Here is a 57,671-nt window from a genome sequence, read left to right as displayed (position 1 = left end):
CATCCTGGCGCCGACGCGCCCTTGCCTGAGCCTCCTTATCAAGCTCCCCAATTTTTGCAATTGTTTCTTCAAACAACAATTCGATCAGACCCCCTACATTTTTATATTCATTACCGTGCTTCCGGTAGCACGGATTAGCGGCCGGTGATAATGTATCTCTTACCCCTCCGTTACCGGTGACGACCTTGCCTGCGAGTTGTCTTCACAGAGGCTGGTCGGCATGGTATTTCAACCCACAGGCCGGCAAACATGCCGGGCGCACACCAAAAAGTCCCCAGCCACTAATGGCTGGGGACTTTACCATCATCCCTCAGAGAGCCCTGTCGGCAGGCAGGTCTCCTGGCTCCAGGTCATCCATCAACCGCGCCTTCCCGCCCCGGTGTTCCGTGGCAGTGGCCTCCCGCGGCCTGTCCCTGGTTACAGTGGCGGGTCCGCTCAGGACTTACACCTGATTCCCTATTCTCCCGTAACACGGGCACCTGCCAACGTAAAAACTGATTTAATTGTCACCGTTCGTGTCAATTATACCGATGTTTAACAGATAATTCAAGAACAAAAAAAATCAAACACCTTCTCCCCTTAAGCGCCGGTAGTCATACCAGAGCGGGCTGGCTACAAAGATCGATGAATAACACCCGGCCGTCACCCCGATCAGCAGGACAATCATAAAGGTTCTGATGGTCACTCCCCCGAAGAAAATCAGAGCCACCAGACAGAAAAGCACAGCCAGGACGGTGTTGATCGATCGGGCCAAGGTCTGAATGATGCTTTTATGAAAAATCTCATCCAGAAGCTCCCCTTTCTTGCGTTTCTTCAGGTTCTCGCGGATACGGTCAAAAACGACTATGGTATCGTTAATCGAATACCCAACAATCGTCAACAGAGCAGCGATAAACGACCCGTCAACCTCTAATCCCAGAATACTTGTTAATCCCACCGTCACCAGGATATCATGAAAAAGAGCAGAAACAGCTGCCAGCCCCGACAGGAACTCAAAGCGGATGGTAATGTAAACGATCATCAGAGCGAAAGCTATGGCGAGAGCTAAAAGGGCTTTGTTGCGCAATTCCTTTCCGATGGTCGGCCCCACATTCTCGTTGCGCAGCAGCTCGTAACTGCCGAACTTTTCTCGAAGAGCCTGCAAGAGAGAACCGCTCTCCTTCTGAGAGAGGTCCCGGGCTCGGATAATGATGATATTCCCGGCGGCAGTCTGCACATTCGCCTTCTCAACGCCAACGTCCTCTAAAACCGGAAGGACATCCCCTGACTCCACCGCCTTTTTAAATTTGAGTTCGATATAACTGCCTCCTCGAAAATCAATCCCCAGGTTGAGGCCTTTTACGGCTAAGGAGATCAAACCGGGTACGATAACCAACAGCGATATCAGATACCAGTACTTCCTCAACTTGATCAGATTCACTTCAAAGCCCTCCTCCTTTAAACCCCATAGGCCTTCGGATTAACTACCAACCGCGACCGCGCCACCAGATGCAGTACGAATCGGGTAAAGGTGATCGCAGTAAACATGCTCACCAGGATACCGATGCTCAAAGTTATCGCAAATCCTCTGATGGGACCGCTCCCCAGGTAATAAAGGACTCCTGCAGCAATCAATGTCGTCACATTGGCATCCAAAATCGCCCGGAAGGCATTATAGAAGCCCGCATCGATGGCAGAACGCAGGGTTTTTCCGGCCCGCAACTCCTCCTTTAACCTTTCGTAAATAATAATGTTGGAGTCAACCGCCATTCCGATGGAGAGAATGAAACCGGCAATGCCCGGCAAGGTTAAAGTCGCTTTGAACAGGAGAAAAACAGAGATGACGATCAATCCATAAACGATCAGGGAAAGGTTGGCAATTACGCCCGGCCAGCGGTAGTACAAAATCATAAAGATGAATATCAAAGCAACGCCGATGATTCCGGCCTTCAGGCTCCGCTCCAGGGATTCCTTCCCCAGGGTCGGGCCGACGCTCCTCTTTTCCAAAAGCTTCACATTAACGGGAAGGGCTCCGGAGCGCAGCAAAATGGCTTCCTTCTGAGCCTCCTCCAGTGTCTCGTACCCGCCGCTGATGACGGCATTACCATCAGGAATGGGATCCCTCACCACCGGGGCGGTCAAAAGCCTTTCATCCAGGTAGATGGCAATCCTCCTGCCCACATTGGCGGTCGTCACCTCACTAAAAATCCTGGCACCTTCCTTATCGAATTTCAAAACAACTTCCGGTTCGTTATTATTAGGGTTTAACTGAGCACGGGCATCGCTCAGGTATCTTCCGGTCAGGACTGTCTTTCCATCCTCTGTCTTGAATTCCAGCTTGGCCATTCGGCCGAGCATCTCCACAGCTTCTTCCGGATCTTTGACGCCGGGCAACTCGACAATCACCCTGTCGCTGCCCTGCTTCTGGATCAGGGGTTCTGTCAGCCCGTAAGCATTGACCCTATTGTTAAAAATGGCGATCAGCCTATCAATCGAGTCAGCGGTAACCGGCGCCTCTTTGGTCGGGACTGCCTGATAAACGACATGCACACCACCGCGCAGGTCAAGCCCCAGGTGTTTCTGCAGTTGCCCGGCAAGGGGCTTGATTGAAAAGACAGCGACGCACAAAATCGCTCCTACAAGCAGAAAAAAAAGCGTTGACACCCCCCAGTTGATTCCGGCATTCTTCTCCTTTTTTCCTGTTACGGAAACTGCCTGCTGCTTCTCTGCGATCTTTTTCTTTTGTCTTTCCTTTTTAGACATCAATCTAACTCCTTCCCAGGGAATTTAAACCAGCTTATTCCCGTTTATCTCCATGCCAAAGCTGCATCGCAGAAAACCGGCTGCTCTTCTGCACATCAGCATTCGGGTCAAAAAAATTTCAAAATAATCCATCACCGGACTAATGGCCGGATCGATCTCCAGTTCCAGGATGATGCTGCGCTTTCCGGCATCGACCCTCAGAAAGGAACGCTCCACCGCATAATTAACCCGGTCGTGGATATCGAACTTCGACTGCTCCTTATTCCTTACCCGGCTGCGGTGCACATCCGCCTTATCGGCAAGAATCAAGGCTGCAGCCACGTTGTTGACAGGTTGTCCGGTCGCTTCATCATGGTTTCCGATAGCCGCTACGATAGTAAAAATCTCATCGGGGCACATGCCCATCTGGTCTAATATGTAATAGGCAAGCACCCCTCCTGAGAGATGATGACCGTTGCGGTTAATCACATTGCCGATGTCATGGAGGTAGCCGGCAATAGCAGCCAGCTCTGCCTCCCTTCTGGGATAGCCCAGCATCTTGAGCACATTACAAGCAATGCTGGAAACCAGATTCAGATGACGGTAGCCGTGCTCTGTAAATCCCATCACTCTGAGGTTGTCATTGCCGACCCTGATCAGGGTATCTACTATAGGGTTTTTCTTAATTAATTCCAGGGTGATCGCCTGCTTCTGCACTTGCCCGCTTCCTTCACCTTTTCTCAATCCTATATACATTCGCTGCCCTTTCTTAGATTCCTCCTAGATGGATCTTCTTTCTGGAGACTTTCCTTCCGGATTTGTCAACATTCTCCACTTTTTCGACAACTGCTGTTTGGTCTGAAGGCGCTGTACCGTGCTTAAACCCAGGCTCAACTTGATAGCCTCATCAACTCGCCGCATCACCATTCTATCCAACTGCCCTAAATAATTATCCCTATGGAAAAAGGATTTATCAATAGTCCGGATCTGAGTAAACAGGGCAATGTGGTCGGTCGCCAGCCCGTTGCCTCCTCCTGCCTTGATCATCACCCCCAGCAAAAGGTGCTTTAGGCGGAGGTTGGGGAATAAGGGAACGACAATAACCGACTGGCAAAAGCGGTTACCAACATCATTCTGAATAACGAGAACCGGCTGCCTGATTTTTTCACCTGCCGCTCCGTTAAGTTCAATCAGGTAGATATCCCCACGCTCAATTGTAAAGCCATTTCCTTCGACAATCACCACCATCCCTCCCCGACATCTTTGGCAACCCGTTCCAGAAGCATATTTTCCTTCTCCTCCCAGCAACGGGGTAGATTTTCAACAACCCTGCTAACGAGAAGGTATTCCATCTGCAGCCGCTTTCTTAATTGCAGTCGGCCGATCAAACCCAGGAAAGCCTCCGGTATAACCCTCGATATCAGCCCACCTATTTTCACTTTTGCGATCATCTCCCATTTAGTTCAGTACTCTTACCACTATTTGGACATCAAGGGATCTCTTTCCTGCCGCGGCTTTTGTCTCAATTATTCTACATTTGTTGAATTTAACTGTTTTAGAAACTCATCCATGTGCTCTTCAAAGCGGTCCTCCCGGATGGCCTGTCGTATTTCTGCCATCACACCGAGGGTAAAATAAAGGTTGTGAATGGTCAAAAGACGATGGCCCAGTATTTCTTCAGCTTTGAAGAGATGCCGTAAATAAGCCCTGCTGTAGTTACGGCAGGTGTAACAACCGCAATCCGCGTCGATAGGGGAGAAATCATCTGCAAACTCGGCGTTCCGCACCACCACTTTCCCTTTCGAAGTCAGCGCCGTGCCATTGCGGGCTATTCTAGTTGGCAGGACGCAATCGAAAAGGTCGACTCCCCGCGCCACCCCTTCCCAAAGACAATCGGCAGTACCCACCCCCATCAGATAGCGCGGCCTGTCCTCCGGCAACAAAGGGGTCGTCTTTTCTAAAACTTCATACATGATCACCTTCGGCTCTCCTACACTCAATCCCCCAACAGCATAACCGGGAAAGTCGAGAGCGGTTATCTCTCGAGCGCTGCGCTCCCGCAATTCCGGATAAACGCTCCCCTGAACAATACCGAACACCACCTGGCCCGGGGCATGAGGAGCCTTTAGACTTCGCTCCGCCCAGCGTGTTGTGCGCTCCACAGCCTCCAGTGCCTCCTCATAGGAGCAGGGAAAAGGTGCACAAACATCAAAGGCCATCGCGATGTCGGAGCCGAGAACGGCCTGAATCTCCATAGACTTTTCGGGGCTTATAAAATGAGGGGAACCGTCAAGGTGAGATCTAAAGTGCACACCGTCATCCGTAATCCGGCGCAGGGAACCGAGGCTGAAAACCTGAAATCCACCGCTGTCCGTAAGGATAGGGCCCTGCCAGTTCATGAATCTGTGAAGACCGCCGGCCTTATTGATTATTTCCGTACCGGGCCGCAGATAGAGATGATAGGTGTTGGAAAGGATTATTTCCGCTCCCAGATCGGAAACCTCCTCCGGGGTCAATGTCTTAACAGTCGCCTGAGTCCCCACAGGCATGAAAGCAGGAGTATGAATAACACCCCGCGGCGTGCGGATAATCCCCAGGCGGGCCATGCTCTTTTTGGATTTTTTCAAGAGTTGAAAATGAAAGAACCCCATTGCGGGGCACCTCCCTTAGATAATCAGCATTGCATCTCCGTAGCTGAAAAAACGGTAGCGCTTCTCCACCGCTTCCCTGTAGGCACTAAGGACGCGCTCCCGTCCGGCAAAGGCACAAACCAGCATCAGCAAAGTGGAGCGGGGAAGGTGGAAGTTGGTGAGGAGACCATCGATGACCCGGAAGGAAAAGCCAGGGTAGATGAAAAGCCTTGTCCATCCCTCACCGGGAAGGATCCTGCCGCCATCAAAGGGGGCGCTCTAAAGCACCCTTACAGTCGTGGTTCCGACGGCAACAACACGCCCTCCCTCCTGTTTTGTTCTGTTGATCAAATCGGCAGCAACCGGTTCCAGTTTCCAGTATTCAGCGTGCATTTGATGCTTTTCCACATCGGCAACACGAACCGGACGGAAGGTCCCCAACCCGACATGCAGCAGGACAAAGGCAATCCGCACACCCTTTTCCTGCAATCTCCGCAATATTTCCTCTGTAAAATGAAGCCCGGCCGTGGGGGCAGCTGCCGATCCCGGAATTCGGGCATAAACGGTCTGATAGCGCTCTCTGTCGATCTGCTCTTCATCCCGTTTAATATAAGGAGGCAGAGGCACCTTGCCGATCTTAAACACCTCATCCCAGAATTCCTGTTCCGATACTCCGGTGAACCTGACCAATCTTCCCCCATCCGGAGTTTTCCCCTCGATCACACAACTCAGAGATCCGTTGCCGAAAATTAGGGTTTCCCCTATCCTGGCCTTTTTGCCGGGTCTAACCAGCGCCTCCCAGACTAAAGAAGCCTTTTCCTCTAACAGTAATAATTCTACCTGGCCACCGGTTCTTTCCCTCGCTCCCAACAGCCGTGCCGGGAAAACCTTGGTCTCGTTTAAAACCAGGAGGTCTCCCGGCACCAGAAAATCGCCGATTTCGCTAAAGCTCGTATGGATAATTGCGCCCCCCTTTTTGGGGAGCACAAGGAGCCTGGAACCTTCTCGACGGGCTGCAGGATACTGAGCAATCAACTCATCCGGCAGATAATAATCGAAGTCACTGATGTGCATAAGCTTTCCTGATCCTTCCGTTATCGTCCGTAGTTGGCATTTATTTTCAGTTTTCCGTCACGTTTTCCCTGATTATAGTAAATTTCCAGAATCTCTCGATAATTATACCCTTGGGCGGCCAGTCCTCTGGCACCCCACTGACTCATGCCCAATCCATGCCCATAGCCCTTCCCGATAAAAACAATTTTATCAGAAAAGGCATCCCAGGAAACCACCCTGTTTCCGCTCCCGGCAACATACGGCCTCATCTCCCTCAGGTTCAGCGTGGACATACGGGCGGCTCCTCCCAGAACCCAGAAATTTTCGCCTGCAAGCTCTTGCACCTGTCCGTCATTCCTCATAACGTATATTTGACGTCCCCCCCAATCGATATCGAAGAGGGTGCTTTTTAGGCCAAAAGGTGCCCGTATCTGGTCGCGGTAATAGCTCTTTGTCCCTTTGGTGCCGACAACGGTAAGCGCAGTCACCCTCCCGGAGGCCGTAGTCGTACCCGGGATGAAACTTCTCACCACCTTCCCGGTGACGGGGTTTCTGGTAACCCTCGTGCGTTCTCTGGAGAGGCGGATTTCTTTGATTTCACCGACCCCCAGGATTGCCTCCAGCTCGCTTTTGTCAAAGGTCTTCACCCAGCGATAGGTCTCCGCCGCCCATCCCCCAACTTCATCGGCATAGGCATCTGTAGGGCTGGGCACCGCCCTCAGATAGGGAAGGGGATCATTCCAGACATTCTCGCTGTCCTCCGTATGCCCCCCCGCATTGGAATGATAAACAGCATTGACGAGTTTTCCGTCGTAGGTGAGAACCTCTCCCCTTGTTCTGTCGACCGCCTCCACAACGGGATTATTGCCGTTCATCCCATAAGCTATCTCTGCGGTATAACCCCCATAAACCTGGGTGGCGGTGTCGGTTCCCACATCAAACCAGGGGTTGCGCCCCTTAAGGGAGAGGGCATAAGATCTCGAGGCGACCGCCTGCGCCGAGAGTGCCTCCAGATTATTCCCTCCCATCTCTCTGCCTATGACGCCATAAAGATACCTCTCGATATCGAGAAGATTGATAACAAGGAGGCTCCCCTCCCGGTTCTGGATCACCAGGTTGCCGCGATAACGGATACCCTTAAAGTAGAACAGGTTAAGACCGCCTTGCCGCTCTTCCTGAAGAACGATCGGCCCCTGGTAAATCCGCGGAGTTTCTTCCCCCGGGGCAACTACCAGGAGCACCGTACCGGTGGCGGCAACCCGCCATGTTTCCCCCGGTTTAAGTGTTCCCAGCCGAAGGCCGGTTGACTGGTCAATAAGAAGATAGCTCCCGTGATCAACCCGAAAAACCGCATCCCCCCCTCCATTCTGCAAGGCAACCCGGATCAGGGGGGCTTCCGCGGACCAGGCCGGTGCTATCGCAAATAATCCTGCTATGAATAGGAAAAAAAATGCCGCCAGGAGTTTCCTCCAGACTCCCATCCGATACCCTCTCCTATTTCTTCATGCTTTAAGAGAAAATTCTGCAACCTGCAGGAAAATCCTTTTTAAGCTTCCGGAAATGATCCAGGTGTTTAATCACTTGGCATACGGACGCTGTTTTTCATTGCTCCACACCAGATGGGCGACACAAGTTCCCAAAGCAATCTTTTAGGTGCAATAGTTCCATTCTCCTGTTGCCACCCCATCGGTGGTCAGATCGTTCCCCGGACAAAATATAAGAAGGATGGGACTTGACTGACAGATAATACTAGTCTATACTATAATTATCACATTTGGCTTTTATTGCTTGCCATGATCATTTGTGGCAATAATTGATAAATTCAGACCAAAATGAGCAGGACCCGACAAGGATATCAAGAGGCGATTCCAGGGAAGATTATAGGAGGACGGTAAGAGGTCGCTATGCCAGATATGATTCGCCCGGTGGTGGAGTACCTCCAAAGGCAGCTCGGCTTAAACGGTGAGGAAACTGAGATAGCCCTTTATGGCATCCGGGTAATAGCCTACAGCTTCTTCGGGATCGTTTCCATCTCCCTGGTGGGCTGGCTCTTCAAATGCTTTTGGGAAACCATGGCGGTGGCGCTGACCGCCAGCACTCTGCGTCTCTTTTCGGGAGGGGCACACAGCAGATCGCCGCTTTTCTGCGTCCTTCTGGGAATGACGGTTGCTCCCTTTTTAGCGAAAATCGCAGCGCTCACCGCTGGACAGCTTCCACCGGAAGCGCTGTTCCCGGTAATCCTAACCGGAGCATTCCTGTCCCTGCTGATAATCTACAGGCTGGCTCCGGTCGACTCCCCGGCCAAACCGATCACTTCACAACAAGAACGGCGAAAATTTCGCCTGTTAGCGGTGACTGTTATGGTTATCATCGTTATCATCCAGGCCGTCACCTTAAACCTGGTCCTGCCGCCTGGTCCACTCTTGGGGATCACTCTGGGTAGCTGTTGGCAGGCTTTCTCATTAACCCGGGCAGCACACAGGCTTGCCTTCTTTTTGGACAATCTTATAATAAGGGGGTGTTGAGTATGAAGCGTTTCTTCAAAGTATTATCTGCCTTATACGGCTTACTGGCAATAGTTGCAGCCATAGGAGTCAAACCGGCTTGCTTCTGGATGTGGCATCAGCCTGAAGTACCTCCTGCGCTGAGAAAATAAAGTTCTTACTTAAACCAATTATCCTCTTTAGCGCCGCCTTTTCCCGCAATACGCCCGGGCTCCCAGAAGCGGGTGATGGGCGTCACTAGATGATGAGCTAGTGAGGTTATCAATGCCGGTGCCCGGACACAAACCGGGCACCGGTAAACTTTCCCCTGAGACTGCAATCCGCGCCGAATTACCTTCCGGTAGATTGCTAGCGCCGAAACAGGAGGTTCAAAAGCAGTGTAAGGATCAGGCTCAGAAGCAAACAGGTGACGATGGGAAAATAAAAAGTAAAATTACCCTTCTGGTATAATATGTCCCCAGGCAGCCTTCCGATGGGTGAAATTCTCCCCAGCAGGTATAAAACCCCACCGCCAAGCAGCAGCAATCCCCCGATCATCATGAGTACCTTTGCCAAGAAGGTTGAGCTATTCATTCTTCCTGTTAACCCCCTCATAGCGCTCCTGCTCGCTGTAGAGGCAGCCGCAATACTGCTGACGGTAAAGCCCCATTACCTTAGCCTGCCTCCTTCCCTCACTGAAACCCTTTCTCCAGTCATAGTAGAGAAAAGGCACTCCTGTATCTGCAGATACTGCTTCACCGATCCTGCGCAGCAGATCATGCTTTTGCCAGGGGCTGACCAGCAGGGTTGTGGTGAAGCCGTCAAAACCCTCGCGACCGGCTCGAGCCGCCGCTTCCCTCAAGCGCAGTAAATAGCATATGCTGCAACGCTCCTGCTCTTTAAAGGAGACCTCCCGAAAGTACAGCTCCGGACGATACTCCTTCGCTACAATCAGCGGCACCTCGAGCTGACGCGCCATTCCCTCCGCCCCTTCACGCCTCCGGGCGTATTCCTGATAAGGGTGGATATTGGGATTATAAAAAAAGCCGGTTACATCTTCCCCGCGATTTAACAGATCCTGGATAGGGTAAATACCGCAGGGTCCACAGCAAATATGCAGCAGGACTTTCATTTCTTATCCTCCTTGTTGAAAAGCTCTTGCTGGCCGAGACGCTCCCCATCCTGACGTAAAGGTACACCTAGATGAGCGTAGGCCAGCGGAGTAGCCACACGCCCCCGAGGGGTGCGCTGCAAATAGCCCATTTGCAGAAGATAGGGCTCGTAAACATCTTCAACGGTGCCGGCCTCCTCCCGTGCTGCTGCCGCCAAAGTATCCAATCCCACCGGCCCCCCTTGGAATTTATGGATCACCGTTTCCAGCAAGATCCTGTCCACTCTATCCAGCCCCGCTTCATCCACCTCCAGTTTTTCCAAAGCACTTTTGACCAGGTCCCTATCAACGAGACGCGCCCCTTCCACATCGGCAAAATCCCTGATGCGGCGCAAGAGCCTGGTGGCAATACGCGGTGTCCCCCGCGCCCGGCAGGCGATTTCCCAGGCACCCTGATCATCCAGCTCAACCCCTAGAAGCTTCGCCGCGCGCCTGACGATCTCATGCAGTTCCTCCGTCGGGTAATAATCCATGCGTAGAATGATTCCGAAGCGGTCGCGTAAGGGCAGGCTGACCAGCCCGGCCCGGGTAGTCGCTCCGATTAAGGTGAAATGGGGAAGATCGATGCGCAGCGATCTGGCTCCGGGGCCCTTTCCGATCATAATATCCAGACAATAGTCCTCTAATGCAGGATAGAGTATTTCTTCGACAACCCGCGGCAGCCGATGAATCTCATCGATAAAGAGAACCTCCCCCTCCTCCAGATTTGTCAGCACTGCCGCCATGTCGCCGGCCCGCTCTAAGGCCGGCCCTGAAGTCGGATATAACCTTACCCCCATCTCCCTGGCGATGATATGGGCAAGTGTGGTCTTGCCCAATCCCGGCGGTCCGTAGAGCAGTACGTGATCCAGCGGCTCTTTCCGTTGAAGCGCCGCTTTTATAAAAACGGCAAGGTTCTCTTTGATCTGACGCTGCCCGATGAACTCCTCCAGCGAACGCGGTCGCAGTGATGTTTCTGTTTCCCTTTCTTGAGGCAGCGCCGCAGCAGAAACTATCCTCTCCTCCATGTTTTACCCCTTCCTTCTACCCAGTTCCCGGAGCGCGATCCGCAACAGCTCTTCACACGATGCAGTACTCACCCGATCGTCAGGGACCTTTTCCAGGGCCGATTCTGCCTCCTTATTGCTGTAGCCGAGCGCGAGGAGTGCCCGGGTAACCTCGTCAACAACAGGACTGTTCCCTTTCGTCTGCTCCTTTTTCTTTTGAAGGTCGGAGGGAAGTTTGTTGCGCAGCTCGAAAAACAAGCGCTGAGCGGTCTTCTTTCCCACCCCTGGTATCCGCTCGAGAACCTCTACTTCTCCCTTTGTTAAAACGGCAACCAGTTCGTTGCCGGGAATTATATCAAGTATCGCCAGGGCTACCCGGGGCCCAATACCCCGGGCTCCCAGCAAAATCCTGAACATAGCCCGATCCCGGGGAGAAAGAAATCCGTACAGCTGCAGGGAATCCTCACGCACATAAAGGTGCGTATAGAGCTCTACCTCTTGCCCGAGAGATGGCAGCCTCTGAAGCAGGCTGGAAGGAACGGTTACCTCATAACCGATACCCTGAACGTCGATAAGAAGACGGTTTTCCTCGCTCCCCAGCAAACGCCCTCGCAAAAAGGAGATCATCTTCCATCATTCCCTACATCATAAATGTTCCTGGCCGTTATTCTGAAATACCTGCTCCGTCCCGACTGCTGAACATAAACAACCGCAGAAATAGTAAACTGCCGATTCCGCCGGATTTTACCCGGTACAAGGAGCTCCCCCTCCCCCAGCCTCCCTTACTGACGACCGCCTACGGAGAGCAAGCGGTACTCTTACCCCTGTAGCACACGGAAATGGCAGGGGCTTTACCCCCGATTTACCCTCCCCATGGTGCGCGCAATGTAATAATGGCAGATGGCTGCGGCCAGAGCATCGCCTGCGTGATCGGGTTCAGGCAGTTCCGGCAAACCCAGAATGAGCTTGACCATACGCTGTATCTGCTCCTTCGCCGCCCGGCCGTATCCGGAAATGGTCTGCTTTATCTGCAGAGGGGTATAAGTAAAGACATCCACTTCCCGATGGACCGCCGCCAGAATGACCGCACCCCGCATATGGCCCACCGTCAGTGCGGTGCGGGAATTCTTATTGAAGTAAATCTCCTCCAGGGCCAGGGCACCGGGACAAAAGTTATCACACAAATTTATAACCCTCTTATAAATGCCGTTCAGGCGCTCAGGCAGCCCCTTTTCCCGGTCAATTTCAATAATACCATAATCAACTAAGAAAGGCTTTTTCTCCTTAACGGAAATCACTCCGTAACCGGTGAAAATGACCCCGGGATCGATCCCCAGAATGATCACAGCCCTAACCTCCCCTCTTTAAGGTTCGCCCTTACGCACGCATGTTCCTCCTTCTTCCTCCCTGGAGGGGAGGCGCTGATTGCCTCTGGCAAGAGAGGCAGCAATACCCAGAGCACAGAGGACGGAGAATATTATAAATGACAGATTGACACTCTGTAAAAAGGATTGATGGTTGGCGGGAGTTATCTGAGCCTCCCCCATGTAGACGGTAAGCAACAAGGTGACAATACCCATACTGAACATCTGCCCCATCAAACGCATGGTGCTCAGCACCCCGGAAGCAACCCCGTAGAATTTTTTCTCCACAGCGCTCATCACGGCGTTGGTATTCGGAGAGGAAAAAAGCCCGAATCCACAACCGAGTATGATGGAACAGAGGATAACATACCAAATAGGGGTCTCCCCTGATAGAAAAACGAGCAGGGCTACACCGAGAGAAGAAAAACCCATCCCCACGGAAGCCACAAGGCGCGGCTCAACGCGGTCGGAAAGCTTACCCGCAAAAGGAGAGATGATTACCTGCATCAGGGGCTGGAAGACCAGAACAAGTCCGGCCTCTTGCTCGCTTAATCCTTTGACGTACTGCAGATAAAGGCTCAAAAGAAAGCCTACGGCAAAGGTGGCGCTGTAATTGATGAGAGCGGCCAGATTGGAAAAGGTAAAGGTGATGTTGCGGCGAAAGAGCCGCATCTCCAAAACCGGGCTCTCTACACGAAGCTCCCGCCAGATGAAGAAAAACAACCCACCAAGTCCGATAACCACCAGCAGCGGGCCATAAGGTGAGGTGAGGCGTGTAAACCCATACATCAGGGTGAGTACCGTCCCTCCATAAAGAAGGGAGCCCTTAAGGTCAAATTCTTCTCCTGCCGCGCCAACCCACTCTCCTTGCAGCTTTAGGATAACCATGACCAACACCAGGATCCCGAGAAGCACGGTCAGCAGGAAGATGCTTCTCCAGCCGAGGTGATATGTGAGCAGGCCACCTAAAGTAGGCCCCAGCGATAGACCCGCATAAACAGAGGCGACATTGATCCCCAAGGCCTTCCCCCGCTCATAAGGAGGATAGACAGAGATAAGGATGGCCACTCCGGTTCCAAAGACCATAGAGTTACCAAAACCCTGTAAAATCCTGGCCAGAAGCAGGACATGGGGATTCCAGGAAACAGCGGCCAGAAGGGAGGCCAGGGTAAACACGGCTATTCCCCAGAGAAAAATTTTTCTTCTCCCGCAGATGTCCGCAAGCCTCCCTAAAGGAACTAAAAAAACCGCCGTCGCCAAAAGATAAGCGGTAACCAGCCAGCTTAAATAGACTACATGTACCGAAAAATCACGACCGATTTGTGGAAGAGCAATATTTATTGCTGAACCCATGAAAGGGGTAACAAAGGAACTGGTGGAAGATATAATCAGAGCGACCCTTTTTGTTACCAGGTTTTTCTGACCCGTCAAATTCCTCGCCCCCCTGGTTAAATGTCTGCGGAAGCCACACCAAAAGTCTGCTTCTTTAAATTATATACCTGATCGTTGCTCCGCTAAAAAAGTTTTTACATTTTCGTTGTGAGATGATTGCGATGCGGGAAATTACACCATTCATGGGGTGTTTCAATTCACTCCAGGATCGGGTACATGACTCCTTGCGAATATGAACAGATGCTATGCCGAGAGGCAGTGCAAAAGACTGCGTAATAGTGCGTAACAGATATATGTCTAGGTTTCCTGTATCTATTTAATCGGGGACAGCTCAGGTAATTCTAATGTTTTCTAACAATGGCAGGATTTTTGTCAAATATGTAGAATTTAACAATAGTTTTTATCAAGACCTTTACAATAACCTAACCTAAATGGAGGGGAAATGAAAATCAGTGACAGTTTAGCAATTTATAAAAAGAAATGGTCGATTTGTTTTTTTTAATATTTATGATGGGAATTGTATACGCCCTGCATCGAATCTTACTGAATTGGAATGGGATGAAATTCTTTCTGTTAATTTAAAAGGTACATTTTTTTGTGCACAGGAACCAGCACGTTACATGATTCGCGGCAACGCAAGGGGTTGTATTATCTACATTGCCTCACAATAGTCGGCTATCGCGTGCCGCTTACTCAGCTGGCAAAGCGGGCGCGATCGGCTTAATTCGTACTTTGGCAATCGAATGGGCACCTTTTAATATACGTGTAAATTCGATTAGCCCAACCATATTACACAATGAGACCAATAGTTGGCTTTTGGAGGATGAAGAATTCAGGCAAGAAATGCTGCCGAAGATACCCATGGGACGTTTTGGCAAATAGAGAGATAACTTGGTGCCGTTATCTATCTTTCAAGCGAGGAAGCAGGCATGATAACCGATCATAACTTGATCGTTGATGGTGGTTGGACAGCGGTTTAAAGAGGACTACTGTTCGGAGGTAATACAATGCCCAGAGATAACAAAGAAATCTTCACGAATAGCAAGAAATCCACCCAACTCCGGCAGTTCATGTTCGGAGTAATACCTATAATTTTTATTGAACTGTTTATAGTGGGGATCGGCATCTTCCTTTTAATGCCTAAGGGTTGGCCGCTCTACCTGGCCATTGCCGCATTGCTGTCCGTATATTTTTACGCTGTTGGCTCCCTGCGCTCAATGCTTCAATCCGCCCACGTCTTAACGGAAGGGGAACTCCTCCTCCGCCTGGGTTCGCGGTTTAAAGGCCGGATTCCGCTCCCGCTGGTGGCCGGCGTGGAAAGAGCGTCTCCTGTCTCATTCCCTAAGCCCGATATCGCCGGCATTACCGTCGTCCGTGACGGAGATCTCCTCTACTGCCTCTCGCGCGCGAGCGATGTTATCCGGATCACGCTCACAAAACAGATCATGGTAAAAGCTCCGACGGTGGGAAGCAGAAGCAAGCAGGGGTTGGTTCGGGAGATTTTGATCAACGTCGACGATCCGGAGAGGTTTATCGAGAAACTAACCCCGATCACCGGTTCAAAACAACAACCCGATCCTGGGGTGCCCCGCAACAACATAGCTCCCGGAGTTGGAGAAGAAAGAATGTTAGTGGACCCAGCAGTGAAAACCGGAGCGCCTGAAGCAAACGGCACCCCTAACCTGGAACTTAAGAACTTGACCAGGTATTACGGTGATTACCCGGCCGTTCAGGACCTCTCTTTACAGGTCTTTCCCGGTGAAATATTCGGCTTTCTGGGCGCAAACGGAGCAGGAAAAACCACCACTATCAAAATGATTACAGGTTTATTGCGGCCGACGGCGGGAACGGTGCTGGCGCTAGGGGAGGACTTATGGAAACCGGGCACGGCTGTTCGCCGTCGAATTGGATATGTTCCTGACACTCCCCTGATTTATGAGAGGTTAACGGCAAGAGAACACCTTACTATGGCAGGCTGCCTCTACAACCTGCCGCAGGACAGGATCAGGAAGAGAGCGGAAGAGCTCCTGGCCATCCTTAACCTTCAGGATTGGGCGGATCAGATGATTGCCACCTATTCCTTGGGAATGCAGCGCAAGGTCTCACTGGCTCTCGCTCTTCTTACCGATCCGGAGATCATCATCGTGGATGAACTCACCAATGCCTTCGACGCTCCAACTCTGGCCGACATCAAAGAAATTCTAATCGGTCTTAAAAACGAAGGGAAAACGGTGTTTCTCTCCACCCATGTGATGGATGTTGCCGAAAAACTCTGCGATCGCGTGAGCATCATTCACCGGGGTCGCCTTATCGCATCTGGCAAGGTGGAGGAGCTTTGCCGGGCGGCAGAGGTAGATGGCGGCCTTGAGCCTTTGTTTCTGAGGCTTACCGGCAGTCAGACAAAGGCAAGGGGGTAACTGCCGATGAGTAACTGGTGGACACTGTCAAAAATCAAACTCAAGGAAACCTGGAATGAGCGGATGCGGTTCGGCCGCTCCGGCCTCTGGCTCGTACTGTTGGAACTGGCGACTATAGCAGCGATTTGCTTTGGGATGCGCTCAGTCCTTAAAAATCCAACAGGGAGCCCGGAACCAGCGGGTATTACGGGTTTCCTTACGGTAATGACTTTTTTAGTGGCATTCGGCAACGGCTACCTCTTTTCCGAACGGATGCTGTTCGGGTGCACCGCCCGGGTGGACCGGCTGCTTGCCGTGGCCCCGCGGGATGTTGTTTTGTCCACAACCCTCGTTACTTATCTGGCGAACCTGCGGCCATCCCTGGTAAACCCAATTTTGATTGCATTGGTGATAGCGCTTGCATGGTTTCCCGGTAAGCTGATCCCTCTTTTTGGTTTAGTGTTTCTCGTCCCGTTATTTGGCACCGTCCTGGCGGTTTTTACAGTCTTATTTATCAAGCGTTTTCTGAACAGGTTGAGTGGTTTGGCCTTCATAGTCGCTCCTGCATTACAAGTCGGCGGGCTCGCAGGAGCCGCATGGGTGGTGATTAAACTTTTAAGAAGTGCCGCAATCAATGAAGCGTTGATAGACTCGCCGGCATTCCAACACATACTTTGGTGGATACCGGCACTGCTCACGGCCAGCGGTATAATCCTTTTCGCTCTGGGGCGATCAGCATATTTATGGGAGGAAACTCTGTGGCAACAGGAAGGTCAAAGCAGTCGGAGGCCGGAAAAAAATCAATTCCGCAGCATCCTGGCCCTGCTGTCAGCTCTCCATCTGCCGTCTCCCATCCAGGCAGTCATATTGAAAGAATGGCTGTCCCTGAAGCGGAATCCTTTGACGATTCTGCGCATCGTGATCTGGAGTATACTATCGCTGCTTCTATTTTGCTCCCCGGTTTGCGCTCTCTGGTTGCCTCCTTCCCCTATCCATTAATCACAGTATTTGCAATCTGGTTTTTCTGCTTCGGGGAATTGGTTGCCACCGCCTACCAGGCCGAGGGACGCCGTCTGGGGCTGTTGTGGCTGGCGGCCGTTTCACCCGTTCAGCTGGCTTTGGGAAAATTCCTTGCCTACCTACCTCTGGCTTTGTTTGCGGCAGGAACGGCGGGTGTAATGATTATAGTCTTAGGTTTGCAGAAGGCATCGGCCTTACTGATGATCATCTTCGCTTTTACCGGTGCGGCGGCGGGAATCGCCCTTTCCCTGGTCCCTGCATCCCTGTCCATGAACGCCGGCGATTACCGGGGAGGTTCGATTACTGATATGGCCTTCGAGCAGGTCCCTACAAAGTTTTGGAGTATTTGTTCAACAATTATACTAGGGGGTCTCATGGCGACCTTTGGTATCGTAATCCTTGTAAACAGCGAAGAAATAATATCCCCGGTTGCGTTTTGGACCGGCTCTATTGCCGGTTCTGTGCTTATAATTGCAGCAATGGCAACAACGGTTTTTTTGTTAAAACGGCGCTTCTGGTTGTAACCTTCACCCGGAGCAAAGGAGTAGTGACGGAAGTGAACGCCGATCAGCTAAATGTTAGATCTTGCCCTTCACATGTTAATAACTGGTTATTAAGATTAAAAAACTTCAGGTAAAAGCTAAAATTTTTTCAGACAGAAGGAGGGGTTTTAAGACAAAGCGCGAATTTGCCTCTAGCTACAGATACTGGAGGTAACAGGATGTCGCATAATTCATATGTTAGGCCTGATATCACGCAGTAACTCCGGGAGCCGTTTCGGTGATTACTATGCTTTGCGGTACAGGGAAGATGGCAACAAATTGAATAAAGCATGGAATCGGGAAGCAGCGCTTAAAGTTTTGAGTTCTTTGACAAAAAAGGATTCAAAGAAGTCGTCTTTGTCTCCGACTGCGCCACGAAAAAATCCCGGCAAAAATAAACAACCCCGCAAATCCTTGCGGAGTTTGGATTTCCTGGTGCCGAAGGTGGGAGTCGAACCCACACGAGGGGCTAACCTCAGCGGATTTTGAGTCCGAGAAGCGCGTTAATGTTAGCTGTTGCTTATTAGCAAAAATGCTGATTTGATGCGGTTTTCGGGCTCTCTTTTTTTGTCCAAGAAAGGTAAATTGCCGCCCTTTCTTGAAAATTTGGGCGGCAAATGGGCGGCAAGTTTCGTTCAAACTTTCACGTTTATTTAATAAAAATTACTCTTCATCAGCCCTGAAAATTAGCTTCACAAAAAAGGCAATAATCAAGCAGACCCTAGGCATTAAAGGGATAATGAGACTTAAAAACGAATAAAACTAAGAGCTCGATTATGCAACCTCGATGCTCACATGATAACCCAGTTGTTCTAATTGCTTAACAGCACGATTGACAACCGCTTTAGAATTTCTTTTCTCAAAATAGTCACCGCCGAGATCATGATAAGGCACTCTTCTAATCAACATGTAATAAACGCTGACCAAAATAGAATGAGCAACAGCAACAGCAGCCCTGTTAGCGCCTCTTCTGGCAGCAACACGGTGATACAGAGCGGAAAGGTAGGTGTTTTTAGTGCGGGAGGCAGCCCTGGCAGCCTGGATCAAGGTAGTGTGTAACAGCGTATTACCTTTGGTTGTTTTACCGCTCTTGCGTTTACCGGCGCTTTCATTATTGCCGGGGGCCACCCCTGCCCATGAAGACAGGTGAGCTGCGGATGGAAATCGTGACATATCTGCACCTATACAGGCTAAAATAACTTGAGAGGTTCTTCTCCCAACTCCTGGAATAGTATCCAAAAGAGCCAGCTCTGCCTCAAAAGGGCGCATCCGCTCCTCGATCTCTTGATCAAGGCGTGCAATTTCCTGATCAAGATAATCGATATGGCGCAGTTGGGCTGCTAAAAGCAATCGCTGGTGTTTTCCCACCAATCCAAACAGGGCTTGCTCCAGTTGCTCTTTCTTTTTCTTTAATTTCTTTTGTGCAAAGTCTGCGAGAACAGCGGGATCATCGATACCGGAAATGATACCTTCGATCATCGCCCTGCCGGAGACGCCGACAACATCTGTTGCCACTGATGACAGTTTAATCCCGGCGCCTTCCAGCGTTTTTTGGATACGGTTAACTTCCCTGGCACGTTCTTCGACGAGGCTTTTGCGGTAACCGACCAGTTCCCTTAATTCCCGCTGTTCTCTGTCAGGAATGTAGCTTCCTTTCAAAAGACCGTGGCGCAAGAGGTCTGCAATCCATTCGGCATCTTTGACATCGGTTTTGCGACCTGGAACGGCTTTAATATGCTTGGCGTTGACGACCAGGAGTTCCAGCTGATACTGTTCAAGGATATTATAGATCGGCTTCCAATAAACCCCGGTACTTTCCATGGCCACATGTGTACAGCCTTTGCTGGTAAGCCAGTCAGCCAGGTTTAAAAGATCTCTGGTCATGGTACCAAATGTTCTTATTTCCTTTTCATCTGGCGTAATAACGCAGGCAACGACAGAGTTTTTGTGAACGTCCAAACCACAACAGTACGGGAACACGACATCCATCAAAGATCCTCCTTTAGCGGCTTTGGATAGTCAGGGCTGGTGCAGTGGCCTTTGAATGAGCAATCTGCCCTGCGTGCTTCCCAGATGGGAGCAACAATCAGTGGTGCACCAGGCCGCTGGGGTCCGTCTAAGTATCGGGCTCAAAGCACCAAGGTATTTCGACCTCGTTACCAGCCGCTGAAGGTTTTATTCGACTAGCACCTATTTTGATCCTCTGTTGGTGTCACCGGAGGTGACATGATTGTCTAAGGCTAAAAATGAGTTTAAGTAACAACCTCTCTTGTTTTTTGTGATATTTTTACAATCCCTGAAGCAGGGATACAATCAACCGGAATGATTGCAAAATCGTGTGTTTCAATGTTAATTGCAAAAATAAGATCCGTATCTTCAATACTGTAAGTCTTTTTCTTGCCATTAGCTATGGTATAAGCCCTAATTTCCCACTGATCTATTGATAAAGGCTCCTCAGGATCACGACTATATGCCAGCCTAAGATTTTTTACCTGTATCCTGTAATATTTCGGGTATAATGGACCCAAGATTTTAGACAGTGAGAAAGGGGTTTTTAGAACCAAATGTCTGTTCGTAAACAATATTCGCCGGAATTCAAAAGCAAGATCGTGCTGGAAATTCTCAAAGAAGAGAAAACCCTCTCACAGCTATCATCGGAATACGGAGTCCATACCACTCAGTTAAAGAATTGGAAAAAAGAAGCGCTCGAAAACCTGCCCCAACTTTTTGATAAAAGAAATATAGAGGCCATGAAAAAAGACTACGAAAAGCAGATCCAGGACTTGTACGCTGAGATTGGCCGTCTGACCACACAACTGTCCTGGTTGAAAAAAAAATCTGGCATCCACCATGACCCGTGAGCAACGCATAGCCCTGGTCGAGTGGGATAACCCGGAAATTCCCATTGCAACACAGGCCAGACTTTTGAGCCTTAATCGCACAAGCCTTTATTACAAGCCTGTGGGCCCTTCACCGGAGGAAATCGCTATCAAACACCGCATTGATGAGATCTACACAGAACATCCGTACTACGGCTCCAGACGGATTACAGCACAGCTTCGCCGCGAGGGCTTTGAAGTCAACCGTAAAGCGGTACAGCGACATATGCGGGAAATGGGGATCACCGGCATTCATCCCGGCCCAAATCTGAGCAGGCGCAGTCAGCAACATAAGGTTTATCCTTACTTGCTTAGAAACCTCGAAATCACTCATCCAGACCAGGTGTGGGGCATAGATATTACTTACATTCGCCTGCAAAAGGGCTGGATGTACCTGGTGGCAATCATGGACTGGTACTCCCGCTATGTGGTCGGTTGGGAAATGGATCTCACGCTGGAGATATCCTTTGTCTTGGATGCAGTCGAAAGATCTTTGGCCCGGTCCCGGCCGGAAATCATGAACAGCGACCAGGGAAGCCAGTTTACCAGCCCGCAATACATAGAACTTCTAAAAAACGCAGGGATCCAAATCAGGGCAACTGATAACATCTTTATCGAGCGCCTCTGGCGCAGTCTCAAGTATGAGGAAGTATACTTAAACGAGTACACCAGTCCCCGGGAAGCTAGACAAAGAATTGCCCGCTACCTGGACTTTTTTATAACTATCGCCGCCCGCACCAATCACTGAACTACCAGACGCCTGCAGAACTTTACATGCAATCCTACCAAAATATGCGAGAGGAGGTGGCTGCCACCAGGGATATTGTTACAGAAATGGTAGTAGGGATCGTTCAATAACCCTAACCACTTTGCTGATAACAAACCAACCGAACGTATGTTGGGCTCTTAAATTTTTAAAAAACTGTCTTGACAATAGGGGCCACCTTGGGGTTTTTGCGCCTCATCCCTCCTCCGTACTTGCAGTAAGGGTTGGGGTAAGGGCCATACCCAAAATCAGTAACTATGTATAATGGCTTAACATCTCCTATCCAGTTGTCAAATGTTTTGAAGTTGTTATCTGTAATAATCTTCTCTGCTAATTTAAGATGATCAGCTCTGCGAACGTCAACCCGATTAAGAACAGTACCAAGAATTTCTATTGCAGTATATTCCTGGTATTCTTCTCGAAGCTCACCAACCCTTCTCTTAATAAGTTCCAAGCCGTAAGTTGAAAGCTTTTCAGGTATAACCGGAACCACGTAAAAGTCGCTTGCAATAATAGCATTTTCCGTGAGAACGGATAAATTCGGCGGACAATCAATAATGACATAGTCATAAGCCTCTAATAGGCCCTCCTCAATGAGAGCCTTTTTCAGTTCTTTCCTCAAAGAAAATAAGTCAATCCTCATACCCTTTTCACAAGCTTCTATTATCTTTTCTTCAAAATTAAAAAGTTCTATACTGGAAGGGATAAAGTGGAGGTTCCCCTGCGCACTTTCTACATTAGAACATGTCTTACGTACACATTCTTCTAAGGTCTTACGGCGACCCTCGAGTATAGAGGCAAAAAAATGATACGTTGACCTATGGTTATCCCAGCATTCTCTGATAGTATCTTCTCCCAACACAGCAAATGTTAAATTCGCCTGGCCATCTAAATCAATAAGAAGCACCTTAGATGGTGGTCCTTCCCGATAAACATAATCAAAAAATCTTGGATCAAAGATTTTTTTCCAGGTCGGAGTTCCTGCAAGAATCTCCGCGCAAGCAAGTGCTAAAGTTGTTTTGCCAACTCCGCCCTTAAGGTTAATAAAACTGATCACTTTCGCAGGCATATTGTTGCCTCCCGTATTCAAGAAAAACTTCTCTAAACCAAACGGGATTACTATTAACACAGGCAATGCAGGAATCCTATATCTTTACGATATCCTGGACTTATCGGAAAGAGAGTCTCACAACTTAGAATTCGAGGGTCGCGGTCTGGGTTGTCTGATCCCATGTCGCCTGTGCGCCAAGTGCCTGCGCCAGCCAGCCAATCGGAAGCATCACGCGGCCCGGGGGCACAATTTCAGGAACAGTATCCATGACGATCGATGCACCGTTGACGCTCATAACGTTGCTTCCAATCGTCATTTGGATGACTCGTGAACCGGCTATGATTCTAGCCGTTCCCGTCGTCCCGTCCCACATGATGTTCGCGTCGGGAATTCCGAAGGCTCTGGCGCAGAACCGTGCTGAGACGTACAGCCGGCTGTTCTTAAGGTATGGGAGGGCATCCATTACAATTCCCTGCCCGTTGACCATCATCACTGGATCGCCTGCCCTGAGGACAGCCATCACCGTGGTTCCCCCTGGGGAGGGAGATGACGGCACCGGAGTGAGCTGAGGAGAAGGAGAAACAGGAGGAGCAACAGGCTCTGGAGCAAGGGAATCAAAGTAGTTCCCCAGATACTCTGAGTCCCAAATCCGGGCCTCTTGATCCCGGTCGGGGAGGATGATCTTCGACCCAATCCCTGCGAATAAAGTAGGAGAGTAGATGTACACGGTCTTGCCCTCATAGCGCCAGATAGATAGGACCCCGATCCCGTACTCGATCAGGTACATGTCGCCGTTTGCCCTGACTACCACTGCCTTGTTTTCCAGATCCATGACCTTGAGGAGGTAAACCGCCTCTAGACTAGCAGCTTGAGATGGCGGCGCCAGCAGAAAACTCAGGGCCAAAACCAAACCAACGAGGACTGTGCGTTTGGAGAACAGCCCACCTAACAAGATGAATCCCCCCTTGTTTTACGGATTCCCACGCAGCTAATGATAATTTCTCGATTAATACGTTTTTTCCTGCTTTTACACAGGAAGGAAGGCACTTCCTGATATTGATTCAGAAGAAATATCATCTCCCGACTTACTTTCAATCTTTAGCTCCAGAAGTGAAGGTCCAGGAGAGGTCTCGGAAAGCTGGTGTACCTCGAAAATTGATCGGACTCAAGAAAGGAGATCAGCGCATTCGTGTCGAGAAAAACGCGAAGCGGCATCAAACTTCCCTGCACAGCAGGCTCCTCCCGTCTATATTGAGATTTAGAGCTGCGCATTCCCCATTTGACCTACCGAGTACTGTTCGCCAGCACCTGGCGCTTTCCAGCTCGCCCCAGGGAAGGCCCTTCTACCTCACACACCCAAAAGGGCAAGTAGCGGGGCTATAAAGGCCGCCTGCTGTCTTTCAAAGGTTCACGCCTGGGAGAAAGTTCCTTTAAAGAGAAGCACGGCCCTGAGACAATGCCGTGACTCCAGGAAGTCTGGTCGCTCCTCGTACTGGTCAATCCCGCGGGAGGAATATATTGACATTAGAGCGTTGCATTGGATATACTGGAAACACAAGAAAACGAGGGGAAGCCTTACGGTAATATGTCAAGATCCAAGCGCATACCAAACTAAGCTTGTTTCCAGAGGTAAATGGAAAAAAGCAACATAAATGGTTCATCGATTGAGAGACAATAGTCAGGTGGGTGATATGAATAATGCTCCACGCACTGTAGCGTCTTATCCGTTGTGGTCTTTCGGGATAAACCCTACTGGACGGTCGATACGGTATTATGAAGCGTTGCTATTAGCAGAAGAGCCACCCGACAGACTAAACCTAAACCACCTTTCTCTGCCCCTGGGGCACGTATAGTTGGTTGCTGCGTAGCAGAGCATCAACCACCCGCACGAGTTTACGTGCGGTCAGAACCAAAGCACGGCGATGGTGGTGAGTGGAACTCTATTTAAACTTACGGGCATAGAACTCGGCAAACCTGGGGTCCCATTTACGCACGCTGTCGGCGGCCATTACAAAGTAATAGCGCAGGTACACGTTGCCGGTTTTCGTAAGCGGTGTGTCATCGGCTTCAAACTCGCCTGACTGGTGTTTCCGCCAGGTGAGGCCGGCAAACTTGGCGACTGCCTTCTCGTTGTCGAACCGGTGGATGTCGCCGATCTCGGCGATTATTCCGGCGGTACAGACAGGCCCCATGCCCGGCATCGACTGCAGAGTGTTCGGAAAGTGTGACAGTTCTTTCTCAATTGCCTTGTCAATACTCTTGACCTGCTGTTCCAGGGTACGGATGGTCTGCAAACTGGTGGCCAGGATCAGGTTCAGCGGCTCCAGGAGGCTTCCGTGCAGCCTGTAAGCGCAGGCTGCGGCATGCTTTAAGGCCTTGGCCGTAGCTTCGGGATTGGAGAAATGACTCTTCCCCTTCTCCATCAGGAAGTCAATCAACTCATCAAGCGGTCGTGCCGCAATCTCTTCCGGAGAAAGGAACTCGGTCAGGATCGCCTCCGAGGTGGCCCCGAAGATGTCGCTCAGCACCTTGTCCTGGCAGATGGTATTGAACTTCAGGAACAGGTTGGTCAGAAAATAGTTCTTCTCCCGGGTGATGGTCTGGATCAGGTGGTAACGGAACCTGGTCAGCCGCTGGAGGGGCAGGTAGCGGAAGTCCACCTGGCAGCTCTCGGGCAGCCGTCCGAACCTGAGCCGGTCGGCGATCACCAGGCAGTCGAACCAGTCATCCTTCGGGATATCGACGTACTGTTTTCTGAAGTTGGCGATCACCTTGGGATTGAAGACGTACACCTGGGGGTGAAAGGAAGCCAGCAAAGGCTCACCGGCCAGGCGCATCTGCAGGTGCCAGCCATAGACAGAGGTGGACTCCATGCCGATCCGCAGGGAATCAACTTCGTTGGCGCCGCAGATCTCCACCAGGTACTTAACAAAGGACTCTGCACCCGGATCGTCGTTCTTGCAGCGAATGCGCTTGGCGATCTCCTCGCCCTCTGCGTCGAACATCCGGGCCTTGAAATCTTTCATGCTGACATCGATACCGACAAACAGTTTCATCAGTTTCACCCCCTCCCAGGGAGGAATTGTGCGAGATTATGCGGGGTCCCAGGCACCATAACCGGTCAACAGCCTCGCCGGAAACAACGCTTTCCTGTCAGGACCTTGTTCTATCCAACCTGCTACCATTGGACAGGATCTTGACAAGTTGCGCAACTTACGCGTCAGGGGTACAGGTTATGGGCTGGGGGTCAGGCTTTCTAAGAGGTCGGACCTCAAGGAGGACAACACCTACCCAGAACATAATCTCACGACTACATTTTGCCTGGAACACCGCCAAAAGTGAATACCCAATTTCCAGTTGTCAAGGAGCATTTTTGATCCAAGCCGGGCTTCTTTTAAGGGCTGGATCAATTGGTGTTACAAAAACTATCTTAACGAGGAGGTGAGATGGTAATGAACAGGAGGATCATCTTCACCCTGGCACTCATGCTGCTCCTGGCTTTTGCCCTCTCGAGCACGGCGGGCGCAGCAGTGTACGTGCGCGGCTACTTTAGAAAAGACGGCACTTATGTTGCCCCCCACTACCGGAGCTATCCTGACGGCAACTTCTGGAATAACTGGAGTACCTACGGAAACTACAACCCTTACACCGGCAAGGCGGGGACGAAAAGGTGGCCCAGCTCTTCCTACTACCGCAGCTACTCCTGGTTCTACTCTTCTTACTGGCCCAGCTATTCCTATTCAGCCTTTCCTTCGCTCGACAGCAGACTATACTCTGGGCGTTCCTACCTCCAAAGCTATCCCAGTTACACCTTTAATAGTTGGCTGGACTACTAAGATACAGGCACTGAAACCTGCTGCAGGTAGGTCCCTCCATAACACCTCGCTTAGCTTTGCCAACCCCCGCAACCTTGCAGTCCGATCGACGACCGGCCTTAAACAAAGAGAGCGCCTGCAACCAAGCCCCTGGAGGCAGCCGGTTAAACAGGCCCAGCCTTAGAAACCCCATGGGGTCTTAAAGTCTACGCAATCCCGTGGGGCAACATTTTTCCTTTGAATCCTGCCTTAGGAGGGATATTATGAGAAAGGCTTTTGTTTTAGTTGCACTGGTTGCCGTCCTAGCTACCAGCGGGTCAGCTCCTGCCAGTGCTTCAAACCCCATTCGCCTTTGTGTTAACGGTCAGGAAGTTCATTCCAGCGTGCCGCCGCAGATAATCAACGGGCGGACGGTGGTTCCCATCCGGTTTGTAGCAGAGGCGCTGGGCGCCGATGTGGCGTGGGATGGTGCGACAAAAACGGCGACCATAACAAAAGGCGAACTCCAACTCAAGCTGAAAGTAGGCGGCAAAGCCATGAAGAACAACCTGCCGGTAGCATTGGACGTGCCCTCCCAAATAGTAGGAGGGCGGTTGATGGTGCCGCTCCGCTTCGTTGCCGAAACCTTGAACTGCAGGGTTAAGTGGGACGAGGCTAGCCGAACGGTCGATATCGTCGACGTTGAAAGACTTAACGGATGGTTGTTACAGTTCGTAAAGGACAACAACGAAGTGATGGTAAGGGTATTTCTTGAAAGCGGGGCAGATCCAAATGCTCAAGTGCAAGGCATAACAGCTCTAATGCTTGCAGTCAGCAACAACAACACGAGCATAGTAAAACTTCTGCTTGAAAGCGGCGCCGACCCGAACATCAAAAGCGATTTTGGTGAAACCAGTGCTACCCCCCTTGCAGTGGCATCAGGAACGGGCAACATCGAAGTAGTTAATGCTCTCTTGAGTGCAGGGGCCGACCCTAACATTAGAGACGACAAATTCGGTGTAACGGCACTGATACTGGCCGCTGCCAACGGCCACAAGGCGGTGGTCGAAGCACTGCTGAAAGCAGGAGCAGACCCCAACATCCGGGACAAGAGCGGGTATACAGCACTGAGATACGCCGAAGGTAAGGAGAACACGGAAGTAATAAGGTTGCTCCAGCCGGTAACTGGCGTCCCCCGGCTGACTGCTAAGGAGAGAATGGAGCTGGAGAAGCTTAAAAGAGAGCTGGAACTTTCGATAAGTGACGTGGAGCAAAAGATCCAAAAAGTAAAGAGCGAGTACCAGTACCAGCGCAATTTAGTCGAAAGCGCATACAATGCATCTGTCGAGAACCTAAAGAGACAGGAAACAGCCGCTGTCAACGCCGCCGTCAAGTCCGCCCTCTCGCGCGGGCTGGGCTCTTCTCCCCTTGTTGAGTACGAAAGAAAGAAGATAGAAGAAGCCTACGCGCCGCTTTACGAGCAAATCGAATCAGAGAAGCAAATCCGTCTACAAAAAATAGATAACGATGAAAGGTTGGCCTTAGAGCCATTAGAGAGGTGCCTGAACGAACTGAGGAACCTGTACGCTGAAGTCACTTCGAGACTGGAACAGCAGTAGGACGAAGAGAAAAAGATAAAGGGCCGAAAAAACGCGGGATCGCCCACCCAGGAGCCCGGCGGGCCGCTTCCGGTCCACCGCTCCCAGCTGATGGGCAAATGTCGTAAAAAAATAGAGGTAAAAGAACTAGCCGGAAACTCCGGAGCTGAAGTCCCACGACCTTATGACTTGCGCCGACGAAGAAGTCCTCATCCTCTCCCTCGCCCGGCTTCTGGCCTGCACCGCCCCGGGCTCCGGGGGAACGAGCCGGCCCGCCCCGGGCGGCACCTCGAGCATCCCGCTCTTCCCGGTGGCTAGGTGAACCCCTTCAGGTGTTCAAAAAGAAAATCCGGTCGGAGGTGAGGGTGACGTTGGCGAAATAACAGGCGGAATTACCTTGACCCGCAATAAAAAAGATCTGCCCGGGCGGCGGGTGGGCAGGTGCGAGCCTGGGCAGGCCTCCCCCGGCGGAAGCAGATAATGCTGGCGGGTGGGCGGGGCGGCGCCTGCCGGTACCAGAAGATAAACTTTTCTTTTTGCAAAGAGGACTTTTCTTCCCGGCGGCGAAAAGAAGAAAATAAGAGCGGGCGATTTTCCACCTCCGGACCCGCTCCCGAGATCGGCCTGGGGTTAACCCCAGGCCTCTCTTACTTTACCGCCACCGCAAACCAGCCGTAATTGCCTTCCCGAAACTTGACGGTGATCTCCTGGCCGACCAGGGCGGCCAGCTTCCTGCCGGTGCCGTTTTTACCGTAGACCGCCCCCCTTTCGCCGTCGCCGGTCTCGCAGTAGGCCCTGATCACATTCTCGCTTTTGCCCGGCCGTGCCTCCAGGACAGTGACCCGTGCCTCCCGGTAATCGCCCTTCGCCTGCCTGGATCCCTTTTGCTGATCACTCTCGTGCGGGACCTCACCGGTCTGCAGGCAGTTGACGAAATTCTGCATCTTTTCTTCCCTGGCCGCATCCTGAGCAGCATCTGCGGCGCATACGCCCAACACCGCCTCGACCACCGCCTGGTTGCTGCCCTGGACTCCGCTGGCCACCAGGTACAGCAGGGTAGTAGCCGCCCTGTGCTCGTAGCGTGCCCGGTCGAGCTTGGCTTCCAGCTCGATGCACTCCTGGCGGATATCCCGCAGCATCTGCTCCGTCTCCTGATACTCCCGGTTTTCCTGGAGCCGCCTGGCGATCTCTGCCTTCCTCGATTCTTCGTTGGGGTAGCGCTTGCGGCCGGCCTCGTCCACTTCGCTCGCCACCTCACCAGCCAGGCTGGCCTCGATCTGAGCCTTCACCTGGACCAGGTCGTGCAGCGCCTGCTTCTTGTCGGCAAGCACCAGCACCATCCCCTCGATCTCCGCCGGCAGGCGGCGTGCCCTCTCCACTAACTCCCTGACAACACCCACAGCATCTGACATCTGAAAGCCCTCCTTTTGAGATTTTTTGCGAAGGCATGCATCCCTGCTGCAAGCCTCCCGCCCGTTATTCCCTTTCGGGCACCGGTAACCATTCAGCGGAGCAAGGGCGCTGTCAAGGGCGGAGCGCAGCGGAGAGGGCGCCGTCTGGCGGAGGGTACAGTACGGTATGGAGGGAGCCGGCGGCGCCCGGCCATTGACAGCAGGAGCCCGCCGCGCAGCGTAGAATGGTGGTGCCGAAAGGGATAAACTTTTCCAATGGGGCTGCAGTGCGGAAGCCCATCAGGGAAAAACCACTGGGGAGAGGCGACGCTCTGCAGCCCCTTCCGCTGCTTCTTTTGCTTCTGGGGAGCATGATGCCCGCACCCCAAAGGATGACTGGCACTGCCGGGCATGATGCTCCCCTTCTCCAACCCCCAGCGTCCAGCCAGCAGGAGAAGCTGACCTGGCGGCTGGGGTGGTAAGCATACACTGCTGCTTTGGGGTAGGCGCCCTGCAGCTGCGGATCTGCAGATAATTCCTGATGAGTGGGGTAGCCGCTGGATAAGCAGGGCTGGGTGGGGATGCGGCGGCCCTCCCCCTGCGGCTCTTTCTGGATGAGTAGGCTTGAAGAGGGATGATTGGGGAGGGCTGGAGGAGAAGGGTGCCCCAGGCCGCGGCAGTTGGGCGGGAGGGCAAGGGCTCGGCTGCCGGGTGGGCGGGCAGGGTTGGAAGGGCTGTGATGAGGAGACAGCACCGGGTGGGAAGCTGCTCACTTGGAGCCAGGCCGGAGCAGTCCTGCGGCACCCTGAGAAGGAAGGCTTTACCGCAGGTCTGCGGAGGCCTGGCGCTGCCGGTGGCCGGAGCAGTCTGTGCGGCGGGCTGCGAAACATGCTTACCCAGAATACCCACCCACAGTCTGCGGAGGCCGGAAACCGGCAGCCAGCAGGGATGGGTCAATCGCCTCAAGCTCCTCAACAGCACTGCTCTTCGGCAGAAGTCGCACCAACCGCCAGTTGGCCAGCTGAATGCCGCTGAAGACGGGTGGGCGGACGGGGCACGGAGCAAGGGCCTTGCGCCGTCTGATACACCCACGTTAGTTCAAAGCGCTGAAGCGCCGACCAAAAAAAAGCGGGGCTTACCCCGCCGCACGCCTCTTGCGGCTGCGCCGCTGCTCCAACTCGCTGGCCTGCGCTTCCGCTGCCCTGAGAGCGTCCTCCCGCATGAGCGAGAGAGCCAGCACCGCCATGTGCTTACACCTGTGGCCGCCAACGATGAAGTCCCGGCAGCTGCACCAGGCGAAGCCATCCGTCCCGAGTGTCCACGCAGTACTCAGTGGTGAACTGCCCGTCATTGAACGCCAGGACGTAGGCGGTGACGAGGCCGTGCTCCTCATCCACTTTCACCACCTGCACCCGGTAGTACCCCTGAGCGATACCATCCACCGCACGGCCGATGCGCCGCCCGTCCACCGTAGCCAACAGACCAACCAGACTCTCCAACCGATACTCCGCGTGTCAGATTATTCCATTTTACTTTTATTTGGTTGATGATAGAATTGACACTCATTTTTTACGACCTGGATACCAGGGCAGTGGCTTTAGATAAACTTCCTCAGGGTCATAACCGGCCCATCTCACCAGGTTTAGAGCTTGTTTATTGCAATTACTGGGGAAAAGGCGTTGTCCGTTAACGATTACGATCATGATGAAGCTGAAGTATTCCATAATAGTTTTTGTTGTAGGGCGGTCAGTTTTCTTTTTCCCCGGCAGCAGCACATATTCCTTGTTCTCCTTCAAGCTTTTGCGCACCCGGTACTCCAGGTAGGAAGAGATTAGAAGCACCAGGATAAAAACATAACCGAGAGCCTGGATGCGGTTGGGTTTTTCCAGATAGACAGGGCCAAGATAAACGGGGCTTTTCAGGAAACGAAACTTGTTTTCTATAGAAGATTGGTTTTTGTATTCCTGGAGAATCCTGCGATCATCCCACTTTTTCTTATCCCTGACATTGGCTATCAGAACAAAGGTAGACTCTTTCTGGCGGAGTTGCTCATAATAGTCTGGTTTCATTTCTCCGATCCGGCATTGACACTGGTAAGTGATAGAGATTGTTGGTTCTTCCCCTTTGCGGGGTCGGCCTTTGCCGGAATAAGAACGCTTTTCTTCAACCTTTATTTCGCCCTGAGTTGTAAAGCCCATTTCTTCAGCTTTTGCTTGAAACTTTTTGAGGGCAGTTTCAGCATCAGGCGCACAGGCAAACTTTTGCTTTGCTAGATCTTTTGCCAGCTTTTGCAGTTCTTCTTTTTGTTTGGCGATGCGTTTTTTCAGTGTTTTTTCTTTCTTTGCATCCAGTACTGAGGAATAAACCACTACAAAATCATACTTTCTGCCGTTTAGCTCTCTCTGTATAGCAAAGGTTTTGTAGTTTGCAGCCGTTTTAGCGTCGCTTAAAGGGCCGATATCATTCCAGTTATCGGCTTGCCAAGCCAGGTCTTTGAGTTCCTGGGCAAGTTTAAAGGTTTCCGGAAGTCGGGAGATGAACTGGATATGTTTACGGGACAGTTCATTTAAGGAATCTGTTGACACGATAGCGCAATCGGAAACAAAGACGACATCCTTATACCCCTTTTTATTGAAAAACTCAGACATCTTGAGTACTGCCTCTGGGTTCCAAACTTTATCTGATTTATTGCCTGAAAAGATCTGTCCCATCACCGGGTGGCCATTCTCTTGAACTGCAGCGCCGATCTTGAACTGTTTTAGATCGGAACGATGGTCTTTACTATGGCCGTAAGTGATCAGAAAGTCTCCAAATGCATCATTTTCATAAGCTCCCTGAACTGATTTGGTGGTGGTGTCCAAGTGTATTGTTGAGATGTTCAGGTCATGGGCTGTAAGCATAACCAATGAGCAAAAGACTTTTCCAGTTCTTCCATCTTTACTTCGGACAGTTTATCCAAGGCACGGCCATAGGCATCGTCATTGAGCTGGTCTACGGTGACATCTACACCGTCGAAGAGCAATTTGAGGTCCTGTTTTGCCCAGAATTCTTCCACTCTCCAGAGGGGTTTACGGCCGCAGAAGATACAGACGATCAAGCTTTCGATGAGCAGTCCAGGTGAGATTTTGGATCTGTCCTCATCCCATTCGACCATCTGGTTAACTATCTCCCCGATCTTTGCTGTACGGCAGAGCATGGTGATTACCGGAACAGCCCCTGGGTTTACTGTTGTGATATAGGGCATTTCAAAGGTTTTATTGCTATTTTCCACCCTTTTTACCTCCAATAATGGTATCTAGAGGTAATTCGCGATTTGTTCTGAAATTCCTCCTTCTGTTTGAAAAAATTTTATTTTTTCATTTTAATTCTTAATTCTTAATAACCAGTTAATGACATGCGGAGTGGCGGCTCCAACATGAGAAACGCCTCCTTTTTTGCTTCGGGGAACGGGGGGGTGCCCGGAGTCAAGGCTGAACCCGGCACCAATCATCAGCAGCCGCCTCTCTGCCCAAGTGCCGGCAAGAGCGGAAGCGGGCGGGCGGAGGTTACGGTACGGTATGGAGGGAGCCCGCCCGCTGGAGCGTGCCTTGACCACGGGCGGGGCTCCCCCCGTACAATGAGAGAGGAGGAGGCGGGTTGGCGGGTGCCATCCGAGCGCGGGCGCAGCGGCAGGCCTGACGGCGGCAGCCGTCACACCGCTTTCCACTCACTCAACTGATACAAGCCTGAGGAGGATAGTTCAGGGACAGATCAGCCGCAGGCGTTCGGGAGCCGGAGACAGCTCCTGCAGATTGCCGGAGAGAAAAGTATCCCTGCAGGTGCTGGATTCGGCGATAAATGTGGGTCGGCAGCCTAGTGGAGGAACTGGATGCAGAACGGCCGGAGTGAGCAAAACGAAGGAAATGACCGAGGTGAGCGGAAGACACGCCGGGAGTACCGGGCACGCCAGCTGCCGGATGCTCGTTGGGCGCGGCGCTGAACCACACGGATGCTGCGTCTAAAGAACAGCAGTGGCGGCCACCGACAGCCCTGCGGGGGCGGCATGGCGCGGCGCCAGCGCGCGAGGCCTGCGGCCCGCCCCAGAGGCATGCAATTGAGGAGCAGGCGTCACCCACCGCCATCCTGCCTGCTTGGCAGAATGCTATAGCATCTTTCTGGTGTTTACCATCCAGGGTATTTTTTCAACCATCTCTCGCTCTCTTCAAAGCCGATCTGCAGGTCATCCGCCACAGCGATAATCTCATCCCTCAGCTCAACATGCTCCCACCACACAGGGGGAATGCCTTCTACCCCCAAACAGACGCCGAGGATGTTGCCGGTAATTGCTCCGGTGCTGTCGCTGTCCCCATCGTGGTTTACGGCAAGGCAAACGGCCTTTTTGAAATCGTTCTTGTATACAAGCAAGCAGTAAACGGCTATGGCAATGGCCTCTTCCCCTACCCATCCTTCACCTAGCTGTTTCAGGGCATCTTCTGATGGATCGTTGTCTTGTGCAAGCTCAACCGCCTTATTGATTAGCCCCAGGCATTCCTCACTTCCGGGATATGCTGCAAGTTCCTGAATCGCTGCGCTCACGGCATCTTCCAGCTCCATACCCTCAATCAGGCAGCTGATGATGCAGGCGTGCAACCCTGCCGACAGGTAGCCGCCTGGATGCCCGTGGGTGATGGCGGCGAGTTCGCAGCCAATTTTAAAAGCATCCTTTTTCGTGAACATCAGGCCCACAGGTGCGACGCGGATCACTCCGCCACAGCCCTTGCTGTTGTTGATGTGCTTCTCGATCGTCCCCATTCTCCCATTTGAGAGGGCGCTCAGGCAGGTACTCCCCGGAGCGCGGCGGGCGTAAAGCGCCTTTATTTTTGACACCCAGCCGTCAAGATTTTTGACGATCTCTTCTCCACCTTTACATTTCACTCCCTGGGTATGAAGCCAGCGGAGATAGGCGTGGTAAACTACTGTTGGGAGGTGGCAGTTCCCCCTCAAATTACGCCGTGTAGAAGCACGCAGCAAGCCTTCGGCTGTGAAAAGGGTCAGCTGGGTGTCGTCGGTGATTTCGGCCTTTCCGTCAGCGTTTAAAACAAGGTTTTCGATTCCCCGTTCGCCGTACCTCTTTTTGATCTCAGCCAGCCTCATAAATTCAACCGGCCAGCCGAGGGCATCGCCCACCGCTCCCCCCAACAGACAGCCTCTAAAAAATTCCTTGCGTTTTCTATCCAAAAGCATCACGCCTTTTCAATTTCTACACTCAATTGAAACCAGCTTAGCACTCACAACTGGGGCTGAAATACTCGCACTTCCCTGGCGGCCACCATTTGATCCGGCGCGGCTTCCCGGCATCAGGCGCAGCCGTTGAACTGCATATACCTTTACAGGCACCACGATGTCATAGATATTACCTTTAAATTGGCCATACTTTAATTTGCACTATCAATAGAAAGCGTCGAATTCCTCTTCATACGGGATGTAAAGCAAAGTCATTACTATATTCAGGTTAGGAAATGCCATTGATTCCTCAAAAATCAATTCTTCTCTTGAAACTCCCTGGCACCAGGCCATAGCCTGTACCTTCTGCGGTGTTTCCGGAAGGCTTTTTCCCGCAGTGAAAAAGTCATAGGCATAGGTCCACTCGTGAAGAGGTCCTTTGTTAATCCAGTAGGGAAAGGATTCAGATTTGCGAAACCATTTGATTTCACCTGATTCGGAGAGAACAACCGCTATCTTTTCACACGTTAATTGAACAACTTTGACGGCTGTTGCAGTTAAAGACGTCCCATAAATCTTACTGAACTCTTTTATCATGTCCAGATTTGGAGGTTGCAATAAACGCTTTTCCAGTTCCTGAGCCGGTAACAAAAATTCTCCTGCAAACTCGTTCGCCTCATATTCCAATTTCCGATCACTGCAATAGGATTGAATATCTCTAGCCAGGCAGCGGAATATGCTTTCCTGGTGATGGGGCATATAAAAATGCCCGAGTTCATGTGCAATAGTAAAGCACTTCCTGGTTTCATAGCCAATGTTGTTGTTTATAATAATACGGGCCTCTTTACCCTTTTGTATCAGGTATCCCTCGGCATCAAGGGCTTCTTCGAAGATTTTGATATTCATCCGATCTGCCACCAGACTAAGATCCACAGCACCGGTTAATTTCAGTTCATGGCGCAGTTGCCGGGCATAAAAAACGGGAGATAATGACACTGCCATTACCCCCCTTGCTGCCCGCCCATTTCGGCCAGATGCCTCTGAATTACCTGTAAATCTCGCTCGGAGATACCATTATCGTCGGCTTTACGTGCCGCCATCTTCACCCCACTATCTTGCTTTTCCTCAGTTATTGCCTCCTCCTTAAAGGCTTCCCCACCCAGTACTTGCAGGATCTTTTCCCGGGAGAAGCGCCACTCCCGACCTACTTTCGTCGCAGGAAGCCGGCCGCTTTTAACCAGGTTATAAACTGTCTGGTTGCTCACACGGAGCAGTTCCGCTACCTCACTCACATTCATTATTTCCGGATATTCAGGCTGATTCAGGGTACCCCGGATCAGCCCCTGCATCAGGCGAACGTCATCAGGCTCATAGGCCTCTTCACCACAGGAGCTGCAGACCCAGGCATTCATCCCCCGAAAAGTAATTGTACGACCTTTCCAGGTGGCATCCACATCTTTTTTGATCTTTTTCATTTCGCCACCGCAGATATAACATTCCATTGTTAATCCTCCTTACGCCTTTTCTTAAAAGGCCCTAAATCTTCCCACGCTTCATCCTGGAAGCGGCAGACAGTAACAATGACCGGTCTGGGAAAACGCAAGGCCACTATCATGTAAAAGTCCTGGCCATCAGAATCGACACCCTGAACAAGAACTTTAATATCCCGGCCATGATCCTGTGTTTCCAACACTTTCCCTTCCAGGCCGCACTTCGTTATATCCTCTTCTGCTATTCCCCGTTCACCCATTCTTTGAAGGGCATGCCGGGAAATAATATAACCCTCTTCCAAATTTCCGGCATTTCGTTCTCTCGCGGCTTTACGGAGAAGAGCTATCCAGACAGTCAAGTTTATTATACCTCTTTTTATAAGATATTATAAGGTATTAATAGTTGTTATAAAATAAAACGAAATAACAAAATTTTTTTCTTCACCGGGTTACATCTCAGCTTTCTTCCCATTCTTCTATAACCGCTCCAACCTGTTGGAGGGTTTCCTTCACCTTGCTGTCGAGGGTGGTACGGTCAAAACCGCTTTCGGACTCGGCCTTAACTTCTATGATGATTTTCGGCTCATCGCCTGAGGCCTTCAAAGGACGGATCACGCCCGCCACAATCTGCGAGAGTTTATCCCAGGGAACAGCGGCCTTGATGCTGACTCGCTTGACTTTAACCGCTGCCGGCTGGCCGGGACCACCTGTACCACCTGAAACAATCTGCTCGTCACCTTGTCCCGCATCACTTCCCCCATCTTCCTGGACCACCAGCACACCCCCCTTGCCGTCGCCAGAACCCGCATAAACGCTGCCCCATCCGTGAGAACCGCTACCGCCGCCGGGAATTTCACCTCCGGCCTTCTTCTCTTCCTCCGCCTTTTCGGGACGGACAATGAGAGCATCCAGAGATAATTCCGGCGGAGTTTTGCCAAAATAGAGAGCATAACCGAGGCGTACCCCGAGCAGACCGGCCTTTGCGCCCTGGCTGGCTGCATCAAGCAACACCTTTTCACTCTCCAGGCAGGGCAGTCCGGGAGTTTTGAGGAAAACATCAAAGATCTCGTTGAGAGTCTTTTCTGTCTCTTCCTTGCCGAAAGCCCGGTCGAGGATCACTTTAGGCGTGAGGAAAGACAAAATGCGCTCCTCGTCTTTGAGATACCGCCAGACACGGATGCATACGGACGGGTTTTCCCCCGTTGTCATGATCCCCATATCCCGCCAGACCACATCTCCGTTGCCGCGCCAGCCGACGTGGCGGTAGGCAGAAACAATTGCACTAGGTAGATCCTTCCTTGACTGAGTGAGCTTAGTCTGGAGTTCCTCCCGGTCACCTGCAGTCAGGGAGATGGTGGTGTCGCCCGAGATCTCCTGCAACGCCAGGAAGCGCCTGAGCTGTCTCTCCAGCGCAGCGTATGAGCCAGCATCCATGGCTGCGGCAAATACCGTATTGCGGTAAATGCGAAAAGTAGAGCCGCTGTTATCCAAAATCTCCCGGATAAAGGTTGCGGTTTCGCTTTCCCCGTATTTCTGCTCTGGATCCAGCAGGATGAGCTTCAGGCGCCGGTTGTCGGGGATGTCCCCTGAAGCCTTCGGCCAAAGGTAGACGTCAAAAGAAGCTCCTCTGGCCAATCTGTTCAGATGCTCGTAAAGGCTCTCACGAACCTGTTCTGGGTCAATGGCCTCTTCTTTGTCCACAATGATGCGGTTCAGGTTGGGCTGGTTCTTGAAGCTGTAGAAGCGCTTTTCCGTATGGAAATACCAGAGCGAGTCTTCGAGCTTGCTGACGGCGTCACCGACAATGGTGGGAGGAACGCCCTCCCGCAAGAGGGCGACCCGCAGCCAGGGGAGATTTACTCCTCGACGCTCCCCACCGCTAAAGGAATAGAGAAAGACCGCTGTGGCAAGGCCTTTGGCGAGGCCGTACCTTTCGTATTCACTGCCCATCTCCTGATCGATTCGCCGGGCTTTGCCGAGGATGTCGGAGCAAATGATGCTGTCGAATTCATTGCCGATGTGGTTGATGAACTCCCTGCGCACAGGCACATCGGCCAGATCCACCAGGGAGGAGTGGATCAGAGGAGATGTAACTTTGCGCTCATAGAGGTCCTCGACGATCATGGCCAGGAACCGCAACACTCCCCGGGTGCGCTGAAAGGTGGGGAAGGAGCCCCAGCGTTCGTACAAAACATCGATAAATTCCGGGTGAAAGGGATAGGCCCGCTCGATCTTCTCTCGGTAGGCGGTCTCCCGCACCTCAGCAGGAGCATCGCTGCCGAGTTCTTGATAGAAGCGGAAATAAGCCTCGGCGATCTGGCGATGGACTTTGGAGTCACCCAGGTTTTCGAAAAGCCGCTTGCGGATGACTTCGTAGATCTCGACACCTTCCACCGGCACATAAATGCTCTCTACCCTGCCTGATACCTTCTGCAGCTGGGCGAGGGACTTCTCGGCCTCTTCATCGTACTGCTCCAGGATGCTGGCGGGGAGTGTCAGCACCAGAACGGCTTTCTCAGAGGTGGTGACCGCCTCCGACAGCTCCTGGAGGAAGGCCAGTGTCTGCCCCTGGGTGATCTTCTCAACTTTTTCAACCTGATTGGCCTTGACGATGTACTGCAATAACTCATCCATCAGGATTAAGGTGGGACCGCTTTTCTGCAAGACTTCCTTGATCCGCTCTTTCCCCGGCGCCACCCGCCTTAGATCATGCTCTTTGACGATCTCATAACAGCCGAGCTGGTAGGCGATCTCGCCCCAGGGCGTCCTGCCCTTTACGGGGTCGGCTGTCGTTCCGGCAAAGGCCGCCACCCTTGCCCCGGAAAAGCCCTGCCAGTCAGCCAGCAACTCCTGGAGCTGCTCCAGGTGGGTGAGCTGGCCGAAAGACTTCACCAGATGGTAGAGGGTCAAGAGGGCATGGGTCTTGCCACCGCCAAAGGGGGTCTGCAGCTGGATAACGGGGTCGCCTTTGCCGGTGCTGAGGCGGGAAAGGACGTTGCGCACCAGGTTTTTCAAACCTGCGGTCAGGTAGGTCTTTTCAAAGAAAAGACGCGGGTCTCTGTATTCCTCTGGCGCCGTGCCGCCTACCACATCACCCAGATCGGCGGCGAAGACCGCCTCGCTGAAGGACTTTTCCCGGATGTCTTTATGAGGTATCACTACCTGCCACCATGCCGGTAGAGCCATAGACGCGCCCTCCTTAAAATCAGATATTTATCCCCCTAACAGAGGTAAATTCAGAACAGGCATCAAAACTTTACTGGAACAGGCGGAGCTGTCCGTTGTCACCGCCGTTTGTCGCTTTCTGATAGCTTTCCCGCCCGTACAAGAAGCCCTGAAGCAGCTGCTTCTCCTTATCCCCCGGCGGCAGCACTTCGGAGAGGGCCTGTGCCACCTGCCAGAAGTCGTTGTTGTGCAGGTGCCCTGTAGCAGTAAGAATTTCGGTGATCTTCTGCCGCTGGTTTTTCTCCCAGAGGACGAGACACGCGTGGAGGACATCCACCATGTTGTCCAGCTTCCCCTTTTCCAGAAACTTTTTATCTCGCTCCTTCGGCCCCAGCACACCGATAAACTCCCTATCTTTCTTAACAAAGCCCCCGCTCCAGTACTGGTCAAGCTCGATCCCCACGGCGCTGGCCAGTTTCCTGGCCTCATCGAAAAGGACTTTGGCCCCGTTGTAGGCCCAGCGCCACAGCAGGTAAAAACGGGTCTCGGCGTCAATGCCGCCCAGATGGCTGTCTTTCAGGATCCTGGCGAGGGCGTATTCGCTCACCGTTTTGCGGATAAACTCCAGGAGGTCTGCCGCTTTGACTTCCTCACCCGAGTAGGTCTCCACCCGCTCGTATTGGCCGAAGACCTCCAGAGCGGGGCCGATGGCGGAGATGAAGAAGTCGCTGCCGCCGATCCCTTCGTTCCAGAACTGGTCGAGCTTTTGACGGATCCTTTCCTCCACCTGAGGCTTGATCTCATTGAAGTAAGCGGTTTCCTTTTTCGTGCGCTTGCGGCAGACCATGTAGATGGATGAGGCCAGGGCCGCCGATTCCTTAGCCCTCAGGCGTGCCTGCATCTCGGTATTCAGCGGCCAGGAGGCGGTGAGGTAGAGGCCGGAATTCAAAAGGGCGTTGATGATCGTCTCCCAGGCATCTGTGGTCTTATGGGCGAAGACGATGATCGCAACGCCTTCGGGATTCAGGACGCGAGCGATCTCCCGGAAGGCCCTGGTGATCATCTCCTCAAAAAACCTTTTACCCTCCTCAAAGCCGCCTTGCTCACGGGTGTAGGCGACGATTTCTTCGGACTTCGGAGTGAGTGGAGTAGCAAAGAGGTCAGGGTATAAATCCCCCACGGTGCGCTTGAGCCAGACGTAGAAGAAGTCCGAAAGATAAGAATAGGGCACGTTGTCGTAGTACGGCGGGTCGGTGACCACAGCGTCGAAGAAGTTATCGGGATAGGGTAGGGAGGTGGCGGAAGATTGAATTATACTAGGTGACATAATATTGGATATTGAGAGGTTGTCTAAAACTATCTTGATATAACTAAATTGTTTTCCCCATCCTTGAACCCCAATGGTATTAATTTCACAATAATCCCATAGAATGGGCAACGCCTGTCTGAGAAAAACTTGCTCAGCTTTTTCTGCAAAGACATTCCACACATTCTGCTGACTTGTTCTATTAACTAAACGATCCACCCCAAGTGCTAGATACGTCGCCACCGCCCTGGCGTGCTCCTCGTCATACCCCTCTGCCAGCATCAGCTCATGCGCCTGCCGCACCTTATCCGCAAAGGTGATCAGTGACAGCTTCTGACGGGGGTTGAAGAGGTCGCCCCACTTCAAAATACCATACCTTTGAACACGAAAGCCTAACGTATCCTTAGGAGGTAAATCTTCATCCGGCACCGGGTCGAAGCCCCACCTGTCCCACAGCTCCTCCCGCTTCTGTTCCAGATACCTCTCTGCTTCCCGGAAAATCTCCATGTCCTCTTCCGTGGCCAGCCGGTAGGCCTTGCCCTGCTGCTCAGGATGGTGGAGGACCACAGCCACCATGCGCTGGCCGGCCCTGCCCTCTCGGAACTGCTTGCGCATCTCTTTGTCGGTCAGGCCGCTGCGGCAGCAGAGGCAGATGGCCTTAGCACGCGCTATTGTGCCTTCCCCGGGGTCGAAATCGATCTCCTCGCCTTCTGCAATCTCAAACTCCACAGCATTCCCCCGCGGCACGATCCGCAGGGCGACCTTTTTCCTCTCTTTCTTGGCCAGCCAGGTCTGGCGCATCAAAGGGATCTCCGCACCGCAGGCCGGGTTCTGGCACCGCACCGTCCGCGCCCAGATATAGCCTACAGGGATGCTCCCGTCGGGGTCAGGAGGGTAAAAGCGCCCGATTTCCTTCCTGGCCTCCTCCAGCACCCACTCCCCCCAGCGCTTAACGTCCTCCAGGAGGGGATTGACCTCCCGCTCCACCTCTCCTACTGGAGTGCGCTCCTTCCGCTTTACCGACCTGCCGTATTTCTGGGGAAACTCCAGGGTAGCCTTTTCGATCAAGACGGCCACCGGGTTGAGGTCTGAGGCATAGGTCTCGCAGCCCAGGCGCAGGGCCTCCAGGGGGATGGAACCGCCTCCGCCAAAGGGGTCCAGCACCCGGAGCGGTGTTCCGCCATTGGCCGCCAGGATCTCCCTTCTCGCCCGTTCCATATAATAGGGATTCAAAGAATTTTCCCATCTGGAAAGCTCAGCGATGAACTCAGCCCGTCCTATCCGCTCTATTTCGTCCTTCGGCTCCGGGGTAAGGGCGGCATAGATGGTCGCCCGCGAGGCTGCCAGCGGCCGCCTCGCCCACCAGATGTGCAGGGTGGAGATGTGCCCGTGGCGGATGTTCTTCTCCCGGGCGGACTGCTCGCTTACGGCTTTGACCGGAAAAGTGGCCTCAATAAAAGTCCTTTTCACACTCACCTTCTGCCATCTCCCTTGCTACCAGTTTATACCTGTGCTATACATCAGCCCTTTGCGCTGCAGGTTGCCAGTTTTTCACCACATACCGCACAATTTCCACCTGCTCATCGGGCTTCAAACAGGCTGCCGGGTTCTGGATCAGGTAAAGCTGTGGAACTGTTGCCGCCTGCTCCACCACGTAGAGCCAGTAATCGTCTCCAAGGCGGTTGGCCATCACCCACTCGTTGGGGGTGAGAGCGATGGCTCCAGACCTCGCCCTGGCCTTAACCTCGATGTAGCGGTAGTTCCCGTCCCTGTCGACGGAGCGGATGTCATAACCGAGAGATTGGGCGGAGACATCTTCCGGCTGTCTGCCCTGTTCCACCTCATACCTCATGGCCACATCCATCCCCACCCTCTCTATCTCTTCATCGCTCGCCATCCCTTCCTGCAGAGAAACTCCCGGCACCACCCGGACCACGGCCAGGACAGACGGTTCGGAAGAATACAGGCTGGTCTGGGTGCGGATCTCGCCCAGAAGCCGCTCCTTTTTCCGGTCCAGGTCCTCCCGTCTCCGCTGTTCCTGGATGACCGTGACATCAGGGATGTTTTCTCCTTTAATCCTCCTAGTTTCATACTCCATGAGCTTGGTCTCCGATTCCAGGATCAGCAAATCGATGGATTTAAGGCCATATTTTTCCTTGATGGCGGCATCCCGCCTCCTCTGCTCCAGCAACTCTTCACGGTACGGAAGCACCAGCTGCTCTAAAGCAAAGGCGACAACTTTCTCCCGTGAGGCGGGCAAAACCTCTGCTTCCGGCTCAGGTGAGTCATCACCAGCCGGTTTCAGGTCCCAGAGCAGAGAGGGATTGACAGCAGTCATCCGGCCATCGGCAGGCTGGTAAATGCAAAAAAGCTTGCGGCCGGCTACCTCTCCTCTCCCGTCCTTGATCTCCCCGGTCATAAACCACAACAGCCCGTTCTTCCTGCCATCGGGATCGATAAAAATTGCGCCGCGGGAAGCATCATCCCGGTACTTCTTAAAGATGGCTTCCAAAACGGCCTCCATCAAGGGATGGCCCATCGTGACAAACTCGCATTGCCCATCAGAGGCCTGTTGCTTATCAAAAGCAACCTTCAGGTACTCCCGATATACCTCGCCGTACTTAATTTTGAATTCGTAGGGCTGATTTCGCACCTCAAAAGGAACTGCTGGCACCCGCCAGAAGCCATCCTGGCGTTTTTCTACTCTGATCCCGAGCGTTTGGGCCGCCCGCAGAAAAAACTTTTCAATATATTCCGGCACCAGGCGGTTCTCACGGGCGACCCGCTGCTCGCCAAGGATCCGGGAGAGGTCGATATGACGGGTGGCCAACGCCTCCATCGTCGCCTCCCTGACCCGCTGGGCTACCTCCTCATCAGGGATGCGTTCCATCTCTGCCACGATATCGTCCGTGCTCTGGGGATTGGCAATGGCCTCAAGAATCAGGTCTTTAAGGCTCGTCCCCGGCAGGATGTCGCCGATGACATCGAAAACACGGTCGGAGCCCAGGTGATCTTTCATGCGGTTCAGCTTCTCAAAGAGCTTTTCCAGGATCCTCCCTTCCCTGGTATCCACCGCCACCATGTTGTAAATATGCACATCGTGACGTTGACCGTAGCGGTGGACGCGCCCCATCCTTTGTTCCAGGCGGTTGGGGTTCCAGGGGATGTCGTAATTGATCAGCAACCAGCAGAACTGGAGGTTGATCCCCTCGCCTGCCGCTTCGGTCGCCACCATCACCTGGGCATTGTGCTTGAACTCATGCTCGGCCCTGATGCGGGCATCCATGTTCATTCCGCCATGGACGGTTGTCACCGCATATCCCCATTTCCTGAGCTTTTCTGCTAGATAGTCCAGCGTATCCTTGGACTCCGTGAAAATGAGGATTTTGGTGCCGCTTTCCCGCACCTTGATATCGTCAAGTACTTCCTTGAGCCGGCTGAGTTTGGTCTCGATCTCCTGCTTCTCCACTTCCCTGGCAAGAGCCACAAGCTCGTCCAGCTTGTTGATCTCTTCCCTCAGCTCCTCCAGCGTTTCCGCCGATGTGAGCTTCTCCAGCAGCTCTTCCTCTTTCTGCCAACGCTGGCTCTCCTCCAGGTCTTCCAGGTATTCTTCCGTATAACCCACTTCCTGAAGCAGCTGCCCCTTTTTATACAGGTCCTCCAGCCTGGCACGGCGGCGCTCTAAAGACTTGCGCACAGCCCTGACGCTGGATGCCAGCCTGCGCTGCAGGATGGTGAGGGCAAAAGCGACGTTGCGCTTCTCCTTTTGTATGGCTTTGTTGAAATTTTTCTCCACATAATCGGTGACGGCATTGTAGAGGATCTTTTCGGCATCGCTCAGCCGATACTTCACCGTCTCTACCTTGCGTTGGGGGAACAGCGGCCTGCCGTCAAAACCTTTAAGGTCTTCTTTGAGCCGCCGCAAAAAAAGCGGGTTGTCCTTATTTTGAATGGAGTCAGCCAGCATTCTGGTGTTGGCGAAAAATCCGGGTTGCAGAAGATCCAGGAAAAGGCGGAAGTTTTCCGGATCGCCACGGTGCGGAGTTGCGGTGAGGAAAATAAGGTATTTGGTGATCCGGGAGATCAGCTCGCCGAATTGATAGCGAGCGGTTTTATTGATCTTTTCCCCGTACTTATAAGCGGACATCTTGTGGGCTTCGTCTACAATCACCAGGTCCCAGGAGGAGTCTTTCAGCGCAAACATGACGTCATCCTGTTTGGCGAAATCCAGGGAAGTAATGATTTGATGATTCTCTGTCCAGACGTTCTGCCCCCAACTGGCGTTGATGACACCGCGGTCGACGATCAAAAAGCGTTCCTGGAATTTTTCCTTCATTTCCCTAAGCCACTGCTCTTTGAGGTGCCCGGGTACAATAATCAGAACCCGATTGACCAGACCCCGGTATTTCAATTCCTTTAAAAGGAGCCCGGCCATAACGGTCTTGCCGGCACCCGGGTCATCAGCCAGCAAAAAGCGAATATTGGGGCTCTTGAGCATGTAATGGTAGACTGCCTCAATCTGGTGCGGCAGGGCATCGACCTGCGAAACGCTCACCCCATAGAGGGGATCAAACTGAAAGGCATTGCGGATCCGCATCCCCTCTAAGTAAAGAAACACGTGCTCGGCGTTACCCGTAAACTCAGTAGATTGTTCAGTGGTTTTGGTAATGGCAGCAAGTTCAGCGGGGCTCAGGACAGGGTCATAGTATTTCTTCGAGTTAACGCCGACAGCCTCTATTTTGGTAAGCGCCGGCCCAATAGGCCTGACAGCAAGCACCCTGACAGGTTCGGGGAAGATTGGGCCGCTAATTATGTCCCCAGTTTCAAAAACCATCTCCCAGTCAACGCCCTCGTGCATATCAAAGAATTGTCCCTTTCTTTACCACGCCCAAATATGAACCCTTCAAAAGTGTTTTAGCACCATTGAGCTGTGTTTCGCCAACGCTGATGATGCGGATCGGACTGGAACCCCTGCAATAAAATCCTGGCAGCGATTTCTTTTGATTGTTTTCGCCAAACTTTGTCAATTTTCCTCCCAACTGAAAGTTCTAATTCCTGCAATTAGCACCACAAGTTAATAAAGTCACATTGTCCGGCGGTTCACCAAGCTTGACGAAGCCTATAGCAGCGTTTGTGAAGCTCATCAGGGCCTATCAGGGCGTTGCCTTGTCTCCGCCAGGTGCCGCCCCGCCTCGTGCCGCGACCTAAGGGCACCCGGAGCTCAGCCCTCCTGAAATCCCCTGTGGCTTCACCACTTCCTCCCGCAGGCAAGCTCCTCCCGAGGTCTTCTGCTCTATCCGCTCTTCCCGCGAACTCATCGGCCTCACCAGATCCCACCTCGCGATGAACACCCTTGCCTTCGGCTAGCAGACACGTGCTGGCTCGCCTGCAGCGGACTTTCACCACCAGGTTAACGCCCATGCCGGGCGCGTGGAGAAAGCTGCCCAATCGGTCAGGTTTACGCGTTTCCGTCCCCCAAAGGGGCGAGGGTATTTTCAACACCGTCCAATGTCGTGCGACTGGCAGCCTGTCATATTCTGCTCGAAAATACAGGGATTTACTCTCTAGGTGATACCCTCGTCTTCCCTTAACTAAAAGCAAATGCTGAACTAATTTTGAGTTAACTATGGAGAATTTAGCCATTACCATTTTGAGAGGTTAAAAGCTTTAAGCAGAAAAACTTACCTTAACCCTCTAAACACAAATGCCTGACAAAAGCCCCTTTTTCCAAGCATCCCAAAAAATCCTAGTTTTCTAAGCCAAAGCCGAACTTTTAATATCTTTTAAATAAAGGTAAAGTGCAGAACCAGCAACCAAGACAAGGAGACACGCCCAAGCACAAGTAGCAATGTTGCTCTTTCGCTGTATTTCGCGAGCGAGTTCTCTTTCTGCAGTTGACTGCGCTTTCTCTTTTATTGCATCCTCTTCCTCTTTTAACTTCCAAAGATCCATATAATATTCTCTGTACTCATTTTCAGCCTGGATTAGCTCAAGTGGAATATGCGATTTTAAGAAAGTAATGGCATCGTTATCTGAATCTAAGGGAATAGGTAGTGGCGGACCAACAGAAGTAGATGGTGACCATAAAAGTTCCGCCCATTCAAAAAGAGTATCAAAATACTTCTCACTTGTTGGCGGATTTTCTCGTTCCCAATCTTTTTTACACGCCTCGGCTAATTCCTCATAGCTATCGTGCGCCTCTCCCAGAGCTTCTGCTTTAGTGCTAACAGCTTTTTTCTTTTCCTCCACCTCAGATATTCTCTTCTGGAACTCCGGGCGTTTTAAAACATCCTGCTGCCTTGCTCTAACAAGGTTAGAAGCAAGATATGGTATCCTTTCGTTGACGTAAACTTTGTCATCTTCGCTCCCGCTTAAAATAATCCACTTACTTCCCGTCCAGCGATCGCGAGCATAGGTTACATCCAAATCCCCTTCTTTCTTCGTCGATGTTCTCTCCCACCTGAAGAGCGAAGCGCCTCCCAAGAGAACCAAAACCGCTAGAAGTATAAACCAAGGTTTCTTTTTCACCACTGGTTCCTCCCCTTACATTCCGAATCTGGGCCACGGGCCCATCAATTAGGTTTAAGCTGCGTTTTCCTCGGCTGGATAACCAGCCAAGAAAATTGGTACTTTTTGAACTATTCGCCAGAATGCAACATTTTCCTGTAGGGCGCCCTCCAAAAAAGAAAAACACTGCCACTGGTCGCAGTGTCTGTTTAATCTAGGGGGGTCGTGGTTCCACAGCAATACAGTGTGTCGCGCTTCTCTACCAGTCTACCCCCTATCAACTGGTATACATCCCTATTTTGACCCCGGGAGAGCCGGAGACACTAAGAACTCCTAACCGGCCAGGGGTGGGCGCAAAAGCTGGAGCAACTGCATCACCCGCTTGAAGGTATTGGGTTTCTCCCTTCTTCTGGCAGTATGTGCAAAAACTGGGCCAATTGCATCACCCTAAATGTAATCCTTCGCCAGATAGTAAAAAATTCCTTCCAGCTTCATTCCACTAGCGAAACTCATCACCAGTGAAACTCATAGTTACTACTTTAGAGTTCTTCACTAAGTAACTAGCCCCGTCTCCCGGGCACGTACTGCTTCGCTTCCTTACCGTTCCCTCATAGACAAACAGCTGCACCGTCTACTCCTCAAGAATGCTTAAGAAGAATAGAAAACATAGCGCCCCCCAGCAAGCAGGAGTTCCTCGTAAAACGGCATAAGCTCTAGAAACACTTCTCGGTAGGCATCGATGGTCTTGTTCGCTGCTTCCTGCACGTCCCACAGTGCCCCCACAAACACAAAAACTGGCGAACCGTCCGCTGGAACAACATAGGTCTCGAGGTAGCGCAAGACATCATCTGGCCCCACTTTCTTAGGATCCCCTTGTATTTCTATGCCAAAACCATTTCGCGCAACGCAGTAGTAAAAAGCAGCGCGGAACGGAAGAGGTGGCCGGACCCCTAGGAAAGTCTGAAACACCCGGAACGCGGGAATCTTCGGTGCAACCTGGCGCCCTATCTGAAAGCCGAGGCCAACGCGGATGTACTCCGGATACATTCCTATGTTTAACTGCACCTCGTCTTGATCCCCGCCGCCGACCGTGTACAAAAACCAATGCTCGTCGTGGGTGCGCGGCGGTCCAAAAACCATGCCCTTATCCCCTCGCATACTCCGGCGCACGATTCTCTTGCGGAAGAACTCCAGGTCGTACTCCGGGAACGAGCACAAATCTCTTCGCAAATCCTCTATCTTGCTCTGCCAGCGGCTGAGGGAGCAGTTGCCCCTCTCTTACCTGCTGCATCAAAGCAAAATCGTTGGCATTGAACGGCGAAAAAGGCATTTTTTCACCACCCATGAATTGATTTGATTTTCCTGGTTCCAAAAAGTCACCTTAAGGCCGCTTTCACGACCAGCGCCCAGACAAGTACCTCAAGCCTAACCTGACCCATAAAGCCACCCCTCACACGAGAGCTTCCATTCTATGAAATCTCCTTTCTTTTTATGCTTCGCTGTAGAAAAAATTTTCCTGTCGGAAGCCACCACACGGCACAGGATGAGGCACAGAAGCAGGGCTGCTCCACCCCTCCCCTCCCGGCAAACGGGGCGCTAAAGGAAAGGATGAGCCCTCAGGCTTCCTCCCTTGAGGCGGCCCTAGGCGGGACGACCCAGGCCTCGAAGCCAGCTGCCCAAAGCCTTTCGGCCAAAGCCTCGGCCTTTTCTTTGGTGGCGAAGGCACCGGCCTGAACGCGCCAGAGACCTGAGGGCGGCTACGCCTGATGTGTGGGTATCTCACCATCCTGGGAGGGCGGGGTCTGGTAGGCAACCTTTTCCTCTGACGCCAGGCGCTCAGCCAGCTCCCGCCGCACTCCCTCCATGTCCAGGTATCTGCCCGGGCAGTCGGTGGCCGCGCCCCTCACCTCGCGGTGGCCGAGGAGCTGGTCCGGCTGGATGCCGAAGCGCCTGCAGAGGTCGGCCAGCAGTTCCAATAAAGACGCAGCCTGCCCGGGCAGGGGCGGGTGGCTCTCCAGGTTGCCGATCACCGCCACTCCGATCCCCTTGGAGTTCATCCCGTCAGCCCGGCAGTGGGCACCGGGCAGATCGAGGCTCCTGCCGGGAGCAACCTTCCCGTCCCGTTCGATCACAAAGTTGTAGCCGATGTCGCGCCACCCTAAAGAGAGGTGGTAGCGGCGCACCTGCTCCGCATCCCTCTCCTCCGCCCCAGTGTGGTGGACGATCACATAAGACCAGTTCACAGCGATCCCTCCCCGCTTTTATGCCGCGCAAAATGGGAATTCTCACTCTGATGACGAGATGATGCCGCCGGAAATCCCGGGCCTCCTCTGACAACCGGGCAGCAGCTTCAGTTCCCCACTGGATGAAGACAGACCGCCTGCGGCTTTGCCGCCTCCTCCCTGCCGGCGGCTGCCACACTCTGAGGTAAGCCGGTGCGGCACCGCTGAGCCGCTCCCTGTAAAGTGGGGCATTCGGCGCCGCCCAGGCGGGAATCACCTGCGGGGAAGAGCGCCTCCACCGTCACTCTCCGAAGACCATTTTGCGGGCTTCCTCATAGTCTGCCCCGTTCTGCCTGGCCACGACGATCGTCAGGACTGTCACCGACTTCTGGAACTCCTTCAGGATAGGCTCCAGCCTGACCAGAAGGTAGCCGGCAACGACCATCGGAAAGCCGTAGTTGGCGATGAGCTTGAAGATCTCTTCCACTGCTTCACTCCCTCTCTTCGCTCCTCAAGATGAAAAATGGATGGGCACTGCCCACCCCACTGCTTCCGCCGCGCCTGCCCCCAAAGGGCTCCGCCGACTGGTTATGAGACTGAGATGAGATCCGTTGTCTCCCTGGTGACGATGCGGGCGCTGAGGATGCCGGCAATGCCCCCCGTCCCAGAGGTGAAGATGTTCTTGGCCGCAATTGTGCTCATGGCGGCGCTCACCTGCTCTGCGGTAAGGTCCAGGCGCGGATCGGGCACGGAGAGCCGCAGCCGGCCTCCCCCGGCGGTTGTGAATATCAACTCCAAAGTCTTGCTGATCACTCTTGGCTCACCTCCTTCACTCCTCGTAAGATAGTTTTTGTAACACCAATTGATCCAGCCCTTAAAAGAAGCCCGGCTTGGATCAAAGATGCTCCTTGACAACTGGAAATTGGGTATTCACTTTTGGTGGAGTTCCAGGCAAAATGTAGTCGTGAGATTATGTTTTGGGTAGGTATGTCACTCCTTGAGGTCCGACCTCTTAGAAAGCCTGACCCCCAGCCCATAACCTGTACCCCTGACACGTAAGTTGCGCAACTTGTCAAGATCCTGTCCAATGGTAGCAGGTTGGATAGAACAAGGTCCTGACAGGAAAGCGTTGTTTCCGGCGAGGCTGTTGACCGGTTATGGTGCCTGGGACCCCGCATAATCTCGCACAATTCCTCCCTGGGAGGGGGTGAAACTGATGAAACTGTTTGTCGGTATCGATGTCAGCATGAAAGATTTCAAGGCCCGGATGTTTGACGCAGAGGGCGAGGAGATCGCCAAGCGCATTCGCTGCAAGAACGACGATCCGGGTGCAGAGTCCTTTGTTAAGTACCTGGTGGAGATCTGCGGCGCCAACGAAGTTGATTCCCTGCGGATCGGCATGGAGTCCACCTCTGTCTATGGCTGGCACCTGCAGATGCGCCTGGCCGGTGAGCCTTTGCTGGCTTCCTTTCACCCCCAGGTGTACGTCTTCAATCCCAAGGTGATCGCCAACTTCAGAAAACAGTACGTCGATATCCCGAAGGATGACTGGTTCGACTGCCTGGTGATCGCCGACCGGCTCAGGTTCGGACGGTTGCCCGAGAGCTGCCAGGTGGACTTCCGCTACCTGCCCCTCCAGCGGCTGACCAGGTTCCGTTACCACCTGATCCAGACCATCACCCGGGAGAAGAACTATTTTCTGACCAACCTGTTCCTGAAGTTCAATACCATCTGCCAGGACAAGGTGCTGAGCGACATCTTCGGGGCCACCTCGGAGGCGATCCTGACCGAGTTCCTTTCTCCGGAAGAGATTGCGGCACGACCGCTTGATGAGTTAATTGATTTCCTGATGGAGAAGGGAAAGAGTCATTTCTCCAACCCCGAAGCTACGGCCAAGGCCTTAAAGCATGCCGCAGCCTGCGCTTACAGGCTGCACGGAAGCCTCCTGGAGCCGGTGAACCTGATCCTGGCCACCAGTTTGCAGACCATCCGCACCCTGGAACAGCAGGTCAAGAGTATTGACAGGGCGATTGAGAAAGAACTGTCACACTTTCCGAACACTCTGCAGTCGATGCCGGGCATGGGGCCTGTCTGTACCGCCGGAATAATCGCCGAGATCGGCGACATCCACCGGTTCGACAACGAGAAGGCAGTCGCCAAGTTTGCCGGCCTCACCTGGCGGAAACACCAGTCAGGCGAGTTTGAAGCCGATGACACACCGCTTACGAAAACCGGCAACGTGTACCTGCGCTATTACTTTGTAATGGCCGCCGACAGCGTGCGTAAATGGGACCCCAGGTTTGCCGAGTTCTATGCCCGTAAGTTTAAATAGAGTTCCACTCACCACCATCGCCGTGCTTTGGTTCTGACCGCACGTAAACTCGTGCGGGTGGTTGATGCTCTGCTACGCAGCAACCAACTATACGTGCCCCAGGGGCAGAGAAAGGTGGTTTAGGTTTAGTCTGTCGGGTGGCTCTTCTGCTAATAGCAACGGCTTCATATCATAATATTGCATCGACCCTCCAGTAGGGTTTACCCCGAAAGACCACAACGGATAAGACGCTACAGTGCGTGGAGCATCATTCATATCACCACCTGACTATTGTCTCTCAACCGATGAACCATTTATGTTGCTTTTTTCCATTTACCTCTGGAAACAAGCTTAGTTTGGTATGCGCTTTTTTAGAAAATTTTCTTAGAAATTTTGGTCCTTGGATCTTGACATATTACCGTAAGGCTTTAAAGGTTCCGAAGTATGCAGTTAGACCTCTACGAGTTCGAGGTCGTTGACCCGGCCGATGGAGCTGACCGGGTTCGACTGTAGCCCGGCGATGGCCTCCCCGACTTCGTGGACGTCGGCATCAGTGGCCTCAGGCCTGACGTTCCGGTAAGAGCGGGTGGCCAGATTGGGGTTCCCCTGAGCGTCGGTGCCGGTCTGCACGGTGATCCTCAGGGTTGACCCCACCATGACGGAATTTACTGCCATCAGCTTCACCTCCCTCAGTGTAATGCTCCCGGGGCCTCAGGGAGGCGGCGACCGGCAAGCACCGCCCCCGCACAAGATGCCCCGAAAAAGAGAAAAACCGGCAGAAAAATTTGCCGGTTACTCTGACTCCAGTGTAGATTTGAGAATTCCCGCTGTCAAGCACCTTCGGTAAATTTCCACTCAGCCACAACGCACCCCTCTGGAGCCGCTTCATCACCATCTTCTTCGTCCACGAGCAGGTCTTCGACCCCTTCTCCATCGCTCTCCGCAGCGCTCCGCCCCGCCTGCCTCTGGCCACTTGCGCCCTCGCTCCGCCAGGTCATGCTCTCCAGGTGGTCAAAGAAGGAGACCTGGGTGGGGGTGAACACGACGTTCACCACCTCGTTCGGCCGAAACTGCCTGAGCTCACAGAGGTTCTCGTCGGTCAGGGCGACGTCCCCTAAGGTGATCTGCAGGGACTAGGTGAACTGGTCCTTGAGCAACCCGGTTGACTATCTCGATCTTGCGCACCCGCGCCTGGAAGTCGGCCTTGCGCATTAAGACACCTCCTCATAACCTATCTCCACACCATTCCAGCAAAAACCGTCTAACATTACATTTTGCACAAACGATTCCCGGAAATCCGCATTGAGAAATTCACAAAAGCACTTACCCAATGCCTGCATAATAGCTGTGACCCCTCTGCCGCTTCTCCTGTAAAAGCACCCGGCCCGGGTAGGAACCCATCCTGCTCTCAATGCCTGCTGCACCCCGGCGGTAAAGAAATAACGGTACTTTGCGCCCGCACCTGACCACCCGGGCGAACCTGCAAAGAAGCCGTAAACGTGATCCGGCTCCAATTTAAGGCATATTTCAGCGATGATCTCGGCGAGGCCGGCGTCACGCCAGTACCTGGCAGTCCGGCCGGACATCACAGCCTCGTATGTGTGGCAAGGCTCAAACGCATCGAGCAGGCCGTAGCCTGCGGAGATAATAAAAAGGCGCATCCGGCCCGAGCACAGGAGATTCTCTGCCGCATCCACCAGGCCTTCAACAGAGTAGAAATGTCCAGTGTAGAGATATAACGCAGATGTTTTCTTTGAAGCGGTTTCAACACAGCCCTTCATGCCCTGGCGGGCTCTTTCCAGCCTGCGGTAAGTCTCTTCCAGCACAGAATCCGGCTGGAAGCAAGGTATAGCTGTTTTGCCCGTATCTTCTTTTGCCTTGCAGCAGGGAATAAAACAGACTACTGGAACGCTCACCTGCCATCCACCCCTTTCAGCTGCCTCTCGATGAGCTCTTCGAATCTATCCCGCAGTTTTGTCCCTTGCCCTACAAAGGCAGGCACATGGTCCACGTTCCAAAGGCCAGAATTCCGGATGAGGGCTTCCGGCGACCAGAGTCCCAGCCAGTGCGCTGAAGGGGAGCAGGAACTGCAGGTTGAAAGAATAAAGATAAGCCAGGCTTCTAGCTTCAGTCTCTCGTCTTTATCAGGAACAGCGAGGCATGAGAATTGGAAGCTGCTGCTCATGTACCGGGAAACGAGGTCTTCCACCTCCGGCATTTTTGGCCCGTTCTTGATTTCCCATGTTTCTATTACCTGCCTGGGAGCGTTTTGCAACCGCAGCAGCGCCCTGCCCAGGTGCCAGCGGAATACGCTACTGTAGCGGTTGCCTCTGTAGTGATGTATGAGCCGGCCCGGAAGCCTGCCGTCAGCTGCATGAGTGCCTACCCGGACAATGCGCTGCGTGCCGTCGCTCCTATTTTCTCCCTTTTCGTAAAAGAGGTAGATCCCGTTCGCCGGGATGTCCTTTCTTTTGAAGCTCCAGTCATAGCGCGGCAATGATGCGGCAAGGCTGTGGATCTCGCCGCAAGGCCCCGGGCAGCAGCTGCCTGCAGCATCAGCGTTGATTCCATCCCCCTTGCCGCTTAAATATCGGCGTATTTTATCAAGCAATTTACCGCCCTCCCTCTCTTGAAACCATCTTAACACAAGGATGGTAAATTTTACAGATGCCCCACTTCTACCTCCACCCGCTCCTCACCCGCCCGGCAGCTGAGCAGCTCTGCGGTGATCCTGACAACCTGCCTGTCGTCCCGGTAGGCGATCCCCTTGAGGCCGTCGGCAACCGCCTTCAGGTAGTTGTCCAGGTCGCCGGGCGGGCAGCGGGAGAAGTAGAAGCGGGCAGCCAGGGAAACAGGCCCTGAGAGAACCCTCACGCTTGCCGCCCGGGCCGTCCAGCCGCGGCCGAAGCGCCGGGAGCTGTAGGAAGAGACCCCAGGGCTGACCTCGACGTCGCAGGAGGCGCAGCAGAGGGCCTCCGGCTGGCTCCCTCCGGTCTCACCATCCCGCCAGCCACAGGTATGCGGAGCCTTCTGCGCCTCTCCGGCCTCAGGCGCCCCTGCAAGAGGCACCGGCTGGGCAGGCCCTTTAGCCCCCTCACCTCGCTCCCGGCTGGCGGCACCGGGGCCGCATCCACCCGCCTCAAGGGGCTCCAGGAAGTTCGTCTCTCCCCCGTCCCTGCCGGTTGTGAGCGTGAAGCTTCGCCCGTCACCAGGCGGCGTCACGCCATCACCAGGCGGCTGCCCTGCAGGGGCGGTGCTTTCCAGGACTTCGCCAGCGATCAGGCTCGCAGGGTAGAGGCCGTCTGGGGCCTCGTCGAAGTCCACCCCCGGAAGCGCCAGCCGGGCAGGTTGAGCCCGGGCTGCCCTGAGGATCTCCTCCAGCCGGATCTGCTCGCAGGCCAGGTCGAGGACGTAGATCACCTTTTTCCTCCCCTCCACAGTGACCTCTTTCGGCCTCACCACGAGCTTCAGCGGGATCATCGCAATCCGGCCACCGGTAAGCCCCTTGATGAAGTCTACTGCGGAGTTGATGTTGACGATCGAGTAGTAGGAGCTGGTGTCGATCTGCCAGACCCCCAGCCCCGGAACCCGGTAGAGCAGAAACTGGAGGGTGCCCACCGGCCGGCAGTGCTTCTTCCGCAGCCACTCGCAGCTGCAGGGCTCGCACTCGACCTCCCGGATCTCTCCGGTCTCCCGGTCGCACTCCACCGCCGTCTCCCCATCCCCCTTGCACAGCAGGCCGGTACCGCTCCCATAGCACCTGTACCACTGCTCGAACAACTTCTCCCTGTCGTCAACAGGGAACATGATCTCCAGCTCCTTCGGCCTGTCTCCGTAAACGGCGTGGAAGGCCTCCGCAGCAGCTTCGCTTGTGGACTGGTCGGGGTTGCAGACGAAGTAGTCAACCGCCCGGGGGAACTCACCGCCTGTCCGCCGGCTGGTCTCCCTGACCCCGAGCCGGATCTTCCCAAGCCGCGGCATGCGCCGCACGTCGCTGATGCCTTTGATCGCCAAGCCGATCCCCTCTCCTTCTCAGAGATTTACAAAGCAGATTGCAAAGCCGCCCCCACTGGGCACGCCCGCTCTTCTTCACCTTCTTCCTCGACTGCCTCCTGATAGGCCAGGGCCAGCCTCCGCAGCTCCTCCCGCAGCTTCCGCCGCTCCTGCAGAGCGGCCTGGACAGCCCGGATCTGCTGGCTGCACTGAGATATCCTCCCCAGCAAGAGATCCATCTCGTCCTCCAGCTGCATCCTGTCCACTTTCGGATCACCTCCCGGATGCCCTGAACCCGCCGCTCTGCCTCGCCCCGATGAGGCCACAGCCAGCATCAGCTGGCGAACCCGCAGGGGCGCCTCCCCGCTGCTCCTGTTCCCCGTCCCGGAACCAGCTCGCCAAGGCATCGCTGTGGATGAGGATCCGCCTGCCGATCCGGCGGTGGGGAATCACTCCCCTGGCGGCAGTACTCGTAGACCGTCCATGAAGACACTCCCAGGTATCCGGCAGCTTCCTTCACGCTCAAAACCGGCGGCATTTCAGGCATTTAGCGCATCCCCCTTCCCCTCTATCTGCTCCCGGGCTCCCTTATCTCTCACTCCCGCTCACTCCCCTCTCTTTTTGCATCGCTTCCATGCAAATCCTCGATGCAGAATGCGTCTTCAAAGTTGATCTCCGGGAATACGGCCAGCGTCCGGGCGATGAACCCCGCGCCGGGCCTGCTGCGCCCGTGCTTGATCCGCCACAGCATGGAAACATCAATGCCGATTTTGCGGGCTAATCCGGTATCGCTGAGGGAGTACTTTTCCTGCAGGGCATTCAGGACGCCAGGCCTGATCCCGATCTTCTTCACGGTCTCACCCCCTGCTGTTTTGTCGCATTGATTCCACATTGGTTTTATACCCGCCACTCCGCATGTCATTAACTGGTTATTAAGAATTAATTAAGAATTAAAATGAAAAAACTAAAATTTTTTCAAACAGAAGGAGGAATTTCAGAACAAATCGCGTTACCTCCAGATACCATTATTGGAGGTAAAAAGGGTGGAAAATAGCAATAAAACCTTTGAAATGCCCTATATCACAACAGTAAACCCAGGGGCTGTCCCGGTAATCACCATGCTCTGCCGTACAGCAAAGATCGGGGAGATAGTTAACCAGATGGTCGAATGGGATGAGGACAGATCCAAAATCTCACCTGGACTGCTCATCGAAAGCTTGATCGTCTGTATCTTCTGCGGCCGTAAACCCCTCTGGAGAGTGGAAGAATTCTGGGCAAAACAGGACCTCAAATTGCTCTTCGACGGTGTAGATGTCACCGTAGACCAGCTCAATGACGATGCCTATGGCCGTGCCTTGGATAAACTGTCCGAAGTAAAGATGGAAGAACTGGAAAAGTCTTTTGCTCATTGGGACCACCAAATCAGTTCAGGGAGCTAATGAAAATGATGCATTTGGAGACTTTCTGATCACTTACGGCCATAGTAAAGACCATCGTCCCGATCTAAAACAGTTCAAGATCGGCGCTGCAGTTCAAGAGAATGGCCACCCGGTGATGGGACAGATCTTTTCAGGCAATAAATCAGATAAAGTTTGGAACCCAGAGGCAGTACTCAAGATGTCTGAGTTTTTCAATAAAAAGGGGTATAAGGATGTCGTCTTTGTTTCCGATTGCGCTATCGTGTCAACAGATTCCTTAAATGAACTGTCCCGTAAACATATCCAGTTCATCTCCCGACTTCCGGAAACCTTTAATCTTGCCCAGGAACTCAAAGACCTGGCTTGGCAAGCCGATAACTGGAATGATATCGGCCCTTTAAGCGACGCTAAAACGGCTGCAAACTACAAAACCTTTGCTATACAGAGAGAGCTAAACGGCAGAAAGTATGATTTTGTAGTGGTTTATTCCTCAGTACTGGATGCAAAGAAAGAAAAAACACTGAAAAAACGCATCGCCAAACAAAAAGAAGAACTGCAAAAGCTGGCAAAAGATCTAGCAAAGCAAAAGTTTGCCTGTGCGCCTGATGCTGAAACTGCCCTCAAAAAGTTTCAAGCAAAAGCTGAAGAAATGGGCTTTACAACTCAGGGCGAAATAAAGGTTGAAGAAAAGCGTTCTTATTCCGGCAAAGGCCGACCCCGCAAAGGGGAAGAACCAACAATCTCTATCACTTACCAGTGTCAATGCCGGATCGGAGAAATGAAACCAGACTATTATGAGCAACTCCGCCAGAAAGAGTCT

At 52.8% G+C, this 57,671-nt stretch carries 54 protein-coding genes, 5 pseudogenes and 1 riboswitch (2 of these 60 cut by a window edge); of the genes and pseudogenes, 12 read left to right on the top strand and 47 right to left on the bottom strand.

The window, feature by feature from the left end:
- The 9 genes and pseudogenes from cobT to TPH_RS06205 form a co-directional block, all read right to left on the bottom strand.
- On the bottom strand, positions 1–79 hold the beginning of the coding sequence (cobT, locus tag TPH_RS06245) for a nicotinate-nucleotide--dimethylbenzimidazole phosphoribosyltransferase (protein ID WP_015050345.1). It extends 977 nt beyond the left edge of the window; the window shows 79 of its 1,056 coding nt (coding positions 1–79); it begins with the start codon at positions 77–79; its stop codon lies beyond the left edge, outside the window.
- A 233-nt stretch (positions 80–312) separates the two neighbouring features.
- Positions 313–498: riboswitch (cobalamin riboswitch) on the bottom strand.
- Positions 499–562: 64 nt separating this feature from the next.
- Positions 563–1,420, bottom strand: a complete 858-nt coding sequence (gene secF / locus TPH_RS06240; protein WP_015050344.1) for a protein translocase subunit SecF — start codon at positions 1,418–1,420, stop codon at positions 563–565.
- A gap of 17 nt (positions 1,421–1,437) precedes the next feature.
- Positions 1,438–2,742, bottom strand: coding sequence for a protein translocase subunit SecD (gene secD, locus TPH_RS06235; RefSeq protein WP_015050343.1), 1,305 nt, complete (start codon positions 2,740–2,742; stop codon positions 1,438–1,440).
- A gap of 24 nt (positions 2,743–2,766) precedes the next feature.
- Positions 2,767–3,438 (bottom strand): HD domain-containing protein, encoded by a 672-nt coding sequence (locus tag TPH_RS06230; protein WP_028991015.1) that lies wholly within the window; start codon positions 3,436–3,438, stop codon positions 2,767–2,769.
- A gap of 63 nt (positions 3,439–3,501) precedes the next feature.
- Positions 3,502–3,963, bottom strand: coding sequence for a type II toxin-antitoxin system PemK/MazF family toxin (locus TPH_RS06225; RefSeq protein WP_015050341.1), 462 nt, complete (start codon positions 3,961–3,963; stop codon positions 3,502–3,504).
- Entirely contained in the window at positions 3,960–4,160 is a 201-nt protein-coding gene (locus tag TPH_RS06220) for a hypothetical protein (RefSeq protein ID WP_015050340.1), read from the bottom strand. Before TPH_RS06220 ends, TPH_RS06225 begins: the two co-directional genes overlap by 4 nt.
- A gap of 87 nt (positions 4,161–4,247) precedes the next feature.
- The gene (tgt, locus tag TPH_RS06215; RefSeq protein ID WP_015050339.1) at positions 4,248–5,372 is read right to left on the bottom strand and encodes a tRNA guanosine(34) transglycosylase Tgt; all 1,125 of its coding nucleotides are present in this window, start codon (positions 5,370–5,372) and stop codon (positions 4,248–4,250) included.
- Between the two features lie 15 nt (positions 5,373–5,387).
- Positions 5,388–6,425 (bottom strand): annotated as a pseudogene (queA, locus tag TPH_RS06210) (tRNA preQ1(34) S-adenosylmethionine ribosyltransferase-isomerase QueA).
- A 20-nt stretch (positions 6,426–6,445) separates the two neighbouring features.
- Positions 6,446–7,885, bottom strand: coding sequence for a SpoIID/LytB domain-containing protein (locus TPH_RS06205; RefSeq protein ID WP_015050337.1), 1,440 nt, complete (start codon positions 7,883–7,885; stop codon positions 6,446–6,448).
- Between the two features lie 423 nt (positions 7,886–8,308).
- Here TPH_RS06205 and TPH_RS06200 point away from each other — a divergent pair, with 423 nt between their 5' ends.
- Complete coding sequence (locus TPH_RS06200; RefSeq protein ID WP_015050336.1) at positions 8,309–8,929, top strand: accessory gene regulator ArgB-like protein; 621 nt, start codon at positions 8,309–8,311, stop codon at positions 8,927–8,929.
- A gap of 2 nt (positions 8,930–8,931) precedes the next feature.
- A complete protein-coding gene (locus TPH_RS16485) occupies positions 8,932–9,060 on the top strand; it encodes a cyclic lactone autoinducer peptide (protein ID WP_081578615.1) in 129 nt (42 codons plus the stop codon).
- A 196-nt stretch (positions 9,061–9,256) separates the two neighbouring features.
- Here the strand turns inward: TPH_RS16485 and TPH_RS06195 are convergent, their stop codons facing one another.
- The 6 genes from TPH_RS06195 to TPH_RS06170 form a co-directional block, all read right to left on the bottom strand.
- Positions 9,257–9,481, bottom strand: a complete 225-nt coding sequence (locus TPH_RS06195) for a DUF2905 domain-containing protein (RefSeq protein ID WP_015050335.1) — start codon at positions 9,479–9,481, stop codon at positions 9,257–9,259.
- Complete coding sequence (locus TPH_RS06190; RefSeq protein ID WP_015050334.1) at positions 9,474–10,019, bottom strand: epoxyqueuosine reductase QueH; 546 nt, start codon at positions 10,017–10,019, stop codon at positions 9,474–9,476. Before TPH_RS06190 ends, TPH_RS06195 begins: the two co-directional genes overlap by 8 nt.
- Complete coding sequence (ruvB, locus tag TPH_RS06185; RefSeq protein ID WP_015050333.1) at positions 10,016–11,065, bottom strand: Holliday junction branch migration DNA helicase RuvB; 1,050 nt, start codon at positions 11,063–11,065, stop codon at positions 10,016–10,018. Before ruvB ends, TPH_RS06190 begins: the two co-directional genes overlap by 4 nt.
- 3 nt (positions 11,066–11,068) lie before the next feature.
- Positions 11,069–11,659: a Holliday junction branch migration protein RuvA gene (gene ruvA, locus TPH_RS06180; protein WP_158502663.1), complete on the bottom strand. Its 591-nt coding sequence runs from the start codon at positions 11,657–11,659 to the stop codon at positions 11,069–11,071.
- Between the two features lie 236 nt (positions 11,660–11,895).
- Positions 11,896–12,390 carry a crossover junction endodeoxyribonuclease RuvC gene (gene ruvC / locus TPH_RS06175; protein WP_015050331.1) on the bottom strand — a complete coding sequence of 165 codons (495 nt, stop codon included), beginning with the start codon at positions 12,388–12,390 and terminating at the stop codon, positions 11,896–11,898.
- A gap of 18 nt (positions 12,391–12,408) precedes the next feature.
- Positions 12,409–13,839 carry an MFS transporter gene (locus TPH_RS06170; RefSeq protein ID WP_015050330.1) on the bottom strand — a complete coding sequence of 477 codons (1,431 nt, stop codon included), beginning with the start codon at positions 13,837–13,839 and terminating at the stop codon, positions 12,409–12,411.
- Between the two features lie 431 nt (positions 13,840–14,270).
- On the opposite strand from TPH_RS06170, the pseudogene TPH_RS16480 reads away from it, so the two are divergent.
- The 4 genes and pseudogenes from TPH_RS16480 to TPH_RS15400 all read left to right on the top strand — a co-directional run bounded on the left by TPH_RS16480 (position 14,271) and on the right by TPH_RS15400 (position 17,740).
- Positions 14,271–14,682 (top strand): annotated as a pseudogene (locus TPH_RS16480) (SDR family NAD(P)-dependent oxidoreductase).
- A 125-nt stretch (positions 14,683–14,807) separates the two neighbouring features.
- A complete protein-coding gene (locus TPH_RS06165; RefSeq protein WP_015050329.1) occupies positions 14,808–16,217 on the top strand; it encodes an ABC transporter ATP-binding protein in 1,410 nt (469 codons plus the stop codon).
- Positions 16,218–16,223: 6 nt separating this feature from the next.
- Entirely contained in the window at positions 16,224–17,195 is a 972-nt protein-coding gene (locus TPH_RS06160) for a VIT1/CCC1 transporter family protein (RefSeq protein WP_015050328.1), read from the top strand.
- A gap of 38 nt (positions 17,196–17,233) precedes the next feature.
- A complete protein-coding gene (locus TPH_RS15400; protein ID WP_155990780.1) occupies positions 17,234–17,740 on the top strand; it encodes a hypothetical protein in 507 nt (168 codons plus the stop codon).
- Between the two features lie 792 nt (positions 17,741–18,532).
- Here TPH_RS15400 and TPH_RS06150 read toward each other — a convergent pair.
- Positions 18,533–19,747: an IS110 family RNA-guided transposase gene (locus tag TPH_RS06150; protein WP_015050326.1), complete on the bottom strand. Its 1,215-nt coding sequence runs from the start codon at positions 19,745–19,747 to the stop codon at positions 18,533–18,535.
- A 263-nt stretch (positions 19,748–20,010) separates the two neighbouring features.
- Positions 20,011–20,322, bottom strand: coding sequence for a hypothetical protein (locus tag TPH_RS15115; RefSeq protein WP_148275867.1), 312 nt, complete (start codon positions 20,320–20,322; stop codon positions 20,011–20,013).
- Here TPH_RS15115 and TPH_RS06140 point away from each other — a divergent pair.
- A protein-coding gene (locus TPH_RS06140) for an IS3 family transposase (RefSeq protein ID WP_015050566.1) occupies positions 20,323–21,385 on the top strand; the annotation gives its coding sequence in 2 pieces (ribosomal slippage) (positions 20,323–20,586 and positions 20,588–21,385; 1,062 coding nt in all).
- 166 nt (positions 21,386–21,551) lie between these two features.
- Here the strand turns inward: TPH_RS06140 and TPH_RS06135 are convergent.
- From TPH_RS06135 to TPH_RS06125, 3 genes and pseudogenes are all read right to left on the bottom strand, one after another.
- A complete protein-coding gene (locus TPH_RS06135) occupies positions 21,552–22,472 on the bottom strand; it encodes a ParA family protein (protein ID WP_015050323.1) in 921 nt (306 codons plus the stop codon).
- A 124-nt stretch (positions 22,473–22,596) separates the two neighbouring features.
- Positions 22,597–23,406, bottom strand: a complete 810-nt coding sequence (locus tag TPH_RS06130) for a copper amine oxidase N-terminal domain-containing protein (protein WP_015050322.1) — start codon at positions 23,404–23,406, stop codon at positions 22,597–22,599.
- Between the two features lie 865 nt (positions 23,407–24,271).
- A pseudogene (locus TPH_RS06125) lies at positions 24,272–25,510 on the bottom strand (IS110 family RNA-guided transposase).
- Positions 25,511–25,906: 396 nt separating this feature from the next.
- On the opposite strand from TPH_RS06125, the gene TPH_RS15650 reads away from it, so the two are divergent.
- Positions 25,907–26,290: a hypothetical protein gene (locus tag TPH_RS15650; RefSeq protein WP_015050320.1), complete on the top strand. Its 384-nt coding sequence runs from the start codon at positions 25,907–25,909 to the stop codon at positions 26,288–26,290.
- A gap of 242 nt (positions 26,291–26,532) precedes the next feature.
- Positions 26,533–27,867, top strand: a complete 1,335-nt coding sequence (locus TPH_RS06115; protein WP_015050319.1) for a stalk domain-containing protein — start codon at positions 26,533–26,535, stop codon at positions 27,865–27,867.
- A gap of 626 nt (positions 27,868–28,493) precedes the next feature.
- Here the strand turns inward: TPH_RS06115 and TPH_RS06105 are convergent.
- The 19 genes and pseudogenes from TPH_RS06105 to TPH_RS06005 all read right to left on the bottom strand — a co-directional run bounded on the left by TPH_RS06105 (position 28,494) and on the right by TPH_RS06005 (position 49,942).
- Positions 28,494–29,258: a hypothetical protein gene (locus TPH_RS06105; protein ID WP_015050318.1), complete on the bottom strand. Its 765-nt coding sequence runs from the start codon at positions 29,256–29,258 to the stop codon at positions 28,494–28,496.
- 279 nt (positions 29,259–29,537) lie between these two features.
- Positions 29,538–30,212 carry a hypothetical protein gene (locus TPH_RS16475; RefSeq protein ID WP_148275866.1) on the bottom strand — a complete coding sequence of 225 codons (675 nt, stop codon included), beginning with the start codon at positions 30,210–30,212 and terminating at the stop codon, positions 29,538–29,540.
- A 160-nt stretch (positions 30,213–30,372) separates the two neighbouring features.
- A complete protein-coding gene (locus TPH_RS16470) occupies positions 30,373–30,588 on the bottom strand; it encodes an SWIM zinc finger family protein (RefSeq protein WP_158502661.1) in 216 nt (71 codons plus the stop codon).
- A 211-nt stretch (positions 30,589–30,799) separates the two neighbouring features.
- Entirely contained in the window at positions 30,800–32,137 is a 1,338-nt protein-coding gene (locus tag TPH_RS06090) for an IS1634 family transposase (RefSeq protein WP_015050315.1), read from the bottom strand.
- Positions 32,116–32,508 carry a DUF4277 domain-containing protein gene (locus TPH_RS06085; protein ID WP_015050314.1) on the bottom strand — a complete coding sequence of 131 codons (393 nt, stop codon included), beginning with the start codon at positions 32,506–32,508 and terminating at the stop codon, positions 32,116–32,118. The genes TPH_RS06090 and TPH_RS06085 overlap by 22 nt, the downstream gene beginning before the upstream one ends.
- An 890-nt stretch (positions 32,509–33,398) precedes the next feature.
- Positions 33,399–34,460 carry an ADP-ribosylglycohydrolase family protein gene (locus TPH_RS06075; RefSeq protein WP_037999052.1) on the bottom strand — a complete coding sequence of 354 codons (1,062 nt, stop codon included), beginning with the start codon at positions 34,458–34,460 and terminating at the stop codon, positions 33,399–33,401.
- Between the two features lie 204 nt (positions 34,461–34,664).
- On the bottom strand, positions 34,665–35,441 hold the full coding sequence (locus tag TPH_RS06070) for an ImmA/IrrE family metallo-endopeptidase (protein ID WP_236608829.1): 777 nt from the start codon (positions 35,439–35,441) through the stop codon (positions 34,665–34,667).
- A complete protein-coding gene (locus TPH_RS06065) occupies positions 35,441–35,941 on the bottom strand; it encodes a helix-turn-helix domain-containing protein (protein ID WP_015050310.1) in 501 nt (166 codons plus the stop codon). Before TPH_RS06065 ends, TPH_RS06070 begins: the two co-directional genes overlap by 1 nt.
- Before the next feature lie 2 nt (positions 35,942–35,943).
- Positions 35,944–36,288 carry a DUF4258 domain-containing protein gene (locus TPH_RS06060; protein WP_015050309.1) on the bottom strand — a complete coding sequence of 115 codons (345 nt, stop codon included), beginning with the start codon at positions 36,286–36,288 and terminating at the stop codon, positions 35,944–35,946.
- 97 nt (positions 36,289–36,385) lie between these two features.
- Positions 36,386–39,115 carry an ATP-binding protein gene (locus tag TPH_RS06055; RefSeq protein WP_015050308.1) on the bottom strand — a complete coding sequence of 910 codons (2,730 nt, stop codon included), beginning with the start codon at positions 39,113–39,115 and terminating at the stop codon, positions 36,386–36,388.
- Positions 39,116–39,185: 70 nt separating this feature from the next.
- A complete protein-coding gene (locus TPH_RS06050; protein ID WP_148275865.1) occupies positions 39,186–41,876 on the bottom strand; it encodes a DUF1156 domain-containing protein in 2,691 nt (896 codons plus the stop codon).
- Between the two features lie 37 nt (positions 41,877–41,913).
- On the bottom strand, positions 41,914–45,258 hold the full coding sequence (locus TPH_RS06045; RefSeq protein ID WP_015050306.1) for a helicase-related protein: 3,345 nt from the start codon (positions 45,256–45,258) through the stop codon (positions 41,914–41,916).
- 896 nt (positions 45,259–46,154) lie between these two features.
- The gene (locus TPH_RS06035) at positions 46,155–46,928 is read right to left on the bottom strand and encodes a hypothetical protein (RefSeq protein WP_015050304.1); all 774 of its coding nucleotides are present in this window, start codon (positions 46,926–46,928) and stop codon (positions 46,155–46,157) included.
- A gap of 627 nt (positions 46,929–47,555) precedes the next feature.
- Positions 47,556–48,137 (bottom strand): hypothetical protein, encoded by a 582-nt coding sequence (locus tag TPH_RS06030; RefSeq protein ID WP_155990782.1) that lies wholly within the window; start codon positions 48,135–48,137, stop codon positions 47,556–47,558.
- Between the two features lie 386 nt (positions 48,138–48,523).
- Positions 48,524–48,643 (bottom strand): annotated as a pseudogene (locus TPH_RS16465) (SPOR domain-containing protein); the annotation flags it as partial.
- A 21-nt stretch (positions 48,644–48,664) separates the two neighbouring features.
- Positions 48,665–49,150 carry a peptidoglycan recognition protein family protein gene (locus TPH_RS06015; RefSeq protein WP_015050302.1) on the bottom strand — a complete coding sequence of 162 codons (486 nt, stop codon included), beginning with the start codon at positions 49,148–49,150 and terminating at the stop codon, positions 48,665–48,667.
- A 107-nt stretch (positions 49,151–49,257) separates the two neighbouring features.
- Positions 49,258–49,434 carry a hypothetical protein gene (locus TPH_RS15390; RefSeq protein WP_155990783.1) on the bottom strand — a complete coding sequence of 59 codons (177 nt, stop codon included), beginning with the start codon at positions 49,432–49,434 and terminating at the stop codon, positions 49,258–49,260.
- On the bottom strand, positions 49,431–49,616 hold the full coding sequence (locus tag TPH_RS06010; protein ID WP_015050301.1) for a YvrJ family protein: 186 nt from the start codon (positions 49,614–49,616) through the stop codon (positions 49,431–49,433). Before TPH_RS06010 ends, TPH_RS15390 begins: the two co-directional genes overlap by 4 nt.
- Before the next feature lie 101 nt (positions 49,617–49,717).
- The gene (locus TPH_RS06005) at positions 49,718–49,942 is read right to left on the bottom strand and encodes a DUF2922 domain-containing protein (protein WP_015050300.1); all 225 of its coding nucleotides are present in this window, start codon (positions 49,940–49,942) and stop codon (positions 49,718–49,720) included.
- Between the two features lie 403 nt (positions 49,943–50,345).
- Between TPH_RS06005 and TPH_RS06000 the strand changes: the two are divergent.
- A pseudogene (locus TPH_RS06000) lies at positions 50,346–51,584 on the top strand (IS110 family RNA-guided transposase).
- 306 nt (positions 51,585–51,890) lie between these two features.
- Here TPH_RS06000 and TPH_RS05995 read toward each other — a convergent pair.
- The 8 genes from TPH_RS05995 to TPH_RS05960 all read right to left on the bottom strand — a co-directional run bounded on the left by TPH_RS05995 (position 51,891) and on the right by TPH_RS05960 (position 56,286).
- Entirely contained in the window at positions 51,891–52,115 is a 225-nt protein-coding gene (locus TPH_RS05995; RefSeq protein WP_015050298.1) for a DUF1659 domain-containing protein, read from the bottom strand.
- Between the two features lie 155 nt (positions 52,116–52,270).
- Positions 52,271–52,483 (bottom strand): hypothetical protein, encoded by a 213-nt coding sequence (locus tag TPH_RS05990; protein ID WP_015050297.1) that lies wholly within the window; start codon positions 52,481–52,483, stop codon positions 52,271–52,273.
- A gap of 168 nt (positions 52,484–52,651) precedes the next feature.
- Positions 52,652–53,356, bottom strand: coding sequence for a hypothetical protein (locus TPH_RS05985; protein WP_015050295.1), 705 nt, complete (start codon positions 53,354–53,356; stop codon positions 52,652–52,654).
- A complete protein-coding gene (locus TPH_RS05980; protein WP_015050294.1) occupies positions 53,353–54,051 on the bottom strand; it encodes a hypothetical protein in 699 nt (232 codons plus the stop codon). The genes TPH_RS05985 and TPH_RS05980 overlap by 4 nt, the downstream gene beginning before the upstream one ends.
- A 50-nt stretch (positions 54,052–54,101) precedes the next feature.
- Positions 54,102–55,454, bottom strand: coding sequence for a recombination directionality factor (locus TPH_RS05975; RefSeq protein WP_015050293.1), 1,353 nt, complete (start codon positions 55,452–55,454; stop codon positions 54,102–54,104).
- Between the two features lie 26 nt (positions 55,455–55,480).
- Positions 55,481–55,699 carry a hypothetical protein gene (locus TPH_RS05970; RefSeq protein WP_015050292.1) on the bottom strand — a complete coding sequence of 73 codons (219 nt, stop codon included), beginning with the start codon at positions 55,697–55,699 and terminating at the stop codon, positions 55,481–55,483.
- Positions 55,700–55,767: 68 nt separating this feature from the next.
- Entirely contained in the window at positions 55,768–55,980 is a 213-nt protein-coding gene (locus tag TPH_RS15110; RefSeq protein ID WP_015050291.1) for a helix-turn-helix domain-containing protein, read from the bottom strand.
- A gap of 48 nt (positions 55,981–56,028) precedes the next feature.
- Positions 56,029–56,286, bottom strand: a complete 258-nt coding sequence (locus TPH_RS05960; protein WP_015050290.1) for a hypothetical protein — start codon at positions 56,284–56,286, stop codon at positions 56,029–56,031.
- A gap of 190 nt (positions 56,287–56,476) precedes the next feature.
- Here TPH_RS05960 and TPH_RS05955 point away from each other — a divergent pair, with 190 nt between their 5' ends.
- Positions 56,477–56,872 carry a DUF4277 domain-containing protein gene (locus tag TPH_RS05955; RefSeq protein ID WP_015050289.1) on the top strand — a complete coding sequence of 132 codons (396 nt, stop codon included), beginning with the start codon at positions 56,477–56,479 and terminating at the stop codon, positions 56,870–56,872.
- Positions 56,835–57,671, top strand: the 5' portion of a protein-coding gene (locus tag TPH_RS05950; RefSeq protein ID WP_015050288.1) for an IS1634 family transposase. The gene runs 465 nt beyond the window's last position; only the first 837 of its 1,302 coding nucleotides appear in the window; it begins with the start codon at positions 56,835–56,837; its stop codon lies off the right edge, out of view. Before TPH_RS05955 ends, TPH_RS05950 begins: the two co-directional genes overlap by 38 nt.

Origin of the sequence: Thermacetogenium phaeum DSM 12270 (assembly GCF_000305935.1) — a bacterium.
Classification (GTDB): Bacteria; Bacillota; DSM-12270; order Thermacetogeniales; family Thermacetogeniaceae; genus Thermacetogenium; species Thermacetogenium phaeum.
This window is presented reverse-complemented; position numbering and strand designations above follow the sequence as displayed.

Bases quoted from the DNA above. Each gene is read 5' to 3' on its own strand.
- secD (WP_015050343.1), bottom strand. From the start codon at position 2,742: ATGTCTAAAAAGGAAAGACAAAAGAAAAAGATCGCAGAGAAGCAGCAG.
- tgt (WP_015050339.1), bottom strand. From the start codon at position 5,372: ATGGGGTTCTTTCATTTTCAACTCTTGAAAAAATCCAAAAAGAGCATG.
- TPH_RS06205 (WP_015050337.1), bottom strand. From the start codon at position 7,885: ATGGGAGTCTGGAGGAAACTCCTGGCGGCATTTTTTTTCCTATTCATA.
- TPH_RS06200 (WP_015050336.1), top strand. From the start codon at position 8,309: ATGCCAGATATGATTCGCCCGGTGGTGGAGTACCTCCAAAGGCAGCTC.
- TPH_RS16485 (WP_081578615.1), top strand. From the start codon at position 8,932: ATGAAGCGTTTCTTCAAAGTATTATCTGCCTTATACGGCTTACTGGCA.
- TPH_RS06195 (WP_015050335.1), bottom strand. From the start codon at position 9,481: ATGAATAGCTCAACCTTCTTGGCAAAGGTACTCATGATGATCGGGGGA.
- TPH_RS06190 (WP_015050334.1), bottom strand. From the start codon at position 10,019: ATGAAAGTCCTGCTGCATATTTGCTGTGGACCCTGCGGTATTTACCCT.
- ruvB (WP_015050333.1), bottom strand. From the start codon at position 11,065: ATGGAGGAGAGGATAGTTTCTGCTGCGGCGCTGCCTCAAGAAAGGGAA.
- TPH_RS06165 (WP_015050329.1), top strand. From the start codon at position 14,808: ATGCCCAGAGATAACAAAGAAATCTTCACGAATAGCAAGAAATCCACC.
- TPH_RS06160 (WP_015050328.1), top strand. From the start codon at position 16,224: ATGAGTAACTGGTGGACACTGTCAAAAATCAAACTCAAGGAAACCTGG.
- TPH_RS06150 (WP_015050326.1), bottom strand. From the start codon at position 19,747: ATGGATGTCGTGTTCCCGTACTGTTGTGGTTTGGACGTTCACAAAAAC.
- TPH_RS06135 (WP_015050323.1), bottom strand. From the start codon at position 22,472: ATGCCTGCGAAAGTGATCAGTTTTATTAACCTTAAGGGCGGAGTTGGC.
- TPH_RS15650 (WP_015050320.1), top strand. From the start codon at position 25,907: ATGAACAGGAGGATCATCTTCACCCTGGCACTCATGCTGCTCCTGGCT.
- TPH_RS06115 (WP_015050319.1), top strand. From the start codon at position 26,533: ATGAGAAAGGCTTTTGTTTTAGTTGCACTGGTTGCCGTCCTAGCTACC.
- TPH_RS06105 (WP_015050318.1), bottom strand. From the start codon at position 29,258: ATGTCAGATGCTGTGGGTGTTGTCAGGGAGTTAGTGGAGAGGGCACGC.
- TPH_RS16470 (WP_158502661.1), bottom strand. From the start codon at position 30,588: ATGACGGGCAGTTCACCACTGAGTACTGCGTGGACACTCGGGACGGAT.
- TPH_RS06090 (WP_015050315.1), bottom strand. From the start codon at position 32,137: ATGCTTACAGCCCATGACCTGAACATCTCAACAATACACTTGGACACC.
- TPH_RS06075 (WP_037999052.1), bottom strand. From the start codon at position 34,460: ATGCTTTTGGATAGAAAACGCAAGGAATTTTTTAGAGGCTGTCTGTTG.
- TPH_RS06070 (WP_236608829.1), bottom strand. From the start codon at position 35,441: ATGGCAGTGTCATTATCTCCCGTTTTTTATGCCCGGCAACTGCGCCAT.
- TPH_RS06065 (WP_015050310.1), bottom strand. From the start codon at position 35,941: ATGGAATGTTATATCTGCGGTGGCGAAATGAAAAAGATCAAAAAAGAT.
- TPH_RS06055 (WP_015050308.1), bottom strand. From the start codon at position 39,115: ATGGCTCTACCGGCATGGTGGCAGGTAGTGATACCTCATAAAGACATC.
- TPH_RS06045 (WP_015050306.1), bottom strand. From the start codon at position 45,258: ATGCACGAGGGCGTTGACTGGGAGATGGTTTTTGAAACTGGGGACATA.
- TPH_RS05995 (WP_015050298.1), bottom strand. From the start codon at position 52,115: ATGGCAGTAAATTCCGTCATGGTGGGGTCAACCCTGAGGATCACCGTG.
- TPH_RS15110 (WP_015050291.1), bottom strand. From the start codon at position 55,980: ATGCCTGAAATGCCGCCGGTTTTGAGCGTGAAGGAAGCTGCCGGATAC.